The organism is Streptomyces piniterrae (assembly GCF_005048155.1).
In the GTDB taxonomy this organism is placed as follows: Bacteria; Actinomycetota; Actinomycetes; order Streptomycetales; family Streptomycetaceae; genus Streptomyces; species Streptomyces piniterrae.
Map to the genome: position 1 here is coordinate 1 of NZ_SUMB01000007.1, position 57671 is coordinate 57671.

The 57671-nt window shown below is 71.0% G+C and carries 52 protein-coding genes and 1 riboswitch (1 of these 53 running past the window's edge); of the genes, 26 read left to right on the forward strand and 26 right to left on the reverse strand.

The features are described 5' to 3' along the window. The 4 genes from FCH28_RS20415 to FCH28_RS20430 form a co-directional block, all read right to left on the reverse strand. Nucleotides 1–326 (reverse strand): biotin/lipoyl-containing protein (locus FCH28_RS20415; protein WP_342781650.1); only part of this gene is annotated, 326 nt, incomplete at its 3' end. A 53-nt stretch (nt 327–379) separates the two neighbouring features. Next, nucleotides 380–1768: a dihydrolipoyl dehydrogenase gene (lpdA, locus tag FCH28_RS20420; RefSeq protein ID WP_136741522.1), complete on the reverse strand. Its 1389-nt coding sequence runs from the start codon at nt 1766–1768 to the stop codon at nt 380–382. A gap of 335 nt (nt 1769–2103) precedes the next feature. Further along, nucleotides 2104–3648 (reverse strand): leucyl aminopeptidase, encoded by a 1545-nt coding sequence (locus FCH28_RS20425; RefSeq protein ID WP_136741523.1) that lies wholly within the window; start codon nt 3646–3648, stop codon nt 2104–2106. Nucleotides 3649–3850: 202 nt separating this feature from the next. Continuing rightward, nucleotides 3851–4675, reverse strand: coding sequence for an adenosylcobinamide-GDP ribazoletransferase (locus FCH28_RS20430; protein ID WP_136741524.1), 825 nt, complete (start codon nt 4673–4675; stop codon nt 3851–3853). 99 nt (nt 4676–4774) lie between these two features. Here FCH28_RS20430 and FCH28_RS20435 point away from each other — a divergent pair, with 99 nt between their 5' ends. Continuing rightward, nucleotides 4775–5512, forward strand: a complete 738-nt coding sequence (locus FCH28_RS20435) for a hypothetical protein (protein ID WP_136741525.1) — start codon at nt 4775–4777, stop codon at nt 5510–5512. Here FCH28_RS20435 and FCH28_RS38550 read toward each other — a convergent pair. From FCH28_RS38550 to FCH28_RS20465, 5 genes are all read right to left on the reverse strand, one after another. Next, nucleotides 5487–6284: a hypothetical protein gene (locus tag FCH28_RS38550; RefSeq protein WP_246103049.1), complete on the reverse strand. Its 798-nt coding sequence runs from the start codon at nt 6282–6284 to the stop codon at nt 5487–5489. The two genes, FCH28_RS20435 and FCH28_RS38550, sit on opposite strands and share 26 nt — an antisense overlap. Next, the gene (locus FCH28_RS20450; RefSeq protein ID WP_136741526.1) at nt 6281–8050 is read right to left on the reverse strand and encodes a phosphatidylglycerol lysyltransferase domain-containing protein; all 1770 of its coding nucleotides are present in this window, start codon (nt 8048–8050) and stop codon (nt 6281–6283) included. The genes FCH28_RS38550 and FCH28_RS20450 overlap by 4 nt, the downstream gene beginning before the upstream one ends. A 173-nt stretch (nt 8051–8223) precedes the next feature. Beyond that, nucleotides 8224–9270 (reverse strand): nicotinate-nucleotide--dimethylbenzimidazole phosphoribosyltransferase, encoded by a 1047-nt coding sequence (gene cobT, locus FCH28_RS20455; RefSeq protein WP_136741527.1) that lies wholly within the window; start codon nt 9268–9270, stop codon nt 8224–8226. A 102-nt stretch (nt 9271–9372) separates the two neighbouring features. Then, nucleotides 9373–10152 carry a class I SAM-dependent methyltransferase gene (locus FCH28_RS20460; protein WP_246103051.1) on the reverse strand — a complete coding sequence of 260 codons (780 nt, stop codon included), beginning with the start codon at nt 10150–10152 and terminating at the stop codon, nt 9373–9375. Nucleotides 10153–10214: 62 nt separating this feature from the next. After that, nucleotides 10215–11483, reverse strand: coding sequence for a bifunctional adenosylcobinamide kinase/adenosylcobinamide-phosphate guanylyltransferase (locus FCH28_RS20465; RefSeq protein WP_136741528.1), 1269 nt, complete (start codon nt 11481–11483; stop codon nt 10215–10217). A 198-nt stretch (nt 11484–11681) separates the two neighbouring features. On the opposite strand from FCH28_RS20465, the gene FCH28_RS20470 reads away from it, so the two are divergent. Beyond that, nucleotides 11682–11897: a hypothetical protein gene (locus tag FCH28_RS20470; RefSeq protein WP_136741529.1), complete on the forward strand. Its 216-nt coding sequence runs from the start codon at nt 11682–11684 to the stop codon at nt 11895–11897. Nucleotides 11898–12032: 135 nt separating this feature from the next. Here FCH28_RS20470 and FCH28_RS20475 read toward each other — a convergent pair whose 3' ends face one another. Next, the gene (locus FCH28_RS20475; protein WP_187363883.1) at nt 12033–12740 is read right to left on the reverse strand and encodes a class I SAM-dependent methyltransferase; all 708 of its coding nucleotides are present in this window, start codon (nt 12738–12740) and stop codon (nt 12033–12035) included. Nucleotides 12741–12832: 92 nt separating this feature from the next. Beyond that, on the reverse strand, nt 12833–13429 hold the full coding sequence (locus FCH28_RS20480; RefSeq protein ID WP_136741530.1) for a DUF3043 domain-containing protein: 597 nt from the start codon (nt 13427–13429) through the stop codon (nt 12833–12835). Nucleotides 13430–13800: 371 nt separating this feature from the next. Between FCH28_RS20480 and FCH28_RS20485 the strand changes: the two genes are divergently transcribed. The 5 genes from FCH28_RS20485 (at nt 13801) to FCH28_RS20505 (ending at nt 20468) form a co-directional block, all read left to right on the forward strand. After that, nucleotides 13801–14601, forward strand: coding sequence for a PspA/IM30 family protein (locus FCH28_RS20485; RefSeq protein WP_136741531.1), 801 nt, complete (start codon nt 13801–13803; stop codon nt 14599–14601). Between the two features lie 56 nt (nt 14602–14657). Beyond that, nucleotides 14658–14936, forward strand: coding sequence for a PspA-associated protein PspAA (pspAA, locus tag FCH28_RS20490; protein WP_136741532.1), 279 nt, complete (start codon nt 14658–14660; stop codon nt 14934–14936). A gap of 145 nt (nt 14937–15081) precedes the next feature. Continuing rightward, on the forward strand, nt 15082–16371 hold the full coding sequence (locus tag FCH28_RS20495) for a sensor histidine kinase (RefSeq protein ID WP_136741861.1): 1290 nt from the start codon (nt 15082–15084) through the stop codon (nt 16369–16371). A 45-nt stretch (nt 16372–16416) separates the two neighbouring features. After that, nucleotides 16417–17106: a response regulator gene (locus FCH28_RS20500; protein WP_136741533.1), complete on the forward strand. Its 690-nt coding sequence runs from the start codon at nt 16417–16419 to the stop codon at nt 17104–17106. Nucleotides 17107–17258: 152 nt separating this feature from the next. Beyond that, a complete protein-coding gene (locus tag FCH28_RS20505; RefSeq protein ID WP_136741534.1) occupies nt 17259–20468 on the forward strand; it encodes an efflux RND transporter permease subunit in 3210 nt (1069 codons plus the stop codon). A 25-nt stretch (nt 20469–20493) separates the two neighbouring features. Here FCH28_RS20505 and FCH28_RS20510 read toward each other — a convergent pair whose 3' ends face one another. The 3 genes from FCH28_RS20510 to FCH28_RS20520 form a co-directional block, all read right to left on the reverse strand. Beyond that, a complete protein-coding gene (locus FCH28_RS20510; protein WP_136741535.1) occupies nt 20494–20787 on the reverse strand; it encodes a hypothetical protein in 294 nt (97 codons plus the stop codon). A 218-nt stretch (nt 20788–21005) separates the two neighbouring features. Next, entirely contained in the window at nt 21006–21209 is a 204-nt protein-coding gene (locus FCH28_RS20515) for a DUF397 domain-containing protein (protein WP_136741536.1), read from the reverse strand. Next, on the reverse strand, nt 21188–22033 hold the full coding sequence (locus FCH28_RS20520; protein WP_136741537.1) for a helix-turn-helix domain-containing protein: 846 nt from the start codon (nt 22031–22033) through the stop codon (nt 21188–21190). The genes FCH28_RS20515 and FCH28_RS20520 overlap by 22 nt, the downstream gene beginning before the upstream one ends. Nucleotides 22034–22211: 178 nt before the next feature. Between FCH28_RS20520 and FCH28_RS20525 the strand changes: the two genes are divergently transcribed. After that, entirely contained in the window at nt 22212–22469 is a 258-nt protein-coding gene (locus tag FCH28_RS20525) for a hypothetical protein (RefSeq protein ID WP_136741538.1), read from the forward strand. 305 nt (nt 22470–22774) lie between these two features. Here FCH28_RS20525 and FCH28_RS20535 read toward each other — a convergent pair whose 3' ends face one another. The 4 genes from FCH28_RS20535 to nadA all read right to left on the reverse strand — a co-directional run bounded on the left by FCH28_RS20535 (nt 22775) and on the right by nadA (nt 28052). Beyond that, complete coding sequence (locus FCH28_RS20535) at nt 22775–23758, reverse strand: urea transporter (protein ID WP_246103053.1); 984 nt, start codon at nt 23756–23758, stop codon at nt 22775–22777. A 16-nt stretch (nt 23759–23774) separates the two neighbouring features. Then, entirely contained in the window at nt 23775–24344 is a 570-nt protein-coding gene (locus FCH28_RS20540; protein WP_136741539.1) for a hypothetical protein, read from the reverse strand. Further along, entirely contained in the window at nt 24341–26683 is a 2343-nt protein-coding gene (locus FCH28_RS20545; protein ID WP_136741540.1) for a type III PLP-dependent enzyme domain-containing protein, read from the reverse strand. Before FCH28_RS20545 ends, FCH28_RS20540 begins: the two co-directional genes overlap by 4 nt. A gap of 169 nt (nt 26684–26852) precedes the next feature. Then, nucleotides 26853–28052: a quinolinate synthase NadA gene (gene nadA, locus FCH28_RS20550; RefSeq protein ID WP_136741541.1), complete on the reverse strand. Its 1200-nt coding sequence runs from the start codon at nt 28050–28052 to the stop codon at nt 26853–26855. Nucleotides 28053–28312: 260 nt separating this feature from the next. Here nadA and erpA point away from each other — a divergent pair, with 260 nt between their 5' ends. Next, a complete protein-coding gene (erpA, locus tag FCH28_RS20555) occupies nt 28313–28666 on the forward strand; it encodes an iron-sulfur cluster insertion protein ErpA (RefSeq protein ID WP_006606077.1) in 354 nt (117 codons plus the stop codon). Nucleotides 28667–28747: 81 nt separating this feature from the next. Here erpA and FCH28_RS20560 read toward each other — a convergent pair whose 3' ends face one another. Both FCH28_RS20560 and FCH28_RS20565 read right to left on the reverse strand, forming a co-directional pair. Next, a complete protein-coding gene (locus FCH28_RS20560; protein ID WP_136741542.1) occupies nt 28748–30283 on the reverse strand; it encodes a flagellar basal body-associated FliL family protein in 1536 nt (511 codons plus the stop codon). A 248-nt stretch (nt 30284–30531) separates the two neighbouring features. Further along, nucleotides 30532–30747, reverse strand: coding sequence for a hypothetical protein (locus tag FCH28_RS20565; RefSeq protein WP_136741543.1), 216 nt, complete (start codon nt 30745–30747; stop codon nt 30532–30534). Nucleotides 30748–30888: 141 nt separating this feature from the next. On the opposite strand from FCH28_RS20565, the gene FCH28_RS20570 reads away from it, so the two are divergent. Next, complete coding sequence (locus FCH28_RS20570) at nt 30889–31863, forward strand: carbohydrate kinase family protein (protein WP_136741544.1); 975 nt, start codon at nt 30889–30891, stop codon at nt 31861–31863. Between the two features lie 64 nt (nt 31864–31927). On the opposite strand, the gene FCH28_RS20575 is transcribed toward FCH28_RS20570, so the two are convergent. Beyond that, entirely contained in the window at nt 31928–33337 is a 1410-nt protein-coding gene (locus FCH28_RS20575) for a cysteine desulfurase/sulfurtransferase TusA family protein (protein ID WP_136741545.1), read from the reverse strand. A 329-nt stretch (nt 33338–33666) separates the two neighbouring features. On the opposite strand from FCH28_RS20575, the gene ctaC reads away from it, so the two are divergent. The 4 genes from ctaC (at nt 33667) to FCH28_RS20595 (ending at nt 38153) form a co-directional block, all read left to right on the forward strand. Then, nucleotides 33667–34629 (forward strand): aa3-type cytochrome oxidase subunit II, encoded by a 963-nt coding sequence (gene ctaC / locus FCH28_RS20580; protein WP_187363884.1) that lies wholly within the window; start codon nt 33667–33669, stop codon nt 34627–34629. Continuing rightward, the gene (gene ctaD / locus FCH28_RS20585; RefSeq protein WP_136741546.1) at nt 34626–36365 is read left to right on the forward strand and encodes an aa3-type cytochrome oxidase subunit I; all 1740 of its coding nucleotides are present in this window, start codon (nt 34626–34628) and stop codon (nt 36363–36365) included. The genes ctaC and ctaD overlap by 4 nt, the downstream gene beginning before the upstream one ends. Further along, nucleotides 36362–36760: a cytochrome c oxidase subunit 4 gene (locus tag FCH28_RS20590; RefSeq protein ID WP_136741547.1), complete on the forward strand. Its 399-nt coding sequence runs from the start codon at nt 36362–36364 to the stop codon at nt 36758–36760. Before ctaD ends, FCH28_RS20590 begins: the two co-directional genes overlap by 4 nt. A gap of 133 nt (nt 36761–36893) precedes the next feature. Next, nucleotides 36894–38153, forward strand: a complete 1260-nt coding sequence (locus FCH28_RS20595; protein WP_136741548.1) for a L,D-transpeptidase — start codon at nt 36894–36896, stop codon at nt 38151–38153. A gap of 48 nt (nt 38154–38201) precedes the next feature. On the opposite strand, the gene FCH28_RS20600 is transcribed toward FCH28_RS20595, so the two are convergent. Next, on the reverse strand, nt 38202–38603 hold the full coding sequence (locus FCH28_RS20600) for a hypothetical protein (protein WP_136741549.1): 402 nt from the start codon (nt 38601–38603) through the stop codon (nt 38202–38204). 271 nt (nt 38604–38874) lie between these two features. Here FCH28_RS20600 and ctaE point away from each other — a divergent pair, with 271 nt between their 5' ends. From ctaE to FCH28_RS20630, 6 genes are all read left to right on the forward strand, one after another. After that, nucleotides 38875–39495 (forward strand): aa3-type cytochrome oxidase subunit III, encoded by a 621-nt coding sequence (gene ctaE / locus FCH28_RS20605; protein WP_136741550.1) that lies wholly within the window; start codon nt 38875–38877, stop codon nt 39493–39495. Nucleotides 39496–39581: 86 nt separating this feature from the next. After that, a complete protein-coding gene (qcrC, locus tag FCH28_RS20610; protein ID WP_136741551.1) occupies nt 39582–40391 on the forward strand; it encodes a cytochrome bc1 complex diheme cytochrome c subunit in 810 nt (269 codons plus the stop codon). After that, nucleotides 40388–41449 carry a cytochrome bc1 complex Rieske iron-sulfur subunit gene (gene qcrA / locus FCH28_RS20615; protein ID WP_136741552.1) on the forward strand — a complete coding sequence of 354 codons (1062 nt, stop codon included), beginning with the start codon at nt 40388–40390 and terminating at the stop codon, nt 41447–41449. Before qcrC ends, qcrA begins: the two co-directional genes overlap by 4 nt. After that, nucleotides 41446–43083: a cytochrome bc1 complex cytochrome b subunit gene (gene qcrB / locus FCH28_RS20620; RefSeq protein WP_136741553.1), complete on the forward strand. Its 1638-nt coding sequence runs from the start codon at nt 41446–41448 to the stop codon at nt 43081–43083. Before qcrA ends, qcrB begins: the two co-directional genes overlap by 4 nt. Before the next feature lie 138 nt (nt 43084–43221). Continuing rightward, complete coding sequence (trpD, locus tag FCH28_RS20625) at nt 43222–44286, forward strand: anthranilate phosphoribosyltransferase (protein ID WP_136741554.1); 1065 nt, start codon at nt 43222–43224, stop codon at nt 44284–44286. Between the two features lie 92 nt (nt 44287–44378). Continuing rightward, a riboswitch (SAM riboswitch) is annotated at nt 44379–44496 on the forward strand. A gap of 205 nt (nt 44497–44701) precedes the next feature. Next, the gene (locus FCH28_RS20630; RefSeq protein WP_136741555.1) at nt 44702–46081 is read left to right on the forward strand and encodes an aminotransferase class V-fold PLP-dependent enzyme; all 1380 of its coding nucleotides are present in this window, start codon (nt 44702–44704) and stop codon (nt 46079–46081) included. 266 nt (nt 46082–46347) lie between these two features. Here FCH28_RS20630 and FCH28_RS20635 read toward each other — a convergent pair whose 3' ends face one another. Both FCH28_RS20635 and FCH28_RS20640 read right to left on the reverse strand, forming a co-directional pair. Beyond that, the gene (locus tag FCH28_RS20635; RefSeq protein WP_136741556.1) at nt 46348–46629 is read right to left on the reverse strand and encodes an Lrp/AsnC family transcriptional regulator; all 282 of its coding nucleotides are present in this window, start codon (nt 46627–46629) and stop codon (nt 46348–46350) included. Beyond that, nucleotides 46626–47306 carry a rhomboid family intramembrane serine protease gene (locus FCH28_RS20640; RefSeq protein WP_136741557.1) on the reverse strand — a complete coding sequence of 227 codons (681 nt, stop codon included), beginning with the start codon at nt 47304–47306 and terminating at the stop codon, nt 46626–46628. Before FCH28_RS20640 ends, FCH28_RS20635 begins: the two co-directional genes overlap by 4 nt. Nucleotides 47307–47609: 303 nt before the next feature. Between FCH28_RS20640 and FCH28_RS20645 the strand changes: the two genes are divergently transcribed. From FCH28_RS20645 to FCH28_RS20665, 5 genes are all read left to right on the forward strand, one after another. Further along, nucleotides 47610–47849, forward strand: a complete 240-nt coding sequence (locus FCH28_RS20645; RefSeq protein ID WP_136741558.1) for a hypothetical protein — start codon at nt 47610–47612, stop codon at nt 47847–47849. An 18-nt stretch (nt 47850–47867) separates the two neighbouring features. Continuing rightward, nucleotides 47868–49241, forward strand: coding sequence for an NYN domain-containing protein (locus FCH28_RS20650; protein ID WP_136741559.1), 1374 nt, complete (start codon nt 47868–47870; stop codon nt 49239–49241). A 305-nt stretch (nt 49242–49546) separates the two neighbouring features. Beyond that, nucleotides 49547–50569, forward strand: coding sequence for a C40 family peptidase (locus FCH28_RS20655; protein WP_136741560.1), 1023 nt, complete (start codon nt 49547–49549; stop codon nt 50567–50569). Between the two features lie 277 nt (nt 50570–50846). Next, nucleotides 50847–51899, forward strand: coding sequence for a C40 family peptidase (locus FCH28_RS20660; RefSeq protein ID WP_136741561.1), 1053 nt, complete (start codon nt 50847–50849; stop codon nt 51897–51899). Nucleotides 51900–51980: 81 nt separating this feature from the next. Then, nucleotides 51981–53384, forward strand: coding sequence for a hypothetical protein (locus tag FCH28_RS20665; RefSeq protein ID WP_136741562.1), 1404 nt, complete (start codon nt 51981–51983; stop codon nt 53382–53384). On the opposite strand, the gene FCH28_RS20670 is transcribed toward FCH28_RS20665, so the two are convergent. Continuing rightward, the gene (locus FCH28_RS20670; RefSeq protein ID WP_136741563.1) at nt 53341–54777 is read right to left on the reverse strand and encodes a glycosyltransferase 87 family protein; all 1437 of its coding nucleotides are present in this window, start codon (nt 54775–54777) and stop codon (nt 53341–53343) included. The genes FCH28_RS20665 and FCH28_RS20670 overlap by 44 nt on opposite strands. 192 nt (nt 54778–54969) lie before the next feature. On the opposite strand from FCH28_RS20670, the gene FCH28_RS20675 reads away from it, so the two are divergent. Continuing rightward, nucleotides 54970–56112, forward strand: a complete 1143-nt coding sequence (locus tag FCH28_RS20675) for a glycosyltransferase family 4 protein (RefSeq protein ID WP_136741564.1) — start codon at nt 54970–54972, stop codon at nt 56110–56112. A 52-nt stretch (nt 56113–56164) separates the two neighbouring features. On the opposite strand, the gene FCH28_RS20680 is transcribed toward FCH28_RS20675, so the two are convergent. Next, nucleotides 56165–57671 carry the 3' portion of an AMP-dependent synthetase/ligase gene (locus FCH28_RS20680; protein WP_136741565.1) on the reverse strand. Its footprint extends 290 nt past the window's final position, so 1507 of the gene's 1797 nt are visible here — the last part of the coding sequence; its start codon lies beyond the right edge, outside the window — the gene reads right to left on this strand; it ends in the stop codon at nt 56165–56167.

A 57671-nucleotide genomic window follows, 5' to 3' on the forward strand; every position in this document is an offset into this window, starting at 1 on the left:
GTGGCCGGGGCGGGCTCGGGCTGGGCGGCCGGGGCCGGGGCCTCGGCGGCGGCAGCGGCCGGAGCCGGGGCGGCGGCCGGCACACCGGTGCCGTCGTCGATGAGGGCCAGCTCGGCGCCGACCTCCACGGTCTCGTCCTCGGCCACCTTGATGGAGGCCAGGATGCCGGCGGCCGGCGCCGGGATCTCGGTGTCGACCTTGTCGGTGGAGACCTCGAGCAGCGGCTCGTCGGCCTCTACGCGCTCACCCTCGGCCTTCAGCCAGCGGGTGACGGTGCCCTCGGTGACGCTCTCGCCGAGCGCCGGCAGGGTTACGGAAACCGCCATGGTTTCGGTTGCTCCTTACGAATTGCGGGATGTGGTCGCGCCCGGGACTGGGGTCAGTCGTGGGAGTGGAGGGGCTTGCCGGCCAGGGCCAGGTGGGCCTCGCCGAGAGCCTCGTTCTGCGTCGGGTGCGCGTGAACCAGCTGCGCAACCTCGGCCGGCAGAGCCTCCCAGTTGTAGACCAGCTGGGCCTCGCCGACCTGCTCGCCCATACGGTCACCGACCATGTGGACGCCGACCACGGCACCGTCCTTGACCTGGACGAGCTTGATCTCGCCCGTGGTCTTGAGGATCTTGCTCTTGCCGTTGCCCGCGAGGTTGTACTTGAGAGCGACGACCTTGTCGGCGCCGTACAGCTCCTTCGCCTTCGCCTCGGTGATACCCACCGAAGCGACCTCGGGGTGGCAGTACGTCACGCGCGGCACGCCGTCGTAGTCGATCGGCACGGTCTTGAGACCGGCCAGCCGCTCCGCCACCAGCATGCCCTCGGCGAAGCCGACGTGCGCGAGCTGGAGCGTGGGCACCAGGTCACCGACGGCCGAGATGGTCGGCACGTTGGTCTGCATGTACTCATCGACCAGGACGTAGCCGCGGTCCGTCGCGACGCCCTGCTCCTCGTAGCCCAGGCCCGCCGAGACCGGCCCGCGGCCGATCGCGACCAGCAGCACCTCGGCCTCGAAGGTCTTGCCGTCCGCCAGCGTGACCCGCACGCCGTCCTGCGTGTACTCGGCCTTGTCGAAGAAGGTGCCGAGGTTGAACTTGATGCCGCGCTTACGGAACGCGCGCTCCAGCAGCTTGGAGCTGTTCTCGTCCTCCACCGGCACGAGGTGCTTGAGGCCCTCGACGATGGTGACGTCGGTGCCGAAGGACTTCCACGCGGAGGCGAACTCGACGCCGATGACGCCGCCGCCCAGCACGATCGCGGACTTCGGGACCCGGTCCAGCTTCAGCGCGTGGTCCGAGGAGATGATGCGGTTGCCGTCGATCTCCAGGCCCGGCAGCGACTTCGGCACGGAGCCGGTCGCCAGCAGGACGTGGCGGCCCTGCACACGCTGGCCGTTGACGTCGACGGAAGTCGGGGAGGAGAGCCGGCCCTCGCCCTCGATGTACGTCACCTTGCGGGAGGCGACCAGGCCCTGCAGGCCCTTGTAGAGGCCGGAGATCACGTCGTCCTTGTACTTGTGGACGGCGTTGATGTCGATGCCCTCGAAGGTGGCCTTGACACCGAACTGCTCGGCTTCACGGGCCTGGTCGGCGATCTCGCCGGCGTGCAGCAGAGCCTTGGTGGGGATGCAGCCGTTGTGCAGGCAGGTGCCGCCGAGCTTGCTCTTCTCGATCAGGGCGACGTCCAGGCCCAGCTGCGCCCCGCGCAGGGCCGCGGCGTAACCACCGCTACCGCCGCCGAGGATCACTAGGTCGAAAACGGTGCTGGCGTCGTTCGCCACGTCACGTCCTCCATGCATGGGTACGCCGGAGCCGGTCTCCGATGACCGGGCGGCGGCTGTTGTTCGGCCGCTTTATCTTCGGCCCTTGGTAAGGGGGGCCCTGTCCTGCCGAGAACCCATCTTCGCACTTGTTGAAAGGCGACGGGACGGCGGGCCGGGCTATGGGACGGCCGATCAGGCGCCCCAAGGGGGTTACCGGCGCGTACGCACGTGCGGATTGAAGCACGGAGCGATGTACGGATTTCGTTGTGGGCGAACGCACCGCGGACATCACGCCGACGGCCCCGGGCCGTGAGCTCGGGGCCGTACGGACGCATGGGGCGAAACGGAAAGTGTCAGCCGAGATCGCCGGCGGCGGTGCGCTCGGCGAGCCGCACCAGGGTGCGTACCGCGGATCCGGTGCCGCCCTTGGGGGTGTAGCCCCAGGGCGCGCCCTCGTGGAAGGCCGGGCCCGCGATGTCCAGGTGCGCCCAGGCGATGCCCTCGCCGACGAACTCCTTGAGGAACAGTCCGGCGACCAGGCCGCCGCCCATCCGCTCACCCATGTTGGCGATGTCGGCAACCGGCGAGTCCATGCCCTTGCGGAGGTGACCGGGCATCGGCATCGGCCAGGACTGCTCGCCGACCTCCTCCGCGATCTCGTGGATCGAGGTGCGGAAGGCGTCGTCGTTCGCCATGATCCCGAAGTGGCGGTGGCCCAGCGCCAGCACCATCGCGCCGGTCAGCGTCGCCACGTCCACGATCGCGTCCGGCTTCTCCTCCGAGGCGCGGGTCAGCGCGTCGGCCAGCACCAGCCGGCCCTCGGCGTCGGTGTTGAGCACCTCGACCGTCTTGCCGCTGTACATGGTCAGGACGTCACCGGGACGGGTGGCGCTGCCCGACGGCATGTTCTCGGCGAGCGCCAGCCAGCCCGTGACATTCACCTCAAGGCCGAGCCGGGCGGCGGCCACGACCGCGGCGAACACCGCGGCGGCACCGCTCATGTCGCACTTCATCGTCTCGTTGTGGCCGGCCGGCTTGAGCGAGATGCCGCCCGAGTCGTAGGTGATGCCCTTGCCGACCAGGGCCAGGGTCTTCTTCGCCTTGGCGTGGGTGTGCGCGATCCGCACCAGCCGCGGCGGGGCCTCCGAGCCCTGGCCGACGCCCAGCAGACCGCCGTAGCCGCCCTTCTTGAGCGCCTTCTCGTCCAGCACCTCGACCTTGAGGCCGAACTCCTTGGCGGCGGCCTGCGCCTGCGCCGCGAAGGACTTCGGGTCGAGGTCGTTGGAGGGCATGTTGATCAGGTCACGGGCACGGTTGATCTCCGCGGTGACCGTCTGCGCGCGCTCGGCGGCGGCCTTGAACTCCTTGTCGCGCGGCTTGGCGCCGAGGATCGCGGCCTCCGCCAGCGGCGCCTTGGCGTCGTTGTTCTTCTTCCCGCCCTTGCCGTTCGCGCCGTTGCCGTTGCTGCGGTACGCGGTGAAGGAGTACGCGCCGAGCAGCGCGCCCTCCGCGACCGCGGCGGCCGCCTCGGCGTCCTCCAGGGGCAGCGCGAAGCCGGCCTTCTTGCTGCCGTGCAGGGCGCGGGCCGCGCTGCCCGCGGCGCGCCGCAGCGCCTCGTTGTCGTAGGCGTCGCCCTTGGCCGGGGCGTCGCCGAGGCCGACCGCCAGCACGACCGGCGCCTTCAGGCCGTCGGCGGCGGGCAGCTTGGTCACCTCGCCCTCGGCACCACTCGCGCCGAGGGTCTCCAGCACCGCGGCGAGCTTGCCGCCGAAGGCCTTGTCCACGGCCTCCGCGCCGGGGGCCACGAGGACGCCCTTGGCGCCCTTGGCCACGCCGACGACGACGGCGTCCGCACGCAGCGTTGCGGCGGAGGAAGTACTGAGGGTCAGTGCAGTCACGGTGATAAGGGTCCTGTTCCGTCCGGGAATCCGTTTTGCGCCTTGGGCGCTGCTGCGGCCGAGCCTACGCTCGGCGGCGCCGCAAGGCCCGGCCCGAGAGCCTACGGACCGGCGGTGTGCCGCCGCCGGATGGCCGGTTCCACCGGTGAAGGGTGGTCAATCAGCCAATCTGGTACGGGAGTTGGACGCAGGACACGCGGGTTCAGCCCAGCGCGAGCACGACCAGCGCGGTCAGCCCGGCGCTCTCTTCGAGCGCCCCGAACACATCGCCGGTCACCCCGCCGAACCGCCGCCGGCAGTGCCGCAGCACCAGCTCGGCGAGCCCGAGGCCGGCCAGCGCCGCCAGCCCGGCGTGCAGCGCGCCGTACCCGATGGCCGGGCCGAACACCCCGCCCGCGGCGGCGCACAGGGCCGCCACCAGCGCCGCGCAGAGCAGCGCCGCACCCACCGGGACGGTGCCCGCGACCGCCGCGCCCAGCCCCTCCGGACGGGCGGCCGGCACCCCCGTACGGGAGGCGAGGGTCAGCGCGCAGCGCGCCGCGACCGCCGCGACCACGGCGGCCAGTGCGCCGCGTGCCCAGCCTGCCGCGTACAGCTCGTGGAGTGCGGCCACTTGGGCCAGCAGGGTGAACAGCAGCGTGATGACGCCGAACGGGCCGATGTCGGACTGCTTCATGATGCGCAGCGCGTCCTCGGCGGGCTTGCCGCTGCCCAGACCGTCGGCGGTGTCGGCGAGCCCGTCCAGATGCAGTCCGCGGGTGAGCGCGGCGGGCACCGCGGCGCTGCCGACCGCGGCGAGCAGCGGGCCGCCGCCGAGCAGGAGCAGCGCCCCGCCGAGCGTCGCCGCGCACAGCCCGACGACCAGCCCGGCCAGCGGCGCGCAGAGCATCCCGCCGCGAGCCGTCGCACGGTCCCAGCGGCCGACCCGTACGGGCAGCACGGTCAGCGTCCCGAAGGCGAAGCGCAGGGCGTCGGCGGGGGACGGCGGGTGGCCGGCGGCAAGGGGCTCGTCGGGGGTTCGGTTCACCGCGGCAGGCTAACGCGGGCCCGCCGGCTACCGGTTCCCGGCCCTGATCACCCGGATACTGCCTAATTGTCCTCGGCCGACACCTCGGGAGGGTGCGCAATGGGCCACTGGCTGTACCGCAACATCATCGAGCCGGGGAAGCTGCCGCTGCTGCTCGCCCTGGCCTCGTTCGTGCTGACCTTCCTGGTCACCCGTGCGATCACCCGGCTCATCCGGGCGGGCAAGGGGCCGTTCCGCGACATCACCCCGGGCGGGGTGCATGTCCACCATGTGGTGCCGGGCGTGGTCCTGATGGTCGTCGGCGGGTTCATCGCGCTGGCCGGCGGCCGCCGCGGATTCGGCTCCGGCCTCGCGGCCGTGCTCTTCGGCATGGGCGTCGGCCTGGTGCTGGACGAGTTCGCGCTGATCGTCCATCTCGACGACGTGTACTGGACCGAGGAGGGCGCCAAGAGCGTCGAGATCGTCATTCTCACCGCCGCGCTGGGCGCCCTCGTCCTCGGCGGGTTTCTGCCGTTCGGGGTGAACGCGCTGAGCCCGGACGAGTCCCGTGACCGCTTGACGGTCGTCGAGACCGTCGGCGCCAACTTCCTGCTGGCGGTGATCGCGCTCATCAAGGGGAAGGGCCGGATCGCCGTCGTCGGGGTGCTGGTGCCGTTCGTGGCGCTCTTCGGCGCCGTCCGGCTGGCCCGGCCCAACTCGCCCTGGGCCAGGCGCTTCTACCGCAAGCGGCCCAGGGCGCGGGCGCGCGCGACGGTCCGCGCGTACCGCCATGACCGCCGCTGGTCGGCGTTCCGTCGCACGGTCGAGCAGTTCATCGGGGGTGCTCCCAGCCGCTGACGCGCTGTGCGTCCCGCGGTTTGCGCTCGACGAACTGCCACACCGCGCACAGCGCCAGCACCACCAGCACCGCCGCGACATGCTCCTTGCCGGCCAGGTTGTTCTTGATGAACACCACCTCGAAGACCATCGCGGCCACCACCGCCGCACAGGTCACCCAGGCGCGGAAGCGCCAGCACACGAAGACCGCGAGCCCCACCACGGCCGCCGACGGGCCGGTGTCGATGACATACGCGTCCGAGTCGGGCAGTCCTACGGGGCTGTCCGGGCCGATCCAGATGCCGATCCGCGCGTACATCGTCCCGGCGAGCGTGGCGACATAGGCGACCACCATCATCCGGCGCCAGCCCACACAGATCTCGGCGATTCCGAAAACCACCAGAATCTGCGCCAGCGCGCCCCAGACCGGCAGATCCAGCGCGGGCACGAACAACGAAAGGGGGGTGCGGAGCAGCGCCAGCCAAAGGTGCTCGTCGGCCTGTACGGAGCCGATGTTCTGGACCGGCTGATAGCCCCAGGACTGGTTCTGTACGACCTGGAAAACCGTCGTCAGGCATACCGCGGCGAGCGTCACCGGGATCGCCCGCCAATTCCGCGCGGCCAGTGCGGACCACACCGTCCGCAGGAGCGGGCCCCACTCCGCGCGCGCGGCGCGACGCAGGGCGGATGTCTCCCGCCGCCCCGGCGGTGCCGCTTCCCGCCGCCCCGGCGCCGCCTTCTCCCGCCGCCCCGGCGCCGCCTTCTCCCGCCGCCCCGCCCGGCGTTCGGTCATCTCATGTTCTCCAGGTGCTTGCGGTTCAGCCATTTCGGCAGACCGGGTGCTTCGAGGAATCCCTCGGCTCGGGCGGCGGCTATTCCTATGCGCAACAAATCCGTGCTCTTCTCGAAGAGCATGTACCGGGGTTCCCAAATAGGCCGATATTTCGCATTGGCGCGATAGAGCGATTCGATCTGCCACCACCGGGAGAAGAAGCTGAGCAGTGAGCGCCACAGGCGCAGCACCGGGCCCGCGCCAAGTCGCGATCCACGTTCGAAGACGGAGCGGAACATCGCGAAGTTCAGTGAGATCTGAGTGATCTCCACCTCTTTCGCGCGCTGGATCATCTCCAGCACCATGAACTCCATCAGGCCGTTCTCGGAATCCCGGTCGCGCCGCATCAGATCGAGCGAAAGCCCCTTCGCGCCCCACGGCACGAAGCTGAGCAGCGCGCGGGGCACACCCTTCTCGTCGGCGCATTCGAGCATCACGCAGCGCCCGTCGCCGGGGTCGCCGAGCCGGCCGAGCGCCATGGAGAAGCCGCGCTCGGTCTCCCCGTCGCGCCAGTCGTCGGCCAGCCGCAGCAGCCGGTCCAGCTCCGGAGCCGGAATGTCCTCGTGGCGACGGATGCGGACGGTGTAGCCGGCCCGCTGCACCCGGTTGTACGCCTGCCGGACGGTGCGCATCGCGCGGCCGCCCAGCGTGAACTCCTCGGCGTCCACGATCGCCTCGTCGCCGAGCTCCAGCGCGTCCAGCCCGTGCCGGGCGTAGATCGTGCCGCCCTCCTCGCTCGCGCCCATCACGGCCGGCGCCCAGCCGTGCGCGCGGGCCTCGGCCAGCCATACCTCGATCGCGCCGGGCCAGGCCTCGGGGTCGCCCAGCGGATCGCCGGAGGCCAGCGACACCCCGCCGACGACGCGGTAGGTGACCGCCGCCTTCCCGCTGGGGGAGAAGAGGACGCTCTTGTCGCGGCGCAGCGCGAAATAGCCCAGCGAGTCGCGGTCGCCGTGCCGGGCGAGGAGGGCCCGCAGCCGCTCCTCGTCGTCCTCGGTGATCGGGTCGGTGCTGCGGACGGACCGGAACGCCGCCCACAGCACGGCCACCAGCAGCGCCGTGCTCAGGACGTTGATGGCGACGTTCACCCAGTTCGGGGTGTCGATCCCGGGGAACGCGTGATCATCGGCGGTCAGCGACACCAGCCGCATCACCCCGTAGCGCCAGCGCTCGCAGACCGTCGAGGACGCCACGGAACCGGCGGACGCGTCCTGCGCGGTGTTGGTGACCGTGACCAGCAGCGCCGCCAGCAGCGAGGCGGCCAGCAGCCCGCCGGCGGCGGTGACCGCGGCCAGCTTCGGATTGGCGCGGTCGCCCTTCGCGTAGAACTCCCGCCGGCCGACGACCAGCGCCACGAAGAACACCAGGGTCAGCGCCAGCGACACCCAGTTCTGCGCATGCCCCCGGAACTCGGGCGCGGCCGCCAGGGCGAAGCCGAACAGCAGCAGAAGCAGTCCGGACAGCGCCAGGTTCAGGATCCAGGCCGCGCGCTTGCGCCGCCGCAGGGTGACCGACAGGAACAGCGAGAAGGCGCCGGAGGCGAAGCCCGCGGTGAGCAGATACGGGGTGAAGAACTCCTCGATGTTGTGCCGTCGGATGTCGTTGCCGAACGACACCCATACCGCACTCAGGAGATTCACAAAGGTGACGATGCGCAGATACCAGACACCGAACGCGGCGGCGCGCTCCGACCAAGGGCCGCGGGGGCGGTCTTCATCCGGACTCAAGCGACTTCTCCCATAAAGCGTGATCTTATGGGGCGTCGCGAACGGTCCGGAATGGGCGATACGCCGCGGTGCGACCCGCGAAACGGGTGTTACCCACGAGACGTGACGGTGTTGTCCACCAGCGCTCTTCCGATCGCGCCGACCGGCCGCCGGCCGCTACCGGCCGGCGCCGCTCAGTCGCGTACGGGCAGTTCTGCCGCCAGGGCCGCGGCCGCCTGCACCAATGGCAGAGCCAGCAGCGCCCCTGTCCCCTCGCCAGCAGTGACGCCGTGGTCGAGCAGAGGGTTGAGCGCGATCCGGTCCAGCGCCTTCGCCTGCGCCGGCTCACCGCTCGCCTGCCCGGCCACCCACCAGTCCGGCGCCCGGAACGCCACCCGCTGCGCCACCAGCGCACAGGCCGCCGAGACCACCCCGTCCAGGATCACCGGCGTGCGCCGTAGCGCGCTCTGCAGCAGGAAACCGGTCATCGCCGTCAGATCCGCGCCGCCGGCCGTGGCCAGCAGCTCCAGCTGGTCGCCGAGCACCGGCCGGGCCCGCCGCAGCGCGTCCCGGATCGCCGCGCACTTGCGCATCCACGCCAGATCGTCGATCCCCGCCCCGCCCCGCCCGGTGACCACCGAGGCGTCCGTCCCGCACAGCGCGGCGATCAGGGTGCTCGCCGCCGTCGTGCCGCCGACGCTCAGATCGCCCAGCACCACCAGATCCGTGCCGGCGTCCGCCTCCTCGTCCGCGATGGCCATCCCGGCCCGGAACGCCGCCTCCGCCTCCTCGGCGGTCAGCGCGTCCTCGATGTCGATCCGCCCCGAACCGCGCCGCACCCGATGCCGGGTGACCTCCTCCGGCAGCTCCTCGGGATCGCAGTCCACCGCCATGTCCACGACCCGCACCTGGGCCCCGGCGCCGCGCGCCAGCACCGCGGCCGGGCTCACCCCGTCCAGCACGGCCCGCACGAGTTCCCTGGTGCTCCCGGCCGGGCGGGCCGAGACACCCAGCTCCGCCACCCCGTGATCACCGGCGAACAGCAGCAGCCGCGGCCGCTCGACGGGCCGCACCGGCACCTGCTGCTGCGCCGCGGCCAGCCACTCGCCCAGCTCGTCGAGACGGCCGAGCGCACCCGGCGGCACCGCCAGCCGGGCCCGCCGCTCCTCGGCGTCACGGCGCACACCGCCGTCGGGGCGCTCGATCAAGTGGGCGAAGTCATCGAGGTTCAGGTCGCTCATTGGCCGCAGATTACCGTCAACTCGGCGCTGACAACGCGTCATGGGCCCGACGGCCGGATGACGCGGGTCCGGCGGGTCCGGCCCGCGCCCGTCGGACAGCCCTCAGGGCCCCGCGAACCGCACCTCGCACACCAGCGGCAGCACCTCGCGCAGCACCGGGAGACGGCCGTACACAGCACGGCGCACGCCGAGTTCGCGCACCTCGGCGATGTGCGGGTGCACGCTCGCCAGCCGCGGCAGCTCGGCGCGGTCCAGGCCCCAGCGCGCGGGCGCGGGCCACCGGCCGCCGGACAGTCGATGAGCAGCCGCGCCGCGCCGGGCCAGCGCGGCCGCCGAGCGCGGCAGCGCGTCGAAGACCAGCACACCGTCGGGGAACCGCTCCGCGCAGGCCGCCAGCAGTGCCCGCACCGCGAGCGGCGCCAGCCGCATCAGCGCGCCCTGCGCCATCACGATCACCCCGCGCCGAGGCTCCCGTACCGCGTTCAGCCAGCCGTGATCGGACACGGCGCGGGCCACCGTACGCCGCCGCGCCCCGTCCGGCAGCAGCATCCGGCGTACCGCGGCGGCCTCCGGCGGCTGCACCGTCAGCCAGGTCAGCCGCCCGTTGTCCAGCCGCCAGAACCCGGTACCGAGCCCCTCGCCGAGCGCGACCACCGTCGCCTCCGGACGCCGCTCCAGATAGCCGCGTACGGCGGCCTCGAAACACCGGGTGCGCGGGCCGGGCGCCCCCGCACCGCGGTACGGGCCGGTCTCCCCGCGCACTTCCGGGCGCCGCCGGCCGGCGCGGGCGGGGGCGGCCGGCGCCGCCGCGTCATCGCGCCCCGCCCGCCCGCCGTTCGCTCCGGCCACCAACTCGGCTTCGCTCAGCTCGGATTCGGTCACCCCTCAAGAGCACCCGCCGCCGCGCCCCCGGGCAAGCGGACACGGGCTCCGCGAGCCCTCCGTCATCCACGCAGCGCAAGCGTCTGGCCCGCGACGACCAGCAGCACCTGCTCGCACTCCGCGCCGAACGCCGCGTTCAGCCGCCCCAGTTCGTCACGGAACCGGCGCCCTGCGGCGGTCGCCGGCACCACCCCGGACCCCACCTCGTTGCTCACCGCCACCACCGGCCGGTGCGCCGCCCGCACCGCCGCCACCAGCGCGTCCGTCCGCTCCCGCAGCGCCCGCCGGCCGCCCGCCTCCCAGGCCTCGTCGTCCCACGCCCCGACCTCGTCCATGGCATGCGTCAGCCACAGCGCCAGACAGTCGATGAGCAGCGGCGCCGCGTCGGCGGGCCGGCCGGTGCCCGGGTCGGCGCCGGGCCCCGCTGCGGCCAGCAACGGCACCAGATCGCAGGTCTCGACGGTGCGCCAGCCGCTGGGCCGCCGCTCGCGGTGCAGCGCCACCCGCTCCGCCCACTCCGCGTCGCCCTCCCGGGTCCCGCCGGTCGCCACGTACAGCACATCGGGGAACGTTGCCAGCCGCCGCTCCGCCTCCGCCGACTTCCCGCTGCGCGCCCCGCCCAGTACGAGCGTCCGGCGCGGCACATCCGGCACCGCCTGATACTCGCCCACCACCACCGTGCCGCCGTCCGGCACCGTGCGCGCGCCCGCCGCCGCGAGCCTGCGGTGCAGCTCGGGCCCCGGCGGCACCGTGTGGTCGATATGCACGCCGACCACGTCCGTCGCCGCGTCCACCGCCCCGCTCGCCCGCAGCCGGGCCAGCGCGTCGGGGCGCCCCAGCACGTCCAGCAGCACCAGGTCGTACGGGCCGCTGCCGCCCATCCCCTCGTACCCGCCGCCGTTCCCGTTCCCGAGCCCGGCCGGGGCGGCGCCCGGCGGCAGATACAGCAGCCGCTGCCCGTCCACCCCGCCGACCTCGTAGCCGGTGCCGGGGATGTCCACCGCGATGGCCCGCACCCGGTGCCCGCCGAGCAGCGCCAACTCCCGCCCGTCCGCGACCCGGCCCGGCGTCGGCAGCCCGGCCGGCACCTCCATGGCCGGCCCGTCGTGCGGATGCGAGAGCAGCACCTGCCGCACCCCGGCCAGCGACTGGCCGGCTCGGGCCGCGGCGAACGCGGGCCCCGGCGTGAGGTCGATGAGCAGCGCGCCGTCGATCAGTACCGCGGTCGCCGCCCGCGCCTCGCCGCCGACGGCGGTGGCACAGGCGGCACACGGGCAGCCGGGGCGCGGCAGCCCCTGCGGGGCTCCGGTGCCGAGGAGAGTCAGTTCCACCCGCCGATTTTCTCCCCTCCCGGTCCGAACAGCGCGCGGGGGGATGTCTCGACACGGCCGTTAGATGCGGTAGGGCGATCTAAGCTGCTGATCAGCACGGCAGCACATCAGCACGGCAGCACGACACCGTGGCGGCGAGCGGACCAGCAGCCGCCCGGTGGCACAGCGACGTACTCGGTGGGATTCCAGGAGGCGGACATGGCGTGGACGTGGCGGTTCGAGAAGGCGGACGGTACGGAGGTGGCGCCCGCCGTGGAACCGGAGGAGTTCACCACGCAGGGGGACGCGGAGTCGTGGATCGGCGAGGTGTGGAAGGACCTGGCGGACGGCGGCGCCGACCAGGTCACGCTCTTCGAGGACACCTCGGAGATCTACGGGCCGATGAGCCTGCACGCGGGCGCGGAAGAGGGCTGATGAGCCTGCACGCGGACGCGGAAGAGGGCTGAGGCGCTCCCCCGCCCCCTCCCCCTCTCCCCCTTCGGGGGAGGGGGAGGGGGTGGGTTCGGGGGTGGGGGGCGCAGGGCGGCGAAAGCCGCACCCGAGCCACCGTCAGCCCCGCACCCCGCACACATGCAGCAGCGCGGCCACCCCGCGGTACGGATCCGTCCGGCCCGCCCGTTCCTCGGCGTTCAGCAACTGCGTCAGCTCCGCTTCGGATTCCGGTGCGTCCGCGTCCCCCGAGAGATCCGTGAAGACGCGTACGCCGTACCAGGTGTGCAGTGGCGCGCCGATCCCGGCGAGCGTGCTGGTCAGCGCTTCCAGCCGGTCGGCGCGGGCCCGCAGTCCGAGGCGGTTGGTGTAGGTGGGGGAGTCGAACGCCGCGAGCGCGGTGGCCCAGTCGCCGGCCAGCCCGGGACGCATGGCGAGCGCGTCGGCGTTGCGTACCACCAGCGACAGCAGACCGCCCGGCGCCAGCACCCGCGCCAGCCCGGCCAGCATCGGGTCGGGCTCCGGCACGTACATCAGGACGCCGTGGCAGAGCACGACGTCGAACGAGCCGGGCGTGAAGTGCACCCCGGTCTCCCGGCCGTCACCGGCCAGCAGCCGGAACCGCTCCTGTATCCCGGCCGGCTCCGTGGCCAGCGCGGACCGGGCCGCCGCCAGCATCTCCGGATCGGACTCCAGCCCGGTGACCTGGTGGCCGGCCCTGGCCAGCCGCAGCGCCTGGGTGCCCTGCCCCAGGCCGACGTCCAGCACCCGCAGCCGCTGCCCGAACGGGAAGCGCGCCGCGATCTGCTCGTCGAGCTGCCGTGCCACCAGCTCCTGTCGGACGGTGTTCCGCAGACCACCCAGCCCGCCGAGCCACTTGCCGGCCCCACCCTGGAAACCGGATCCGGACGGACTACCGCTCAGGGCCGCTCTCCGCGCTTGACCTGCGGCTTGGGCAGCCGCAGCCGGCGCATCTGGAGTGTGCGCATGACCGCGTAGGCCTTGACGCCCCTGGTGTTCTCGTCGGGGAAGCGTTCCCGCACCTGCTTGCCCATGCGGATCCAGATGAAGATCGAGTCGAGCACGATCAGCACGATGATCACGAGCCAGAGCAGCAGCGCGATGTTCTGGATCTTCGGCACCCGGACCATGGTGAGCACCAGGATCACCACGGCCATCGGCAGGAAGAACTCCGCCACGCACCAGCGCGAGTCGACGTAGTCACGGGCGAACCGGCGCACCGGGCCCTTGTCGCGCACCGGCAGATAGCGCTCGTCGCCGCTGGCCAGGGCCTCGCGCTGGCGGGCCATATCGGCACGGCGGGCCTCTCGGGAGGCCTTCGCCGCGTCCTTGCGGTTGGTGGGCGTACTCGCACGGGCCCGGCGCTGCGACTGGGCGTCGCTGCGCTTGGGCGTCGGACGGCCCTTGGGGGCCTGCGGGTCGCGGGGCTGCTGGGGCTGGTCCGCGGTCGCCTTGGCGGGCGCGGCCTGCTCATCCTTCGAACGGCTTCGGAACACAAACCCAATGTACGTGGTCGTCCGGGTTGGGCCACCGTCCGATGGGGAACGATCCGGCAACGGCACCGGCTCACGAGCTCTCCCGGCCGGTGTCGCACACGGGAAGGTCCGGTGTCGCGCACAGGAAGATCCGGCGCCGTACCGGGGCGGCCCCGGTGCCGTAACAGGACAGAGCGGACGCCCCACCCGCCCCCCTGGCCCGCCCTACTCCCTGCAGGGGAGAAGCGGCGGCTCCTGATCGTCCTGGAGGAGGAGCGCATCCGGGTCTGAACAGTGCGGTAATGGAACCAAGGCCCGTACTGTGGGGTCTGTAGATATGTGCTGGAGCCTAAGCCCGATGTAACTCGGTCAGAAGGGGGCGCGCGAGGCCCATGAGCGATGGTGTCATGAAGCGGATGGGGATGATCTTCCGCGCGAAGGCCAACAAGGCCCTGGACCGGGCCGAAGACCCGCGCGAGACCCTCGACTACTCGTACCAGAAGCAGCTGGAACTGCTGCAGAAGGTGCGCCGCGGCGTCGCCGACGTGGCGACCTCCCGCAAGCGCCTGGAGCTGCAGCTGAACCAGCTTCAGGGCCAGTCCTCCAAGCTGGAGGACCAGGGCCGCAAGGCGCTCGCGCTCGGCCGCGAGGACCTCGCCCGCGAGGCGCTCTCCCGCCGTGCCGCGCTGCAGCAGCAGGTCACCGACCTGGAGACGCAGCACCAGACGCTGCAGGGCGAGGAGGAGAAGCTCACCCTCGCCGCCCAGCGCCTCCAGGCCAAGGTCGACGCCTTCCGTACGAAGAAGGAGACCATCAAGGCCACCTACACCGCGGCCCAGGCCCAGACCCGTATCGGCGAGGCCTTCTCCGGCATCTCCGAGGAGATGGGAGACGTCGGCCTGGCCATCCAGCGGGCCGAGGACCGGACCGCGCAGCTGCAGGCCAGGGCGGGTGCCATCGACGAGCTGATGGCGTCCGGCGCGCTGGACGACCCGTCCGGCATGGCCAAGGACGACATCGCGGCGGAGCTGGACCGGCTGTCCGGCGGCACCGACGTCGAACTGGAGCTGCAGCGGATGAAGGCCGAGCTCGCGGGCGGCTCGTCCGCAGGCCAGCAGGCCATCGAAGGCGGCCAGGCCGGCCAGGCCCAGCCGTCCCAGCCGCAGGACCAGCCGCGTTTCGACAAGCAGTGAGGGCCCACGGCGGTTAGCCTCGCAGTGATCGTCGGACCGGACCAAGGGAGATCGTCATGATCGTACGGATCATGGGCGAGGGCCAGGTGAAGCTGGACGACAGCCACTTCATAGAGCTCAACAAGCTGGACGATGAGCTGCTCGAAGAGATGGAGAGCGGCGACCAGGAAGGCTTCCGGCGCACCCTCGGAGCCCTGCTGGACGCGGTGCGCCGGCTGGGCACGCCGCTTCCGGACGACGCCCTGGAACCGTCCGAGCTGATCCTGCCGGCCGACGACGCGAGCCTCGAAGAAGTCCGGGAAATGCTGGCCGACGACGGCCTCATCCCGGGCTGAACCACCGGCACAGCCTGCTCCTCTCCAGCGCACAACGGTCAGCGCCCCGGTCCGATGTCGGACCGGGGCGCTACCGTTTGCTCTTGTGACCTCCCTCGACCCCGGACAGGAAGCGCCAGGGCAGGCCGTGCCCCCACAGGCCGCCGTGCCTGCACAGGAGGGGCCGCGCGCCGGCCGCTTCGCGTGGCCCCGGACGCATCCGCTCGCCTTCGACGTCGCCCTCGCGGTGGCCGTCTTCGCGGCGATCCTGTGCGGCTCGGTGGCCGAACCGCACGGCCCGCACGGCCCCCGCTTCGGCGAACGCCCGCTGCTCGCCTCGACCGTGGTGCTGGCCGCCCTCGCCTGCGCCGCCCTGGTCCTGCGCAGACGGCTGCCTCGTACGGTCCTCGCCGCCACGGGCTCGCTGACCATCGTCGAGCTGGTCGTCGAGTCCAACGACCCGCGCGCGCCGGTCGCCGCGGCCTCGGTGATCGCGCTGTTCACCGTGGCCTCCCGCACCGACCGGCCCACCACCTGGCGGGTCGGCGCGCTGACCGTCGTCGTGCTGACCGCCTCCGCGATGCTCTTCGGCGAGCACCCCTGGTACGCCCAGGAGAACCTCGCCATCTTCGCCTGGACGGGCATGGCCGCGGCCTGCGGTGACGCGGTCCGCAGCCGCCGGGCCTATGTGGACGCCATCCGGGAGCGCGCCGAGCGGGCCGAGCGCACCCGTGAGGAGGAGGCCAGGCGCCGGGTCGCCGAGGAGCGGATGCGTATCGCCCGCGAGCTGCATGACGTCGTCGCCCACCACATCGCGCTGGTCAACGTCCAGGCCGGGGTGGCCTCGCATGTCATGGACAACCGCCCCGACCAGGCCAAGCAGGCGCTGGCGCACGTCCGCGAGGCGTCCCGCTCCGCGCTGGAGGAACTCCGCGCCACCGTCGGCCTGTTGCGGCAGTCCGACGACCCCAAGGCGCCCACCGAACCCGCGCCGGGCCTCGGCGTGCTGGACCAGCTCGTCGAGGGGTTCGTGCGCGCCGGCCTCCCCGTCGACCTGGAGATACCCCGCCCGCCCGGCGCGCTGCCCGGCTCCGTGGACCTCACCGCGTACCGGGTCGTCCAGGAGGCCCTGACCAACGTCCACAAGCACGCCGGGGCCGGCGCCCGTGCGACGGTCCGGATCGTCCGCTCCGAGGCCGTGCTGACGGTGACCGTGCTGGACGACGGCGCGGGCCGGGCCGGGGTGCCCCGGCAGCGCGGCGGCGACCGGCCGTCCGCGGAGCCCGGGGAGGCGGCCGAGCCGGCGGAGAGCGGCGGCGGCCACGGCCTGATCGGGATGCGCGAGCGGGTCTTCGCGCTGCGCGGCACGGTCGTGACCGGCCCGCGCGCGGCCGGCGGCTTCCAGGTCCGGGTCACCCTGCCACTTCAGGCCGTCCATACGGGGGAGCCCGCATGATGACGGCGACAACATGACGGGGGACAACATGACGGGGGAGACCGTATGACCACGATCAAGGTGCTGCTCGCCGACGACCAGACCCTGCTGCGCAGCGCGTTCCGGATACTCGTCGACTCCGAGCCCGACATGCAGGTGGTCGGCGAGGCGTCGGACGGCGCCCAGGCGTACGAGCTGACCCGGTCGACGGGCGCCGATGTCGTCCTGATGGACATCCGGATGCCCGGGGTGGACGGTCTCGCCGCCACCCGCATGATCAGCGAGGACCCGGAGCTCACCGGCGTCCGGGTGGTCATCCTGACCACCTTCGAGGTCGACGACTATGTGGTGCAGTCGCTGCGGGCCGGCGCCAGCGGCTTCCTCGGCAAGGGCGCCGAGCCCGACGAACTCCTCAACGCGATCCGCATCGCGGCCGCCGGCGAGGCGCTGCTCTCACCGGTCGCGACAAAGGGCCTGATCGCCAAGTTCCTCGCGCAGGGCGACAGTTCGGGCGACGGCGGGCCCGGCGGCCCGGGTGCCGAGCGGCTTTCCACGCTCACCGGGCGCGAGCGCGAGGTGCTCGTCCTGGTCGCCGGCGGCCTCTCCAACGACGAGATCGCCGAGCAGCTGGTCGTCAGCCCGCTCACCGTCAAGACGCATGTCAACCGTGCGATGGCCAAGCTCGGCGCCCGCGACCGCGCCCAGCTGGTGGTCATCGCCTACGAGTCGGGACTCGTACGCCCACGGGTGCAGTGAGGGTGGAGGCCCCGTACTCCGAACGCGGTACGAGGCCAGGCCCGAAACCGACCTGCGAGCGAGGAAAACCGGCCGGGACATGGCCGAGGGTTTAGGTGGGCCCCAAGAGGCCCCGCCGCCGTTTTCGGAACAGAAGAAGAGAGACCCCACCCATGTCCTGGCTGTCCCGGCTCAGCCTCGTACAACGGGGCCTGATAGCGCTGATATCGATCGTCGCGGTCGCCTTCGGCGCCATCGCGATCCCTCAGCTCAAGCAGCAGCTCCTGCCGTCCATCGAACTCCCCATGGTGTCCGTGCTGGCGCCGTATCAGGGCGCCTCGCCCGATGTCGTCGAGAAGCAGGTGATCGAGCCGCTGGAGGACGGAGTCCAGGCGGTCGACGGCATCAAGAGCGTCACCTCGACGTCGAGCGAGGGCTCGGGCGTCATCATGGCGCAGTTCGACTACGGCAACGACTCCAAGCGCCTGGTCGCCGATGTCCAGCAGGCCGTGAACCGCGCCCGCGCGAAGCTGCCCAAGGACGTCGATCCGCAGGTCGTGGCCGGCTCGACGGACGACATCCCCACCGTCGTCCTCGCCGTCTCCAACGCCGACAAGGACCAGCAGACCCTCGCCGACCAGTTGGACCGCAGCGTCGTCCCGGACCTGAAGAACATCGACGGCGTGGGCCAGGTCACCGTGGACGGCGTCCAGGACCGGATCGTCGCGGTCACCCCCGACGACAAGAAGCTCGCCGCCGCCGGGCTGACCTCGCAGGCGCTCGGACAGGCACTGGAGGCCGGCGGTACGTCGGTCCCCGCGGGTTCCTTCGCGGAGCGGGGCAAGAGCCGGACCGTCCAGGTCGGGGCGGGGTTCAGCTCCGTACAGCAGATCAAGGACCTGAGGATCGCGCCGACCCCGGGAGCGGGTTCCGGAGCGGGCGGCTCCGCGGCCGGTGCGGGTGCGGCGGGCGGCCCGTCCGCCGAGCCGGTCCGCCTCGCCGACGTCGCCACCGTCAAGGAGGAGCCGGCCACCCCGACCTCCATCACCCGCACCAACGGCAAGCCCAGCCTCGCCGTCATGGTGACGATGGACCAGGACGGCAGCGCCGTCTCCATCTCCGACGCGGTCAAGGACAAGCTCACCAAGATCCGCCAGGACCTGGGCAAGGGCACCGAGGTCACGGTCGTCTCCGACCAGGGCCCGGCCGTCTCCAAGTCGATCGACTCGCTGACCACCGAGGGCCTGCTCGGTCTGGTGATGGCGGTCATCGTCATCCTGGTCTTCCTGCTCAGCCTCCGCTCGACCCTCGTGACCGCCGTCTCCATCCCCCTCTCGGTGGTCATCACGCTGATCGTCCTGTGGACCCAGGACCTCTCCCTCAACATGCTCACCCTCGGCGCGCTGACCATCGCGATCGGCCGCGTCGTCGACGACTCGATCGTCGTCCTGGAGAACATCAAACGGCACCTGGGCTACGGCGAGGAGCGCCGCGAGGCCATCCTCTCCGCGGTCAAGGAGGTCTCCGGAGCGATCACCTCCTCCACCCTCACCACGGTCGCGGTGTTCCTCCCGATCGGCGTGGTCGGCGGCATGGTGGGCGCCCTCTTCGGCTCCTTCTCGATCACGGTCACGGTCGCCCTGCTGGCCTCCCTGATCGTCTCCCTGACCGTCGTCCCGGTCCTCTCCTACTGGTTCCTGCGCGCCCCGAAGATCCCCGAGGGCACGACCGCGGACGAGCTCCGCCGCAAGGCCGAGGAAAAGGAGACGAAGAGCCCCCTCCAGCGCCTCTATGTCCCGGTCCTCCGCTTCGCCACCCGCCGCAGGTTCACCAGCCTGGTCATCGCCGTCGTCATCCTCGTCGGCACCTTCGCCATGGGCCCGCTGCTGAAGACCAACTTCTTCGACCAGGGCGACCAGGACACCCTCACCGTCAAGCAGGAACTCAAGGCCGGCACCAGCCTGGGCGCCGCCGACGAGCAGGCCAAGAGGGTCGAGAAGCTGCTCGCCGGCAACGACGACATCGCGGACTACCAGGTCACCGTCGGCTCCTCCGGCTTCATGGCGGCCTTCGGCGGCGGCACGGGCGCCAACCAGGCCACCTACCAGCTCAAGCTCAAGGACTCCGCCGACTCCGCCAAGGTCACCGACGACCTGCGGGACGACCTCGACAAGCTCGGCCGGAGCATCGGCGACACCACCGTCACCGCGGGCGGCGGCGGCTTCGGCAACCAGGACCTCAGCGTGGTCGTCAAGGCCGGCGACGCCGACGTCCTCAAGAAGGCCAGCGAGCAGGTCCGTAAGACGGTGGCCGGACTCGACGACGTCACCGACGTCCAGAGCGACCTCGCGCAGAGCGTGCCCCGGATCTCCGTCACGCCCAACGCCAAGGCGGCCGCGGCCGGCTACAACCAGGCCACCCTCGGCGGCGCCGTCGCCCAGGCCGTCCGCGGCACCACCAGCGGCACGGCCATCCTGGACGACACCGAGCGCGACATCGTCATCAAGTCGGCCCACCCGGCCACCACCGAGGCCCAGTTGAAGGCACTGGCCATCCCGACCCCGGCAGGACCGGTCGAACTGGGCGAGATCGCCACGGTCAAGACCGTTCCCGGACCGGTCCAGATGACCCGTATCGACGGCGCCCGCTCGGCGACGATCACCGCCAAGCCGACCGCCGACAACACCGGCGCGGTCAGCACCAAGCTGCAGAGCGAGATCAAGGCCCTGAAGCTGCCGGAGGGCGCCACCGCGGAGATCGGCGGCGTCTCCCAGGACCAGACCGAGGCCTTCTCCTCGCTCGGCCTGGCCATGCTCGCCGCGATCGCCATCGTCTTCATGCTCCTGGTGGCGACGTTCAAGTCCCTGATCCAGCCGCTGATCCTGCTCGTCTCGATCCCCTTCGCGGCGACCGGAGCGGTCGGTCTGCTGCTCGCCACCGGCACCCCGCTGGGCGTCCCGGCGATGATCGGCATGCTGATGCTGATCGGCATCGTGGTCACCAACGCCATCGTCCTGATCGACCTCATCAACCAGTACCGGTCGCAGGGTTACGGCGTCGTCGAAGCGGTCATCGAGGGCGGCCGGCACCGCCTCCGCCCCATCCTGATGACGGCCCTGGCCACGATCATGGCGCTGCTCCCGATGGCCCTGTCCATCACCGGAGACAGCGGCTTCATCTCCCAGCCGCTCGCGGTGGTCGTGATCGGCGGTCTGATCACCTCCACCCTCCTCACCCTTCTCCTCGTCCCGACGCTCTACGCGATGATCGAACTCCGCAAGGAACGCCGTACGAAGAAGAAGGCCGCGAAGCGGGCGAAGAAGGCGGGTGTTTCCGCACCCGTCGAGGACGCCGACCGCACGCCGGAGCCGGCGGGGGTGTGACCCAACACCCGTCCGGAGTACGGAATCAGCCCGTCCCAGCCACTCGCTGGGACGGGCTGACCTGCAGCGATGCCTCCGTGAAGAAGTACGGTCCCGGCCGCCGGGGCTTCTTCCGCGCCGAGGGCTCCTCGGGACGTACCGGCCCCCTGCCGAGCCGCAACTCGCCGATGCGGGCGGTGCCGTGGTGCGATGCGGGGACGCGCGGGAGCCCCTGCTCCCGCAGCGCCTGTAGAACGTCGTCGGCCGACCACCCGAAGACATCGACGCCCAGGAAGCCGACCGGCCAGGCGTCATCGGTGGCGGACTGCCACCTGCTCACCCACACACAGTCGAGAAGCGCGCCTTCATGGGCCGACAACCCGACCGAGCCACCCGGAATCGGGAACCCGAGCGCCCATTGCGTCCGGCAGACCCAACTGCTCGTCACCCCGCCGTGCGGCTCCATCAGCCGACGGATCTCCTGCTCGGACAGCCCGAACGGGAGGTCCGGCCAGGGCCGTTGCAGCCGGGCCCCGAAGCCGGGTACGAGGTCGATGGTCAGCGTTCCGCCTTGAGGGCGGTGACGAAGTCCGTCCAGGCGGCGGCGGGTATGAGGAGCGCCGGGCCGTGGGGGTTCTTGCTGTCGCGTACGGGGACGACGCCGGGGAAGTCGTCGGAGACCTCGACGCAGTCGGCCCCGTCGCTGTTGCTGTAACTGCTCTTGCGCCAAGTGGCGTTGCTCAGTTCGGCCCTGATGCGCATTGCTCGTACCCCTTAATCGCTTTCCGGATCATGTCCGCAGAGTCCCTCGGCGACAGAGCGTACGCTCGCAACTCGTCGTACCCCCTCCAGCGCTGGTTCACATCTGCCGGATCTTCCATGAGGTGGCCGCTGACGCGGAATTCGTCATACGCCACGACCTTTCCGCCCGGAAGCCTCATGAGCAGCGTCGGGCCATCCATCAGGTGGTGTGCACCATGGTCGAACGGGAGCACCTGAACTTTGGTGGACGGCGTATCGGCCAGCGACAACAGCGCTTTCAGCTGCTCGCACATGACCTGGGGACCGCCGACATGCCGCCGGAGGACCGCCTCGTCCAGGATTGCCCAGTGGCGCGGAGGCGCGGCGGAACGCAGTCGCGCTTGGCGGCCGAGCCGAGCCTGTACACGTTCCTCGACCAGTTCCGGTGTTACCCCGTGAGGCACGCTCAGTACGGCGCGTGCGTATGCCTCGGTCTGTAGCAGCCCAGGCACGATGTGCGTCGCCCAGGCTTCGATCACGTCCGCCTGCGCCTCGAAGTCCATAAGCCGACGGAAGTAGTCCGGAACGGTCTCCTTCTTGGCCAGTTGGTACAGCCCGTAAAAGTGCTTGTCCGTGCCGAAGGCCGCATCGAGCGCGGCCGGGAGGTCCGGCGGCGGCATCAGCTCCGCCTTCTCAATGCGCCCGAGAGTGCTCTTGCTGGAGTTCAGGATGTCCGCCAGCGCCGCGAGCGACAGCTTCGCGCGCTCCCGATGGCGACGTTGCTCCGAGCCGAAGTAGTGGCGGGCGGAGATGTACGGGTTCAGGTCCTGCGGGGTGAACTTCATGCGACTCGGCTCTCTGTCGTCCCATGCCCAACTCTGGGACGAGAAGCCCCTGTTGAGGCCACATCCCACAGGGCAACGATGGCGATACACACAGTAATCGCCGCCACTGACAACGTGCGAGACCCCCGCGACCAATGCCGGGTCCGGGGGCGCGGCCAACCTGACGGAGAAGGTCGACATGCTCCAACTTACCGCGAAACTCGTCGAGTTACTGCTGCGCCTCGTCATGCCCGCCTCCGGGCGCCACCGCGCCCACCTCGCCCCGCCCGCGCCCCGCCACCGGCAGGTACCGCCGCTGCCCCGATACCGCCGACGTCCCGAAGTCCCGCTCCCCGGCGAGGCGTCCGAGCTGATCCGGCCGTACGCCCTCACGCCGGAGGAATTCCGCGAGCGGCGGACGCAGTACGCGCAGTACGTGAAGGCGGGCGCCCGATGATGCGGGACGACGAGGACGGCACGCCGCTGCGGCTGCTGCCCTGGACCACGCAGGACGGCGCGCCGTGCTACCTCAGTACGGACGACGTCGACAGCCGGCTCTCGCTGCTGGCCGACGACCTGGAGGACGAACTCCTGGCCGGAGCCGAACGCCTGCTGGCCCATGTCAGCCCACAACTCGCCGCCCCGGACGCGGACTCGGAGGAACTGCGCCGTAGCGCCGTGTGGCTCATCATCGGGCTGCGCGACGCGCTGCGGATCGCCAACAGCCGAGGCGCCCGGCTGCCGGTACCCGCCGCTGTCTCGTCAGACAGCGCGCCGGATCCGGGAGAAGGAGGGGACCGAGGCGAGGAACAGCCAGGTGGTGACGATGAAGGGCCAGGTGAGGGTGCGTCCGCCGAAGGGTGTGAAGTAGGCGTTCAGGGCGGCGGTCAGCACGGTGCTGGTGGCCACGCCCGCCAGGGTGTAGAGCGTGCTCGACACCGTTCCGGTCAGGAAGATGGTGCCCAGTGCGATGGCCACCAGGACCCCGTTGTAGCCGTAGACGCCCGCGGCGACCGCACCCGGCGGGGCACCGAGTGCCCAGGCCACGAGCACCGCGACGGCGCTGCCCAGGGTGGCGGCGAGCCCCGGACGGAGCCCGGCGACGAACAGCGCCATCAGCATGATCACGCCGACATGCCAGTGGGCCGAGAGTCCGACCTGGGAGATGTTGGTGAAGAACCCCTGCCACAGGTCGGTCCACGAGTAATGGACGTCGGCGGTGGCCCTGACGGGCAGCGCGGCGGGGCTCCCGCCGTGCCAGACCCGCGTGAAGGCGGGGGCGGCGATCACCACCACTCCGCAGACGATGCAGAACGGCGCGGTCAGCACCGGAATACTCCACGGCGCCAGCAGTGCGGACAGTGCCGCGAAGAGCAGCACGCAGAGGACGGCACCGCCGACGGCCAGCAGGTAGGTGGAGGGGTGGTGGCCCAGGAAGATGAGTAAGGCGATGCCGATCAGGCAGCCGCTGAACCCTTGCAGCCCGATGTCGATGCTGCTCTTGTCGACGCCCAGGGCGTACGCCGTCGTGGTGGAGACCACGGTGCCGAGCAGCGCGAAGACACCCGTCTGCCAGCTGTCCACGAAGAGCGCGAGCAGGATGAGGCCGCCCGCCCATACGTTCGCCTGGAGGCTGAGCTGGGCGAAGCCGCGGGCCAACTGCGCCATGAGGCGGACCGGGCCGGGCGGGGCGGCGGCCTCCGGGGCGTCCGGTGCCCCCATGTCCGAGGTCTCCGAAGTGGTCATGGGGTCTCCGAAGTGGTCATGGCCCGCCGTGGGAGGGGGCCTGCGCGGCCGGGTCGAACTGCCACGGCCCGTCTTCCTCGCGCAGGGCGAGGACACGGCCGCTCGCCAGGTGCACCCCCGCGCCTGCGAACCAGCGGGCTTCACTGGGGTCCCACCAGCGATTCCCGACCCGGAGCACCTCGTGGTGCACCACCGTCCGGCCGATCCACGCGTCGCTGGCCTGCGCCTCGTTCCAGCTGGCCCGCCAGTGCGCGGGAGCCAGCGGCGCCGTCAGCACCGCGGCGCGGCCGCGTGAGTGGGCGATGGCTTCCCGCGTGAGCAACGAAGCCGCCACGTCGGCATGGACCCCGCAGTCGCCTCTCAACTCGTCCTGGTGTGCCAGCTCGCACCAGTGCGCCGGCCACCGCATGGGCCCCCACCGGATGAGCGCGGGAACGGCGGCGAGGGCGGCGCCCATGTCCGTGTACTGCGTGAGCCGGGCGAACACGCCGTGCCTGACCGCGTGGCAGCACGCCTTCCCGTGACTGGCCATACGGGACAGCCCGATCCCGTCGAACTGCTTCAGCTCCGCGACCAGGCCCGTCATGACTCCCCCAGTTCCCGCGGCGCGGTCCCGCGCCCGAACTCGTAGGCCATCGAGGTGTCGTACGCGCCGCACATGCCGAACGCGAGGTGGTCGCCCTCCCGGACGTCGTCCAGGTCGAGGCGCCATGCGAGGACATCGTGCTCCATGCAGGATCTGCCCAGAATCCTGCTCCGGCCGGGACGCAGCGGTACCCAGGCCGATCCGTCGAACCGGGCCACCGGGTGCAGCCGGTACGGCCCCTCGGGCATGTCGCCCTCGCCCGCGTCGACGACGATCTCGCAGTTCGAGCCGGTTTCCCGGCGCACCAGGACCTGTGTCACGACGGCGGCCGTCGGCTGGGTGAGGAGCTTGCCCGGCTCCAGCACCAGCAGCGGATCGGCCTCGCGTGCCGCGGCGGGGCCGTGCGCGAGCACATACTCCAGCGACGGACGCAGCCCCGTCATGTCGTCGACGTGCCACCCGCCGCCGACGTCCAGCACGGCCGGGGGCTGACCGAGCTGATCCGCCAGCGGATCGGCGGCTCTCAGCGCTGCCGCGCATTCGCGCTGCCAGCGCGGCGCGCCCAGGTTGCTCTGGGCGAAGTGGAAGTGCAGCCCCCACCGGGCGCCGAGCCGCCGGGCCAGCGTGCCGAGCAGCCGAGCCGCCTCGGCCATGACCTCGCGCTCGTGCAGCGGGATGCCGAATCGGCTGCTGAGGGCGACGGGGGCGACGCGGATCCCGATGACCTCGGCCGTCAGCCGGAAGCCGTCGTCCAGCAGTGTGTGGAGTCTGCGCAGTTCCGCCACGGAGTCGGCGAAGAAGGCCCAGCAGCGCACGCGGTCGGTGGCCGGCCACCACTTCGCGGGCCCGTTGAGGATCGCGCGGTCGGCCGACAGACCGAGGCCGTCGGCCACATCGAGCTCGGCCAGGCTGATCGCCTCGGCGACCATGCCCAGCCGTGCGGCCTCACGCAGCACCGCGGGCTGGGGGCACGTCTTGATGCTGTGCGCGAGCAGCACCCTGCCGAGCCCTTCGACCTGCCGCTGCAGGGCGTGGACCTGCTCGGTGAACAGGGGGAGGAGGAGATGCCGACGGGGCGTGGCCCCGCGTCCGGGAGGTTCGAGCAGATCCTCGAACCCTCCTGCCTGCGCCGCTGTCGCCGGACGGCCGTCGACCGACTCCTCGGCCACCACATTGCGTTCGTCCGGAAGCAGCCCTCGCCGGCCCAGCGAGGCCATCCCCGAGGGATGTTTGTCCGCCACACGGGACAACCCGCCGGCAGACCAGGTGAACGGGGTGATGCCCAGAGACGGGTGGACCGGGATCTCCTCGACCACACGGGTGAAGCCGGGGGCCAGGGGCCTGCCCCGGTCGGCGGCACGCCCCGCGACCAGGGCCGCGGGCAGGTTGGCGCCGCACACCGAAGCACCGTGGATCCAGGCGGGCAGGCGCGGGTTGACCTCCATGAGCGTGAGTTCGCCGTTCCAGCCGCGGATCAGTTCCAGCTCGCCGCCGCCGCTCCACAGGCTGTCGGCGACGAGAGCCGTCAGCCGGTCATGCAGCTCTCCGTCCAGTTCCGCGACTTCGGCGGCCCATGTCTTGCCCTCGCCCGTGACCATCGCCTTGGTGATGAACACCGCGTCGAGGAGCCGGCCGTCCAGGGCGCAGAACGCGATGCTGCACTCCTGGCCGGCGACATGTGCCTCCAGATGCCATCCGCCGCCCCACGTCTGCTCCAGCCGGGTTCCCAGGGCCAGCGCGTCCTGGGCGCTGAAAGCCTGAAAGGCGTCGTGGTGCTCGCCCTTCACCCATACGCCGTGCGGAGACCGGCGGATGAATCGTTCGACGGCCTGCCAGCTGGTGTCGGTCTCGTACTCCGCGGAGCGGACGCCGAGCCGTGCGGCGGCATCGACGGGAGGCTTGCACACCAGGTCAAGCGCGGTCTTCGAAGGGGCCAGAACCCGGTCGTGGGCACCCATCTCCGTCGCGAGCAGCCGGACTTCCAGGTCCAGGCAGGGAATCAGCACCGCGTCGTCGGGCTCCAGAAGGCGCTCGATCTGCTCGGTCCAGGTGGCGAGGTGCATACGGCTCCACGGCGGCAGGCACACCAGGTCGTCGAGGACGTCCGAGTGCAGCCCCGAACTGTCCGGCGAGTAGTCCACGCCGACGAGCCGGAGATCGGGCCAGGCGAGCCGCAGGGAGCGTGCCACGCTCAGGCCGGACGACGGGTTCGGGCCGCTGTGCATACCGCTGATGAAGACCGTGCCGATGGTGGCCGCAGGCCCCTTCGACGCCTCAGGTCTCGTGCCATCCCGGCTTACGTCCACCAACTCGCGGAGAGTACGTGCTCGGAGCCCCATGCCGACATCATCAGCAGATGTCTCCCCCGGGGGCACCCGGTGGCATCCGGCAGGGTGAGAGGACGCCCCGGCTCACCGCCGCGGCGCCCGCCCATGAACGACGGCGGGGCGCCCCGGTGAAAGGGCGCCCCGCCGTCATATCGGCCTGTCTACGGCAACACCGGCCCGCCTACGGCAGCGCCAGCATCCGCTCCAGCGCCAGCTTCGCGAAGCTCTCGGTCTCCTTGTCGACCTCGATGCGGTTGACGACCTTGCCGGCCGCCAGCGACTCCAGCGTCCACACCAGGTGGGGGAGGTCGATGCGGTTCATCGTCGAGCAGAAGCAGACCGTCTTGTCGAGGAAGACGATCTCCTTGTCCTCAGCGGCGAAACGGTTGGCCAGGCGGCGGACCAGGTTCAGCTCGGTGCCGATCGCCCACTTCGAGCCGGCCGGCGCGGCCTCCAGGGCCTTGATGATGTACTCCGTCGAGCCGACGTAGTCCGCCGCCGCCACGACCTCGTGCTTGCACTCGGGGTGGACGAGGACGTTCACGCCGGGGATGCGGGCGCGGACGTCGTTGACCGAGTCGAGCGAGAAGCGGCCGTGGACGGAGCAGTGGCCGCGCCACAGGATCATCTTCGCCGCGCGCAGCTCCTCGGCGGTCAGACCGCCGTTCGGCTTGTGCGGGTTGTAGACGACACAGTCGTCCAGGGACATGCCCATGTCCCGTACGGCGGTGTTGCGGCCCAGGTGCTGGTCGGGCAGGAAGAGCACCTTTGTTGAATTGGGCTCGCCCTGCTCGAAGGCCCAGTCCAGCGCCCGCTTCGCGTTGGAGGAGGTGCAGATCGTGCCGCCGTGCTTGCCCGTGAACGCCTTGATGTCGGCCGAGGAGTTCATGTACGAGACGGGCACGACCTGCTCGGCTATGCCCGCCTCCGTCAGCACGTCCCAGCACTCGGCGACCTGCTCGGCGGTCGCCATGTCGGCCATCGAGCAGCCGGCGGCCAGGTCGGGGAGGATGACCCGCTGGTCGTCGCCGGTGAGGATGTCCGCCGACTCGGCCATGAAGTGCACACCGCAGAAGACGATGTACTCGGCGTCCGGCCGGGCGGCCGCGTCGCGCGCGAGCTTGAACGAGTCGCCGGTCACATCGGCGAACTCGATCACCTCGTCGCGCTGGTAGTGGTGCCCCAGGACGAAGACCTTGTCCCCGAGCTTCGCCTTGGCCGCGCGGGCACGCTCGACGAGGTCGGGGTCCGACGGGGCCGGCAGATCGCCGGGGCACTCCACGCCGCGCTCGCTCTTGGGGTCGGCCTCGCGGCCGAGGAGGAGCAGGGCCAGCGGGGTCGGCTGGACGTCCAGGGGCTGGGCGGTGGTCACGACACGCACCCTCTCTTTTCTGCAGACAGCCTTCTCGTCTATTTGACGCTATCTATCATAACCTGCTTCACGTCAGTTTGACGATGGCCATACTGTCGATGTGACGCATCCGAACCCGCCGCATAAGCAGTCGACTACGGTCGACTAACGGGCATCGTGCGCGGGTGTGCGAGCATGAAGAGAGAAGTTGCGCCCAAGCCGGAATTAATCCGGGGCCCCGTGGGTTGCCACCGAGGGCAAGCGGTCCGTACAACCCGGGAGAGATGTAGATGAGCGTTCAGGACGAGACCACCGTCAGCGACGGCATCATCCTGTCCGACGCGGCCGCGTCGAAGGTCAAGAGCCTGCTGGAGCAGGAGGGCCGGGACGACCTCGCGCTGCGGGTGGCCGTTCAGCCCGGTGGCTGCTCCGGTCTGCGCTACCAGCTCTTCTTCGACGAGCGGTCGCTCGACGGCGATGTCGTGAAGGACTTCGACGGTGTCAAGGTCGTCACCGACCGGATGAGCGCCCCCTACCTCGGCGGTGCCTCCATCGACTTCGTCGACACCATCGAGAAGCAGGGCTTCACGATCGACAACCCGAACGCCACCGGCTCCTGCGCCTGCGGCGACTCCTTCAGCTAAGCGGCGAAGCGGGTACGAACAGCCGAAGGCGGCGCTCCCCACCGACCGGGGAACGCCGCCTTCGTCGTACCGCCGCCCTCGCTACTGCTTGGGCACGGCACGGCCCGTCGACGCGTCGATCACCTTGCGGCCGTCCAGCGGCTTCTCCAGCGTCACCGTCTTCGTGAACTCCTTGGCGATCTTGACGCAGATCTGGCCGGGCTTCTTGTCCTTGCCGACCACCTTCGTCCGCACCGAGCCGCCCGACTCCTCGGCGCTCACCGAGTACGTGCTGCACACGCCGCCCCAGAAGTGCAGCGTCAGCGTCTTGCCGTCCCCGCCGACGGAGTACTCCTCCAGCGCCATCGCCCCGGGCTTCCCGGACGGCTTCTGCGGCCGCGCCGGGCTCTGCGACGTACCGCCGTCGTCCCGGTGCGCCAGATACTTCGGGTTCACCGCCGGGTGCGCCACCGTCGACGTCGCGTCGGGGCCGTCGCCGGCGCCCGGCTGCCGCACCGTGTAGAGCCAGGACGGCACCAGCGCCGGCCCGCCGTTCACGTACTGCACCGCGAGCCCGAAGACCGCACCGGTCACCTCGGCCGGCTTCTGCGCCCTGGTCGGCGACGGCTCGCACGGGGCGATCCCGCCATCGCCGCTCTTCGCGGTGTGCGGTGCCTCACAACCCGGCCGGTTCGCGCCGCCGCCGCGCGAGTTCAGCCGGTCCAGCGTCTTGTCCGCGCCCAGCACCGGATACGTGGCGCCCTTGACCGGATCCGCCAACTGGCCGCTGCCGCCGACCACCTGACCGTCCGAGCCGACCTGCAGATCGCTCTGCCAGCCGTACGTCGGCAGCCCGCCGAGCACCGGATCCGCGGTGACGATCCGCACCGCGCCGGACAGCCCGCTCGCGTCGAGCTTCGCGTCCTGCTGGCCGAGCGCCTTCAGCACCGGCCGCACCGCCTGCTTGGCCTTCTCCGGCGACACCGCGCCCTTGCCGCTGCCGTCGTCCTCGGTCGAGGCGTCCCCGCCGCCCCGGTACGACGGACAGCCGGGCCGGCTCGACGACACGGGTACGTCATCACCCGCGCCGGCCTTGGGGGAGCTGGGCAGTGCGCAGTTCGTCCCGCCCGGGGTGCCGTACTGCGAGTACGTCCACGATCCGGAGCCGGTCTTGCTCACCTGGAGCACCGGATGGCGGGCATCCTGCGTCACCCCGCCGACCTTCCAGGTATTGCCCTCCGAACGCACCTTTCCGGCCACATCCAGGGCCTTCGCGAGCCGTTCCACCGACGCCTGGCTGATCTGCCCCTTCGGCCGGTACACCGGCGCGGACTTTGGGCCGCCGGGCAGCTTCTTCACCGCGCGGTACTTCGCACCCTGCGGATTGGGCTCACCGGCCGCGATCCCGCCACCGGCGTACCCGTCGAGGGCGAGCGGCGGCGGATCGCCCTGGGCCGCGGCATGGGTGCCGGAATCCCCGCCGCCGGACGCGGACGAGGCCCAGTACGCCGCGCCGCCCCCGGCGAGCAGCACCGCCGCGGCCATCGAGGCGACGATCACAGGGGTGCGCCGCCTCCGCTCCGCGGGGTGCGCACCGGCGGGGGTGTCGGGGGTGTCCGGTGTGTCCTCGGTGTTCACCGCATCGCTCCTTCGGCTCCGCTGGACAGCTGACGTGCCATCCTCCGTGGGGGTGGACGTCGGTGTGACGGAGCGGGGGCGCGCGCGGTTCCCGGTGGGCGCCGGCAAGTCGCCCGCGGCGCCGTACGGGTGGCGTACGGACGCCATGCGGATGACGTGCGGCGCCGCGGACGCGACACCGGCCATCGGCCGACGGGGTTGTCGATCAGCAGCCCCGTCGGCCGATGGCCGGCTGTGGGTCGGTCGCCTCAGTCGCCGTAGTCGGACATCCCGTCGACGAGTTCCGCGGACTTGTCGGGGACCTTGATGCCATGCAGATCGGACGCCCGGCCCGGTGGCGGTGCGTCGTGCCGCCGGCCCTTCCAGCGTGGTGCCATCCGCGCGCAGTCCCCGCGCAGCTGGTCGAGCGACTCCGGGTCGGTGGCGGCGTCGTCGGGAGTGACGCCTTTCACATGCTTGGTCATACGACGAACCGTACGCATCTCACGGCCTGAGGAGAAAGACCTACTATTGGGTAAATTCGCCAGGTAGGAGGGGCCGGGCCGACCGGGTAGCGTAAGTCCACGTCCGACAGCCCTTACGCCTCCCGCAGGAGCAGACCCGTCGTGCGTATCGCAGTCACCGGCTCCATCGCCACCGACCACCTGATGACCTTCCCCGGCCGCTTCGCCGACCAGCTGGTCGCCGACCAGCTGCACACGGTCTCGCTCTCCTTCCTGGTCGACGGCCTCGACATCCGGCGGGGCGGCGTCGCCCCCAACATCTGCTACGGCATGGGCCTGCTCGGCCTGCGCCCGATCCTGGTCGGCGCCGCCGGCACCGACTTCGCCGAATACCGCGCCTGGCTCGACCGGCACGGCGTCGACACCGCCTCCGTCCGGATCTCCGAGGTCCTGCACACCGCGCGCTTCGTGTGCACCACGGACAGCGACCACAACCAGATCGCGTCCTTCTACACCGGCGCCATGAGCGAGGCCCGCCAGATCGAGCTGCAGCCGGTCGCCGACCGGGTCAGCGGCCTGGACCTGGTGCTGATCGGCGCGGACGACCCCGAGGCGATGATCCGGCACACCGAGGAGTGCCGCTCGCGCGGCATCCCGTTCGCCGCCGACCCCTCGCAGCAGCTCGCGCGCATGGAGGGCGACGACATCCGCGTCCTGATCGAGGGCGCCGAGTACCTCTTCACCAATGAGTACGAAAAGGCCCTGATCGAGTCCAAGACCGGCTGGACCGGCGACGAGATCCTGGCCAAGGTCGGCACCCGCGTCACCACCCTCGGCGCCCAGGGCGTCCGCATCGAGCGGCTCGGCGAGTCCGCCGTCGAGGTCGGCGTCCCGGAGGAGGAGGCCAAGGTCGACCCCACCGGCGTCGGCGACGCCTTCCGCGCCGGCTTCCTGGCCGGCCGCGCCTGGGAGCTGGGCCTGGAGCGCTCCGCCCAGCTCGGCTGCATGCTCGCCACCCTCGTCATCGAGACCCTGGGCACCCAGGAGTACGAGCTGCGCCGCGGCCACTTCATGGACCGCTTCACCAAGGCGTACGGCGACGTGGCCGCCGACGAGGTCCGCGCGCACCTGGCGTGACATGAATCGGGCGGGACGGGCGGGGGCGCGTGGAGCGTTCCCGCCCGTGTGCGTTGTCCGCCGCCTACGCCCGCCGCCGCACCACATACGCCGTGCCGCCCGTGGTCGGGTGCTCGCCCACGTACTCCTGGTCGCGCATCGTGCACCACGCCGGGATGTCCTGGCGCGCCGCCTCGTCGTCGGACAGCACCGTCACCGTGTCGCCGAGCGGCACCTCGCCGATCACCTTCGCCAGTTCGATGACCGGGATCGGGCAGCGCTTGCCGAGCGTGTCGAGGACCAGTCCGGACCCGTCCTCCGGGGTCCGCGCCCCGGCCGGTGCCTCGGGCGCCGCCGTCGGCACGCCCAACCGGTCCCGTACCGACCGCACCGCCTCCGGCAGCACCTCCAGGAACCGGTCCACGTCCGCCTCGGGCGTCCCGTACGGGAGCGAGACCCGGACGTTTCCCTCGGACAGCACACCCATCGCGCGCAGCACATGGCTCGGCGTCAGCGTGCTGGACGTACAGGACGATCCGGACGACACCGAGAAGCCCAGCCGGTCGAGTTCGTGCAGCAGTGCCTCTCCGTCGACGTAGAGGCAGGAGAAGGTGACGAGGTGCGGGAGGCGGTGGACGGGCGCGCCGACCACCTCCACGTCCGGGACCAGTTCCGGAACCCGGCCCCGGATCCGGTCCACCAGGCCCCGCAGCCGGGCCGCTTCGTCCGGGCCGGTCTCCGCCGTCGCGCGCAGCGCCCGCAGGGACGCGGCGGCGGCCACGATGGCCGGGAGGTTCTGGAAGCCGGGGCTGCGGCCCGACTCCCGCTCGTCCTTGGGTCCCTGGGGCGAGAACCGGGTGCCCTTACGGACCGCCAGCAGCCCCACTCCGGGCGGGCCGCCCCACTTATGGGCGCTCGCCGCCGTCACCGACCAGGCGCCGGGCACCGGGCCCCAGGGCAGCGTCTGGGCCGCGTCCACCAGCAGGGGCACACCCGCCTCCTGGCACAGTTCGGCCACCTCCTCGACCGGCTGCTCGGTCCCCACCTCGTGATTGGCGGACTGCAGGCAGACCAGCGCGGTGTCCGGACGCAGCGCGGTGGCGACGTCCCCGGCCGCCACCCGGCCCGTACGGTCCACCGGGATCTCGGTCAGCGTGCCGCCGGCCGCCTCATGGACCTCGGCGGCGTGCAGCACCGAGGAGTGCTCGACGGCGGAGTGCACCAGCTGCCGGCCGACACGCCGACGGGCCGCGAGCACGGCGAAGAGCCCGGAATGTACGGCCTGCGTCCCCGAAGGGGTGAAAACCAGCTCGTCCGGGCGGCAGCCCACGGCCTCCGCCGCGGCTTCCCTGGCGGCGTCCAGCAGCAGCCGGGCCCGCCGCCCCTCGCGGTACAGCCGGGCCGGGTCGGCCCAGCCCTCGTCGAGGGAGGCGAGCAGCGCCTCCCGGGCCACGGGGTGCAGCGGAGCGGAGGATGCGGCGTCGAAGTAGGGCACGTACGAGACGTTAGTCCGCCGGCCGGCGTCAGGGCCCCTCCGACCCGGGACCGCCGCAGCGCCCCGGGTCCTGGCGGCCGCCGGGCATGCCGTCAGATGCCTGGTGGGAGCGGGGAATCGGGGGTCCGGGCGGCCTCCCGCACAAGCCCCGGCCACCCCATCGGAGGGCGACGCGGCGCGTTGGGCACCCTCCCCGCGCGACCCCAAATAGCGTCCAGTAGGGTTTGGTCCGCATAAACATCCAAACCCCTGCCCGACGCAGGGCGGCGACCGACCAGCGAGTAAGGCCGCAGCCGACCGCGCGGGCGAGACTCTCGGGAAGGCGCTACGTGAGTCCCAACGGCTCCGACCGCTCGTCGCGGCGCCCGATGCGGCGGAAGCTGCCGCAGGTGCTTGCTGCGGGCCTGGTCCTGGCGACCGCGACTGGTTGCACATATAAGGACTTCCCCCGCCTCGGCATGCCAACGCCCGTCACCGACGAGGCGCCGCGGATCCTCTCTCTTTGGCAGGGCTCCTGGGCCGCCGCCCTCGCAACGGGCGTACTGGTCTGGGGCCTGATCATCTGGAGCGTGATCTTCCACCGCCGCAGCAGGACCAAGGTGGAGGTCCCCGCACAGACGCGGTACAACATGCCGATCGAGGCGTTGTACACGATTGTGCCTTTCATCATCATCGCGGTGCTCTTCTACTTCACCGCGCGCGATGAGAACGCCCTCCTGAAAACCTCCAAGAAGCCCGACCACGTCATCAACGTCGTGGGCTTCCAGTGGAGCTGGGCGTTCAACTACCTGGAGAACGTGGACGGCGACAAGTCGACCTCGAACATCGACTCCAGCGCTCTCTCCGCTGTCCCGGACAAGTGGAAGAAGGGCGCCCCGGCCGGTGCCGACGGCGTCTACGACGAGGGCACTCCGGGCGAGCGCAACCCGCAGACCGGCAACCCGGGCCCGACCCTGTGGCTGCCCAAGGGTGAGAAGGTCCAGTTCGTGCTGACGTCGCGTGACGTCATCCACTCCTTCTGGGTGGTGCCGTTCCTGATGAAGCAGGACGTCATCCCGGGCCACACCAACGTCTTCGAGGTGACCCCCAACAAGGAGGGCACCTTCATGGGCAAGTGCGCCGAGCTCTGCGGCGTCGACCACTCCCGGATGCTCTTCAACGTCAAGGTCGTCTCCCCTGAGCGGTACAAGGCGCACCTGAAGGAACTGGCGAAGAAGGGCCAGACCGGTTACCTGCCGTCCGGCATCGAGCAGACGGACCACGCCAGGAACGCGGAGATCAAGAACCGATGAGCATCCTCAACGAACCCCAGGGTGCCGCAGCAGAGGACTCTTACGAGAACGAGCTGCCGCTGCGCTCGAAGAAGCCGGGTAACTCGGTGGTCAAGTGGCTGACGACCACCGACCACAAGACCATCGGCACGATGTACCTGGTCACCTCGTTCGCCTTCTTCTGCGTCGGCGGCCTCATGGCGCTCCTCATGCGCGCCGAGCTGGCCCGCCCGGGTACGCAGATCATGTCGAACGAGCAGTTCAACCAGGCGTTCACGATGCACGGCACGATCATGCTGCTGATGTTCGCGACGCCGCTGTTCGCCGGATTCGCGAACTGGATCATGCCGCTGCAGATCGGCGCGCCCGACGTGGCGTTCCCGCGGCTGAACATGTTCGCCTACTGGCTCTACCTCTTCGGCTCGCTGATCGCCGTGGCCGGCTTCCTCACCCCGCAGGGTGCGGCGGACTTCGGCTGGTTCGCGTACTCGCCGCTCTCGGACGCGGTGCGTTCGCCGGGCGTCGGCGCCGACATGTGGATCATGGGTCTGGCCTTCTCCGGCTTCGGCACCATCCTCGGCTCGGTCAACTTCATCACCACCATCATCTGCATGCGCGCTCCCGGCATGACGATGTTCCGGATGCCGATCTTCACCTGGAACGTGCTGCTGACCGGTGTGCTGGTCCTGCTCGCCTTCCCCGTGCTGGCGGCGGCGCTGTTCGCGCTGGAGGCGGACCGTAAATTCGGTGCGCATGTCTTCGACGCGGCAAATGGCGGCGCATTGCTCTGGCAGCACCTCTTCTGGTTCTTCGGCCATCCAGAGGTGTACATCATCGCGCTGCCGTTCTTCGGCATCGTTTCCGAGATCGTGCCGGTGTTCTCCCGTAAGCCGATGTTCGGTTACATCGGTCTTATCGCGGCGACCGTTTCGATTGCCGGTCTTTCGGTCACGGTCTGGGCCCACCACATGTATGTGACGGGCGGCGTGCTGTTGCCGTTCTTCTCCTTCATGACCTTCCTTATCGCGGTCCCGACCGGTGTGAAGTTCTTCAACTGGATCGGCACGATGTGGAAGGGCTCGCTGTCCTTCGAAACGCCGATGCTCTGGGTGATCGGCTTCCTGGTCACCTTCACCTTCGGTGGTCTGACCGGCGTCATCCTGGCCTCGCCGCCGATGGACTTCCACGTCTCGGACTCGTACTTCGTCGTGGCGCACTTCCACTACGTCGTCTTCGGCACCGTCGTCTTCGCGATGTTCGCCGGCTTCCACTTCTGGTGGCCGAAGTTCACCGGCAAGATGCTGGACGAGCGACTCGGCAAGATCACGTTCTGGACGCTGTTCATGGGCTTCCACGGCACCTTCCTCGTCCAGCACTGGCTGGGCGCCGAGGGCATGCCGCGGCGCTACGCGGACTACCTCGCGGCCGACGGCTTCACCGCGCTGAACACCATCTCCACGATCAGCTCGTTCGTGCTGGGCCTGTCGATGCTGCCGTTCATGTACAACGTCTGGAAGACGGCGAAGTACGGCAAGAAGATCGAGGTCGACGACCCGTGGGGCTACGGCCGCTCGCTGGAGTGGGCGACGTCCTGCCCGCCGCCGCGGCACAACTTCCTCACCCTGCCGCGTATTCGCTCCGAATCCCCGGCGTTCGACCTGCACCACCCGGAGATCGCGGCCCTCGACGCGCTGCACAACGGTCACGGCGCCGCGGACGACAAGTCCCTCGCCGGCGGCAAGGAGGCGGGCAAGTGAAGATCCAGGGCAAGATGTTCATCTGGCTCTCCGTCTTCGTCCTGGCCATGGCGATCGTCTATGGCGTCTGGTCGAAGGAGCCGGCGGGCACCACCGCACTGTTCCTCGCCTTCGGCCTGTGCATCATGATCGGCTACTACCTGGCCTTCACGGCCCGGCGGGTCGACGCGGGTGCCCAGGACAACGAGAACGCCGAGGTCTCGGACGACGCGGGCGAGCTGGGCTTCTTCAGCCCGCACAGCTGGCAGCCGCTGTCCCTGGCCGTCGGTGGCGCGCTCGCCTTCATGGGCGTCGTCTTCGGCTGGTGGCTGCTGTACTTCTCCGCTCCGGTGATCCTGGTCGGCCTGTTCGGCTGGGTGTTCGAGTACTACCGCGGCGAGAACCGCACGCAGTGACCACGCGGTAAAGCAGTACGGGCGGGCCCGGGCACCTCAACAGGTGTCCGGGCCCGGCCCGTTTCGGCGCGGGGGAGACCCGTTTGCAGTCTTCCAGCGCGCTGAAACAGGTGATTCTTCATAGTTTTGGGTCATGAGCCAGAGACCTCGTACCCGGAAAGCGCTGAGCTGCGGCCTCCTGATAGTGCCCCTGGCGGTGAGCGCCACCGCTTGCGGGAGCTCCTCGGAGTCGCTCTCCGCCAAGCCCTACGACGCGGCCGACCAGATATCGGCCAACATCCCGGACGGCAAGCACAAAGCGGATCCGAACAAGCCGCTGGAGGTCTCCGTCACGGGTGACGAGGCGCGGATCACCGACGTGACCGCCACCGACGCCTCAGGCCGCTACATCCGCGGCGAACTGACCGCCGACGGCAAGCGCTGGCACACCACCGTGCCACTGGCCGCCGGCACCCGCTACACGGTGCGGGTCAGCACCGAGGACGAGGACGGCGCACCGGGCCGCAAGGCGTTCGTGGTCGACACCACCGACGCGGACGAGCGACTCCGCGTCACCTTCGGCCCGGACAGCGGCTCGTACGGCGTCGGCCAGCCCGTCACCGCGGAGCTCAGCAAACCGATCAACGACCCCAAGGCCCGCGCCGTCGTCGAGAGCGCCCTGAAGGTCGACTCCACGCCCCGCGTCGAAGGCTCCTGGCACTGGGTGGACGGCAAGTCGCTGCACTTCCGCCCCAAGGAGTACTGGCCCGCCCACGCCACCATCGCCGTGCACAGCAACCTGGACGGCCTGAAGGTCTCCGGCGGCCTCTACGGGGGCCCCGCCAAGCCCGTACGGCTCACCACGGGCGACCGGGTGGAGGCCGTCACCGACGCCTCCTCGCACCAGATGACGGTGATGCGCAACGGCAAGGCCGTGCACACCATCCCCGTCACCACCGGCAAGCCCGGCTATTCGACCCGCAACGGCGTCAAGGTCATCCTCGGCAAGGAGAGCTTCGTACGGATGACCAGCGCCAGCATCGGCGCCTCGGACTTCTACGACCTGCCGGTCTACTGGGCCACCCGGGTCACCTGGAGCGGCGAATATGTGCACGCCGCACCCTGGTCCGTCGGTTCACAGGGCGCGGCCAACGTCAGCCACGGCTGCACCGGAATGTCCACCGCCAACGCCCAGTGGTTCTTCAACAACGTCGAGATCGGCGATGTCGTGAAGGTCGTCAACAGCGAGGGCGACTCGATGGCGCCGTTCGGGAACGGCTTCGGCGACTGGAACATGCCCTGGAAGGAATGGCGCGACGGCAGCGCGCTGCGGAACAAGGGCGTCACCAAGACCGGAGCGGCCGAGCGGGAGTCGCGGGCCGACGACGCCGCCCGGCTGCGCCCGGAGGTCTGAGGGCCCCTCAGAGAGCCGCTCAGCCGGGCGCCGGAGCCCGAGCCCGGTTCAGACCTGGGTGAGGAGCCTGCGGCGCAGCAGAGAGGCCAGCGCGTCCGCGAACGCCACCGGGTCCAGGGGATGCGTCACCGCGGCGTCCGCCCGGCTCCAGGTGGCCAGCCAGGCGTCCTGCGGGCGGCCGATCAGCAGCAGCACCGGCGGGCACTGGAAGATCTCGTCCTTGATCTGCCGGCAGACGCCCATCCCACCGGCCGGCGCGGTCTCGCCGTCCAGCACACAGACATCGATACCGCCCTGCTCCAGGGCCTCCAGCACGGCGGGCTGGGTGGCGCACTCCAGGATCTCGATCTGCGGCACGTCGGGCGCGGGCCGCCGGCCGGCCGCCAGCCTGACCTGCTCGCGGGTGTTGGCGTTGTCGCTGTAGACCAGCACCGTGGCAGTCGCCTGCATCGTTCCTCCACGCTTGAGTAGCGGCACAGCATCGGGTCGCACTAGCGCGGATGCTACTCCCGCACCGGGCGTCCGCAGCAGGGTTCGGACGTATCCAAGATCTGCCCGACGGGCCGTCAGGACCGGCCGCGGCGGGACCCTGCGGGCGCGCGCGGGGGCCCGGCTTCCCTCCTTCGAGCGACCGGCGGAATGGTCCGCACGAGCAGGCCATACGTCCTTGACACACCGAACGGGACCCCCCGGAGTGAGGGCGGGATAAGCGACCGACATAATGTCGGTCGTGGCGACAGCAACGACAGTAGAAACCGGGCACGCGCACCCGTCGGTCAATCGGCCGAACCTCACCAGCGTCGGAACCATCATCTGGCTGAGTTCCGAGCTGATGTTCTTCGCGGCCCTCTTCGCGATGTACTTCACCCTTCGATCGGTGACCGGAACGGAGTATTGGAAGGAACAGGCCGAAGCCCTGAATCTTCCGTTCTCCGCGACGAACACCACGATCCTGGTGCTGAGCTCCCTGACCTGCCAGCTCGGTGTTTTTGCGGCCGAGCGCGGCGACGTCAAGAAGCTCCGGGCCTGGTTCGTGGTCACCTTCATCATGGGTGCGATCTTCATCGGCGGTCAGGTCTTCGAGTACACGGAGCTGGTCAAGCACGAGGGCATGTCGCTCTCGTCCGGCCCGTACGGCTCGGTGTTCTACCTGACCACCGGTTTCCACGGACTGCACGTGACGGGCGGTCTGATCGCCTTCCTGCTGGTCCTGGGCAGGACGTACGCGGCCAAGAGGTTCACCCACACGCAGGCCACCGCGGCCATCGTCGTGTCCTACTACTGGCACTTCGTCGATGTCGTCTGGATCGGCCTCTTCGCCACGATCTATCTGATCCGGTAACCGGTACCGGGCCTGATCACGGGCCCGCGCTTCCGACAGACATAGCCAAAGCATCGACGCAGAAGATCCTGACACCGGGGTAATCCGTGAAAAAGCTCTCCGCACGACGGCGCCATCCGCTGGCGGCGCTCGTCGTCCTACTCTTCGCGCTGGCGGTCACTGGGGGGCTGTACGCCGCGTTCGCGCCGGCGGACAAGGCTCAGGCCGATGACTCCGCCCAGTCCCTCGCCATCGAGGAGGGCAAAAAGCTCTACGCCGTGGGCTGTGCAAGCTGCCACGGCACCGGCGGTCAGGGCACCTCCGACGGACCGAGCCTGGTCGGCGTCGGCGCCGCAGCCGTCGACTTCCAGGTCGGCACCGGCCGCATGCCGGCCCAGCAGCCCGGCGCTCAGGTGCCGCGGAAGAAGAACATCTACAGCAACGCCCAGATCGACCAGCTCGCGGCGTATGTCGCGTCCCTGGGCGCCGGCCCCACCGTGCCGGACAAGGAGCAGTACAGCCCGGACGGCGCCGACATCGGCAAGGGCGGCGAACTGTTCCGTACGAACTGCGCGCAGTGCCACAACTTCACCGGTAAGGGCGGCGCCCTCACCGACGGCAAGTACGCACCGACGCTCGAGGGCGTGGACCCGAAGCACATCTACGAGGCCATGGAGACCGGCCCGCAGAACATGCCTTCGTTCGGTGACGGCTCGCTGTCGAAGGAGAACAAGAAGGACATCATCGCGTACCTCGGCGCCGTCAACGGCGATGAATCCGAGAGCCCCGGCGGCCTGGACCTCGGTGGTCTCGGTCCCGTCAGTGAGGGTCTCTTCGGTTACATCTTCGGCCTCGGCACGCTGATCGTTGTCGCCATCTGGGTCGCTGCCCGGACTACGAAGGCCAAGAAGTCATGAGTGAGACTGGACGACACGCAGACGTGCCAGAAGAAACCCTTCCCAGTGAGCGGGAAACGGCTCACGTCTCGGTGGAGAAGGCGGAGAACCCCTTCGCCGACCCGGGGCTGCCGCCCCACGAGCACCGCATCCAGGACATCGACGAGCGGGCGGCCAAGCGCTCCGAGCGCGTCGTCGCCCTCCAGTTCCTGGTGTCCATGCTCGCCACGGTCGCCTTCATCGCCTCGTACGTGGCCGTCCCGGTCGACAAGATCGTCTACATCTGGCCGATCGGTCACATCAGCGCGCTGAACTTCGCGCTCGGTCTGTCCCTCGGTGTGGCGCTCTTCTGCATCGGCGCCGGTGCGGTCCACTGGGCCCGCACGCTGATGTCGGACGTGGAGGTCGCCGACGAGCGGCACCCGATCGAGGCCGAGCCCGAGGTCAAGGCCAAGGTCATGGAGGACTTCGCGCAGGGCGCGAAGGAGTCCGGCTTCGGCCGGCGCAAGCTGGTCCGCAACACGCTGTTCGGCGCGCTGGCCATGGTGCCGCTCTCCGGCGTCGTCCTGCTGCGCGACCTCGGGCCGCTGCCCGGGACCAAGCTGCGCACCACCGGCTGGAAGCGGGGCGTCCGGCTGGTCAACCAGTCCACCAACCTCCCGCTGCGTCCCGAGGACATCGCGGTCGGTTCGCTGACGTTCGCCAAGCCGGAGGGCCTGGAGGACGACGCCGAGGACTTCAACGTCCAGATCGCCAAGGACGCCCTGATGATCGTCCGGATCAAGCCGGAGGACATCAAGGACAAGCAGGAACTGTCCTGGTCGTACGACGGCATCGTGGCGTACTCGAAGATCTGCACCCACGTCGGTTGCCCGATCAGCCTGTACGAGCAGCAGACGCACCACGTGCTGTGCCCGTGCCACCAGTCGACGTTCGACCTCTCCGATGGTGGTCGTGTCATCTTCGGCCCGGCCGGGCACGCCCTGCCGCAGCTGCACATCATGGTGAAGGACGGCTTCCTGGAAGCCGCAAGCGGCTTCGAGGAGCCCGTCGGCCCGAGCTTCTGGGAGCGCGGATGAGTAACGAGACGAGCGCGACCACCACGCGCCGCGGCAAGGCGCCGCGGGGCGAGCGGGTCGCCGACTGGGCGGACGGCCGGCTGGGCATCTACAGCCTCGCCAAGGCCAATATGCGCAAGATCTTCCCGGACCACTGGTCCTTCATGCTGGGTGAGGTCGCGCTCTACAGCTTCATCATCATCATCCTGACCGGTGTCTATCTGACGCTGTTCTTCCACCCGAGCATGGCCGAGGTCGTCTACCACGGCTCCTACGTGCCGATGCACGGGATCCGGATGACGCAGGCCTTCGAGTCGACGCTGGCCATCAGCTTCGACGTCCGCGGTGGTCTGCTCATCCGCCAGATCCACCACTGGGCCGCGCTGGTCTTCCTGGCCGCGATGATGGTCCACATGATGCGGGTGTTCTTCACCGGCGCGTTCCGCAAGCCGCGTGAGGTCAACTGGCTGTTCGGCTTCCTGCTGTTCGTGCTGGGCATGTTCACCGGCTTCACCGGCTACTCGCTCCCCGACGACCTGCTCTCCGGTACCGGTGTGCGGTTCATCGAGGGCGTCATCCTGGCGATGCCGCTGGTCGGTTCGTACCTGCAGATGTTCATCTTCGGCGGGGAATTCCCGGGCCACGACATCATTCCGCGGTTCTTCACGGTGCACGTGCTGCTGCTGCCCGGCATCATGCTGGGCCTGCTGGTGGCGCACCTGATCCTGGTCTTCTACCACAAGCACACGCAGTTCCCGGGTGCCGGCAAGACCAACAACAATGTCGTCGGCATGCCGCTGCTGCCGGTCTACATGGCCAAGGCCGGAGGCTTCTTCTTCCTGGTCTTCGGTGTGATCTCGGTGATCGCCGCGGTCGCCAGCATCAACCCGGTGTGGGCGATCGGCCCCTACCGTCCTGACCAGGTGTCCACCGGCGCCCAGCCCGACTGGTACATGGGCTTCGCCGAGGGTCTGGTGCGAGTGATGCCGGGCTGGGAGTGGAACTTCTGGGGCCACACGGTCAACTTCGGCGTGCTGATCCCGATCCTGGTCTTCCCGCTGGTCCTGGTCGCCATCGCGGTCTACCCGTTCGTCGAGTCGTGGATAAGGGGTGACAAGCGCGAGCACCACATTCTGGACCGCCCGCGCAACGTCCCGACCCGGACCGGCTTCGGTGTGGCCTGGCTGGTCGCGTACTTCGTGATGCTGATCGGCGGCGGCAACGACCTGTGGGCGACGCACTTCCACCTGTCGATCAACTCGATCACCTGGTTCGTCCGGATCGCGTTCTTCGTCGGGCCGGTGCTGGCCTTCATCGCCACCAAGCGGATCTGCATGGGCCTCCAGCGCCGCGACCGGGACAAGGTGCTGCACGGACGCGAGTCCGGCATCATCAAGCGCCTGCCGCACGGTGAGTTCATCGAGGTCCACGAGCCGCTCGACCAGGAGCAGCTGCACGTGCTCACCCAGCACGAGCAGCCCACGCCGATCGAGCTCGGCCCGGAGGTCGACGAGAACGGTGTCGAGCGCAAGGTGTCGCGTACGCAGAAGCTCCGCGCCAAGCTCTCCAAGAGCTACTACGGCGAGGACAGCGTCATTCCGAAGCCCACGGTGGAGGAGTACAAGGAGATCACCAGCGGCCACGGCCACCACTGATCACCACGGCGCCGTGTAGCGCACCGTAGGTAACGCCACCCAGAGGGCCCCGTCCGGACATCGGACGGGGCCCTCCGGCGTTCCGGGGGGTCGATAGGGTGACCGGTAGGAGCAGAGGACAAACCAGGAGTGTGGACCATGAACGTTGTGACCCCGGTTGGCGGCGACAGCGTGGCGGCCCACACCTGGCCGGGCCTGCTGAACGCCCTCCTCGACGGTCGTGACCTCACCGCGGACGACACCGCCTGGGCGATGGACAGGATCATGCGGGGCGAGGCCAGCGACGCCCAGATCGCCGGCTTCGCGGTGGCCCTGCGGGCCAAGGGCGAGACCGTCGCCGAGATCTCCGGGCTCGTGCGGACGATGTACCAGCACGCCCGGCTGATCGAGGTGCCGGGACCCAGCGTCGACATCGTCGGCACCGGCGGCGACGGCGCCAAGACCGTCAACATCTCCACGATGTCCTCGATCGTGGTCGCCGGCACCGGCGCGAAGGTCGTCAAGCACGGCAACCGCGCGGCGTCCTCGGCCAGCGGTGCCTCCGACGTCCTGGAAAAGCTCGGCGTCAATCTCGACCTGACCCCGCAGCGGGTCACCGAGGTCGCCCAGGAAGCCGGCATCACGTTCTGCTTCGCGGTGAAGTTCCATCCGTCGCTGCGGCATGTCGCGCCCGCCCGCCGGGAGCTGGGCATCCGCACCACGTTCAACGTGCTGGGCCCGCTGACCAACCCCGCGCGGGTCCGCGCCCAGGCGACCGGCGTCGCCGACGCCAGGATGGCGCCGATCCTGGCCGGGGTGCTCGCCGAGCGCGGCTCCTCGGCGCTGGTCTTCCGCGGTGACGACGGCCTGGACGAGCTCACCACGACCGCCACCTCCCGGGTGTGGATCGTCCGGGACGGCACGGTCCGCGAGGAGTCCTTCGACCCCCGGGACGTCGGCATCGACCTCGTCCCGGTGGAGGCGCTGCGCGGCGCGGACGCGTCGTACAACGCGGATGTGGCGCGCCGCCTGCTGGACGGCGAGACCGGCCCGGTACGCGAGGCGGTGCTGCTGAACTCCGCGGCGGCGCTGGTGGCCCTGGAGCCCGCCGACGCCCCGCTGGCGGAGCAGATCCGGGCGGGCATCGACAAGGCCGCCGAGGCCATCGACTCCGGGGCGGCGAAGCGGGTGTTGGAGCGCTGGGTGGCCGCCAGCAACAGATGAGCGCCCGGTGACGCAGGGTGTGACGCAGGGCTCAGTCCGTCATATGGACTGGGCCCTTGCGGCTGCATGCTCTTGTGGCATGATTCTGCGCAGGTCACGAGTGACAGCGATGTAGGCCCCGGCCCGCTGTCCGGCAACCCTCCGTCCGTGGCGGGGTGCCCCGGGTGATGACCAGGCCGCAGGCAGCGAGGTCTGCGGCAAGCGCGGATCCCTCGCCAGGGATCCTGGTCCTCGAGGGAGCTCCTTCCGTGATTCAGCGAATGCGATAGGGCCCGACGGCCCCTTTCCCGCAACCCTTTCCGAGCCCTTCGCTCTTTTCCGCGCTGCGGTGCCGCGCCGTGCATCCTGCTCTGCACGCACACCCTTCGACGCACCCGCCCGCAGCGAATTCGCTTATCTCTCACGGGAGTTCGCCATGTCTGTTTCCGCCGTTGCCGCCGACCGTTCCGTTTGTGCCCCGCTGCCGGTTCTGGGACGGGATGTCCGCGTCCCGCTGGTGACCGGCGGCGAAGTCGACTACGCCGCGCTGGACTACGCCGCCAGCGCGCCGGCACTGCAGCGGGTCTGGGACGACGTGGCCGCCTACGCCCCGTACTACGGCAGCGTGCACCGCGGCGCCGGGTACCTCTCGCAGCTCTCCACCGACCTGTTCGAGAACAGCCGCCGGACGATCGCGGAGTTCCTCGGCTGCCGCACCGACGACCAGGTCGTCTTCACCCGCTCCACTACCGACTCCCTCAACCTCCTGGCCGCCGTACTCCCGCAGGACACCCGGGTGTTCGTCTTCGAGACCGAGCACCACGCCTCGCTGCTGCCCTGGGAGCAGCGCGGGGACGCCAAGGGGGGTGCCGTGACGTACCTCAACGCGCCGCGCACCCCGGGCGAGGCGGTCGACACCCTGGAGAAGGCGCTGGCCGCGCGCGAGCCCTACGGACCGGCCCTGGTGTGCGTGACCGGCGCGTCCAACGTCACCGGTGAGCTGTGGCCGGTGCGCGAACTGGCCGCCGCGGCGCACGCCCACGGCGCACGGATCGTGCTGGACGCGGCGCAGCTCGCCCCCCATCACCCCGTCGACATCGCCGAACTGGACGTCGACTGGGTCGCCTTCTCCGGACACAAGCTGTACGCGCCGTTCGGCGCGGGTGTGCTGGCGGGCCGGGCGGACTGGCTCCAGGACGCGGAGCCGTACCTCGCCGGCGGCGGCGCCAGCCGCAAGGTGTCCCGCCGTACGGACGGCGGCGTGGACGTCGAATGGCACACCACCGCGGCCCGGCACGAGGCCGGTTCGCCCAACGTCATCGGCGCCTACTCCATCGCCGCCGCCTGCCGGGCGCTGACCGAGGCCGGTTTCGACGACCTCGTGGCCCGCGAGCAGGCGCTGATCGCCCGGGTCCGGGCGGGCCTGGCCGAGGTCCCCGAGGTCAACGTGCTCTCCCTCTTCGGCGACGACGCCCCGCGGGTGGGCGTCATCTCCTTCGTCGTCGAGGGCTGGAACAGCTCGCACTTCGCGGCCGCGCTCTCCGCGGAGTACGGCATCGGCGTCCGCGACGGCCTGTTCTGCGCGCACCCGCTGGTGCGGACGCTGCTGGGCAGTGACCCGCAGACCCAGGGCGAGTGCGGGGCCCCGGAGGCCGCTCCGGGCGAGAAGTCCCTCAACGCGATCCGGGTGAGCTTCGGGGCCGGGACGCCGGACGAGCACGTCGAGCGGTTCGTGAACGCCGTGAAGGAACTCGTGGCGGACGGCGCGCGGTGGAACTACCGCACGGAGGACGGCCGTTGCGTTCCGCTGCGGTGACGCGGCGCTTGGGCTGAGCCGGCTTGGATCCCGCCGTTGACTCGGCACCCGACGCTCGCCCCCACTCGGCTTCTCCACCCACCCACGGGAGGTGACAGCTCTCAGGACGGAGTCCGGAGGGCTGTCACCGCACCCGTAAAACCCACGCCCGCCGCATGGGGGCACCTCCCACGCCCTTTAGGCAGTGGGGGAGCAACGGCGAACAACCCCCACGGCGGGAAAGCCGACAACGGCGGGATCCGAGCCGGCCCGCGCCAAGCGCAGCGCTACGCGTCCAGGCCGATGGCGAACGCCGCCTCCAGGTCATGCTGGGAATACGTGCGGAACGCGATGTGCGTCTCCGTGGACGCGACGCCCGGGACCTTGCTGATCCGGCCGGGGATGACGTCCGCGAGGTCGTCGTGCGCGGCGACCCGGACCATGGCGATCAGGTCGTGTGCCCCGGTGACGGAGTAGACCTCGCTGACGCCCTCCAGCGCGGCGATCTTCTCGGCGATCTCCGGGATCTGGTCCACGCTGGTCTTGATGAGCACGATCGACGTGATCACGGCTGGCTCTCTCCCTCGGTCGCCCGGTCGTTCCCCCCGGTGGCCACCACACTATCCCTCCCGTAGCGCACCCACGCGTACAGGAAACCCAGCGCGAAGCCGACCACATGGGCGAGGTAGGCGACGCCGGGCCCGTTGGGGTCGTCCTGCGCGGCCTGCCACTGGAGGAAGAACCAGAAGAGCAGCACGATCCAGGCCGGGAAGCGCAGCGGCAGGAAGAACAGGAACGGGAAGACGCTGGTGACCCGGGCCTTCGGGAAGAGGTAGAGGAAGGCGCCCAGGATCCCGGAGATCGACCCGGAGGCGCCGACCAGCGTCTGTCCTGACGTGGCGTGCGCGGCCGCGTAGCCGAGGAGTGCCAGGTAGCCGATGCCGAGGTAGAAGGCGGCGAACGGCAGCCGGCCCATCCGCTCCTCGGTCATGCCGCCGAAGACGTACAGAAACAGCATGTTGCCGAGCAGATGCAGCCAGCTGCCGTGGACGAACAGCGCGGTCAGCGGGGTGAGCAGGGCCCGCACCGAGCCGCTCCACAGGTCCAGCGGAATCACGCCCCAGTGCTCGAAATAGGCGGTCTGGGCGTGCGCGAGGGCGTCGCCGGTGCCGTATGCCCGGTTGAGGCCCGAGGCGGGTCCGATGACGAAGATCGCGCAGCACAGCGCGGTCAGTACGTTCGTCATCCGGGAGAACACGGCCCGCAGGGACCGGGGGGTGGGGCGCGAGGGGCGGAGGAAGGCCAGGGAACGCGGAGAACGGGAGGGCGGGGGAGGGGGAGACGGCGCCGTCATGAAGTGATCATGGCGTAATGCCGGGCATTCGGGACAGAGCGCCTCGCCGCGTCCCGCCTCCTGGGCAGCGCCCGCACCGGCCCCCTGTCAGGCCGTAGGGTTACAGGCAGTACTTTGCGCACTTCCGCAGTCCGACGGCGCACCGCGTGAACCGCACCCCGCACGAGCACGACGAGCACGAAAGAGGACTACACGATGGCTGTTCCCCTGCCGACGGCCGAAACCCGGTGGCGCTGCACGCTGTGCGGCAACCTCACGCGTTTCGATGTGACCCGCCGGTCCAAAGTGGTGGAGTACGTCCACCTGGACCTGGCCGGGGAGCCGAAGGTGGAGGAGCGCGAGGTCCTCAGTGAGAGCATCGAGTCCGTGCGCTGCCGTTGGTGCAACGCGGTCGACCAGATCGAGCTGGTGGACCGGCCGGGCGCGAACGCCTGAGATCGGAGCGATGCAGCCGTGGTGGAGCGTCCAGAAGGGGAGCGGGGGGCGGAGCACATCGACGCATCCGAGGGTGCGGCCGACGAAGTGCTGGACCGTCCGCTGCCCGAGGGCGTACGGCGCCGGGTCGTGGCGCTCACCGCGGAGTCTTTCGGCGGCCTGACCGTCGCCGAACTGCCGCCCCCCTTGCGGCAGTACGCCCGTTTCACCCCGACTCGCCGGGCCAAGTTCGCCGGTAACGCGATGGCCGCCGCGCTGGAGAGCGACCCGGTCTTCCGGCAGCGGATCGCCGGCAAGCTCCGTGAGGCCCAGCCGGAGCTCGCCGAGGCCCTGGACCACGGCACACCGCCCGCGGCCGCCGATCCGCTGGACGTCGCGGCGGCGGCGTACGTGCTGCGCCCCGAAGGCTGGGTCAAGCTGGTCGCGGCGGCCGGCGAGGAGGCCCAGCGGGCGCGTGCCGAGCGGGCCGGCGAGGAGGCCGAGCGGGAGCTGGACCGGCTGCGCGAGGAGTTGGCGCAGGCGCGTGCGGAGGCCCGTACGGACGCCGACCGGATCCGGTCGGACCTGGACGCCGTCCGCAAGGAGAACGAGTCGCTCCAGCGCAAGCTGCGCAGCGCGCAGAGCGACGTCAAGCGCGGCGAGGCGGCGGTGCGCAAGGCCGAGACCGCGCTGGAGGCCGTACGGTCCCAGGCGGCGACGGAGAAGACCGCCACGGACAGCGAGGTGCGGCGGCTCAAGGCCCGGATCGCCGAGGTCGAGACGGCGCTGGAGACCAGCCGGCGGGCCGCCCGCGAGGGCCGCAGCGTCGAGGACATGCGGCTGCGGCTGCTGCTGGACACGGTGCTGGACGCGGCCCAGGGGCTGCGCCGGGAGCTGGCGCTGCCGCCCGCCAGCGTCCACCCGGCGGACACCGTGGACGCGGTGGCGCCGGGCAAGATGACGCCGAAGGACATCGCGACGCGGGCGCTGTCGGAGACGGATCCGGCGCTGCTGGACCAGCTTCTGGCCCTGCCGCAGGCGCATTTGGTGGTGGACGGCTACAACGTCACCAAAACCGGCTATCCGACCATGCCGTTGGAGAAGCAGCGGCTGCGGCTGCTGGGCGGGCTCGCGGTCCTGGCGGCGCAGACCGGCGCGGAGATGACCTGCGTCTTCGACGGTGCGGAGCTGGCGGCGCCGGTGCTGCTCGCGCCGCCGCGCGGGGTGCGGGTGCTGTTCAGCAAACCGGGCGTCACGGCCGACGAGTTGATCCGTCAGCTGGTGCGGGCCGAGCCGCCCGGCCGTCCGGTCGTCGTGGTCTCCACGGACCGGGAAGTGGCCGACGGCGTCGCGAAGGCCGGTGCACGGCCCGTCGCATCGGCCTTGCTGCTCAAGCGACTTGCCCGGACCTGACGCGATGCGTCACGTGGGCGCCTGACCTGGGCGATATGCCCCTTGTGATCCGTCTCTGAGCGTCAAGTGCCGCTCACTGCCTGTGTGATGTTGGTAAAGGATGGGTCCGCTGGGGCATTTTTTGCCCGTGAGGATTTGAAGCGATCACAGCTCGGTTACTAAGGTCGGCTCGATCCTTCATGCAGATGATTATCCAACCGGGATGGTCAGTGGAGGAACCGCCGAGTCCGCGGCGTTCGCGCGGAGCCGGGGTATCAACCCCCCACTTCCCGGTAGGCGGCTGGAGGAAGAAGGAGCTCGCCCCCGTGGCGTCCCACCGTCGACCCAAGCAGCCGAGCCGCACCCGCGTCACCGTGCTCACCGCGACCGCAGCCGCGGCCGTCGCCCTCTCGTCGCAGGCCGCCCAGGCCGACCCGTCGCAGAAGAAGCAGGACGTCAAGGCCGAGGTCGACAAGCTCTACGAGCAGGCGGAGCAGGCCACCGAGAAGTACAACGGCGTCAAGGAGGACCAGGAGCGCCTCCAGAAGGAGGTCGAGGACCTCCAGGACAAGGTCGCCCGCGGCCAGGGGGAGCTGAACCAGCTCCGCAAGGGCCTCGGCGCCGTCGCCTCCGGCCAGTACCGCAGCGGCAGCATCGACCCGTCCGTCCAGCTGTTCCTCTCCGGCGACCCGGACACCTACCTGGAGAAGGCCGCCACCCTCGACCAGTTGAGCGGCAAGCAGGCCGAGCAGCTGAAGACCATCGCGGACAAGCAGCGCCGGCTCGCCCAGGAGCGCGCGGAGGCCGCCAGCAAGATCCAGGACCTCACCGACACCCGCAAGGCGCTCGGTGACAAGAAGGACGAGATCAAGGACAAGCTCGGCAAGGCGCAGGAGCTGCTCAACACCCTCACGGCCAAGGAGCGCGCGGCCATGGAGGCCAAGGAGCAGCGCGCCAACCGTGACAACAGCCGGGTCAACCTGGGCGATGACGTGCCGGCCTCGCAGCGCGGTGCGGCCGCACTGTCCGCCGCGCAGTCCAAGATAGGCTCGCCGTACGTCTGGGGGGCCACCGGACCGTCCTCGTTCGACTGCTCCGGTCTGACCTCCTGGGCCTACCAGCAGGCGGGCCAGTCGCTGCCGCGCACCTCGCAGGAGCAGGCCAACGCCGGCACCCGGATCTCGCAGGACGCGCTCAAGCCCGGCGACCTGGTGCTCTTCTACGACGACCTGCACCACATCGGCCTGTACGCGGGCAACAACACGGTGCTGCACGCGCCGAAGCCCGGCGCCTCGGTGCGCTACGAGTCGATCAACAACATGCCGTTCGCGTTCGGCGTGCGGGTCTGAGCCCCGAGGGCCGCGACCGACCTGGAGATCTCTGGCTGAAAAGCCTCATAACCGCCTCAACCTGCCGCCCGAACGGGCGATTTGCGGCCCCCGCCGCTGACTTCCCGCCCCGCCGGTGACCTGCACAGTCACCGGCGGGGCGGCGTTTTGCGCCGGGGCGGAGGTCTTTGGCCGGTGCGGTTGCGTGCGGTTACTGTCTGGCCTCGCACCAGCTGCCGGTCACCATCCGCCTTCCCTGGGCGGCAGGGACCGCACATGGAAAAGGAGTGCGGCTCTCGTGGCGTCCCATCGCCGTACCTCGCAGCCCGGCCAGATCATGTCCACCGGGTTCGCCGGTGTCACCGTCCTGTCCGCCGCCCTGGCGACCGCGGCCGCGGCGCTCTCGGCACCGCGGGCGTCCGCCGACCCCGCGGAGCAGCCCGCGGCCCGCGACGCGGCCATCGCACAGGTCGACCTGCTCCTCGAACAGGCGGAGCGGGCCACCGAGAGGTTCAACGGCGCCGGCGAGCGGGCCCGGAAACTGCGCCACGAGGTGGCACACCTCCAGGACCGCACCGCCCGCGTCCAGGAGTGGGTCAACCGGATGCGCGGCCGGCTCGGCGCGCTGGCCGCCGCCCAGTACCGGGAGGGCGGCATCGATCCCACCGTCCGGCTGGTGCTCTCCGAACGGCCGGAGAGCTACCTGGAGAAGGCCGCCGCCCTCGACCGGTTCAACCGCACCCGCGCCGGCGAGCTGCACGAACTCCGGGTGGCGCAGCGGGAGCTGGACCAGCAGCGCCTGGAGACCGCGGGGAAGCTGGCGGATCTGGCGGCCATCCGCAAGGACGTGACCCGCCACAAGAAGGATGTACAGCGCAAACTGGCCACCGCGCACCGGCTGCTGACCGCGCTCCCCGCTGACGCCAGGGCGGCCTACGAGCGGATCTCCAGGGGCGACGGGCGGGACGAGGCGCTCCCGGACCTCTCCGGCGTCGTACCGGCCTCAGGGCGGGCAGCAGCGGCCGTCGCCGCGGTCCGAGCCGCCGTCGGCGCCCCCTACGCCTGGGGCAGCACCGGACCCGCGTCCTTCGACTGCTCCGGACTCACCCAATGGGCCTACCGGCAGGCCGGTGTCTCCCTGCCGCGCACCTCACAGGGCCAGCGCGGCGCGGGCCAAACGGTGCCGCTCGACCAGGCGCAACCCGGTGACCTGGTCATCTACCACCCGGACGGCAGTCACGTCGGGATGTACGTCGGCAACGGGCAGGTCGTGCACGCGCCGTATCCGGGGGCGCGGGTGCGCTACGACCCGGTCACCATGATGCCGGTCCACGGGGTCACCCGGCCGTAGCGCCGGGAGCGGGCAGGCAAGGTCGCGCCTGGCCGATCCCACCGTTTTTGCCCGGCCCGCACCGCACATACGATCGGCCGCATGTCAGGTCAGCGGAGGAGACGGCGGCGGCCGTCGCGCGCCGGGGCGGTCGCCGCCGTCCCGCTTCTCGCACTGCTCGCGCCGCTCGCCGGCTGCGCCTCCGAACCTCCGCCCGCCGCCCGGTTCCCGGACGTCCAGCGGATGCTCGACGCCCGCGCGCGGGCCGTGCAGGGCCGGGACGCCGCCGGGTTCCTCGACTCCGTCGACCCGCGCGCCACCGGCTACCGCGACCGGCAGCGGCGGGTCTTCGGCAGTCTCACCGCCCTGCCGCTCACCGACTGGCACTACGACCTGGTCTCCACCGGCGCCTTTCCGCTCCCGGCCGGCGGCAGCGGTGAGCGGCTGGCCGCCGAGGTGCGGCTGCGCTACCGCCTCAAGGGCTACGACACCGCGCCGGTCACCACCATCCAGTACCTGACGCTGACCGAGCGGGACGGCCGCTGGCGGATCTCCTCGGACAGCGACGGGGCGAAGGCGGGCCGGACCGGCACCCGCCAGTTGTGGGACCAGGGCCCGGTGCGGCTGGTCCGCGGCCGGCACAGCCTGGTGCTCGGCGGCGCGTCGGACCCGGCGCGGCTGCGCGATCTCGCGCGCCGGGTGGACGCGGCGGTGCCCGCGGTCTCCGCCGCCTGGAAGGGGGCGTGGTCGGGCAAGGTGATCGTCGAGGCGCCGGACTCCGTGGCGCGGATGGCGCAGCTGCTGGGCGGCGACGATCCGTCCGGCTACGCGGGGATCGCGGCGGTCACCACCGGCGAGGCGGGAGCCTCGACGACGGCCCCCGCGGACCGGGTGATCATCAACCCGGAAGCGTACGAGGAACCCAGCGACCTCGGCCGCAAGATCGTGCTCACCCACGAGACCACCCATGTCGCGACCCGCGCGGCCACCACGGCCGCCACCCCGCTGTGGCTCTCCGAGGGCTTCGCGGACTGGGTCGCCTACCGCGGGACCCACCGCAAACCGGCCGTCGCCGCCCCCGAACTCTCCCGTGCGGTCGCGACCGGCCGGCCGCCCGCCCGGCTGCCCGGCGATGCCGATTTCGGCTTCGACGCCGGCGCCGCCCGGCTGGCGAGAGCGTACGAGGGCGGCTGGCTGGCCTGCCGGATGATCGCCGACAAGTGGGGCGAGGCCAAGCTGATCGCGTTCTACCGGGCGGTGGGCAAGGCCGGCGGCGCGACATCGGCGGGGATGGCGGTGGCGCCCCTGGAGGCGGTGCAGCCGGACGCCACGGCGGCCGTGGGGGAGGAGGCGCCCACGGCGGGGGCGTCTCCCGGAACCGGCGACGACCACCGGCGGCCGGCCCGCGCCGGCCGCCTCGACCGGGCGATGCGGGCCCAACTGGGCGTCGGAACGGCCGAGTTCACCCGTCAGTGGCGCGCTTATGTGAAGCGGCAGTTGAGGTGAGGGCGGGGGCGGAAGGCGCTGGTGCCGCCGAGGGCTCCGGGCCCTCCGGCGCGCCGGCGGCCCGGCCGCGCGGCGCGATGACGGCACCTGGCACGGCGCTCTCGCCCCGCTCCGCGCCGCCGCCCCGCCGGCCGGAATCCGCCCGCCGCCCCGCGCCCGTCGCCACCCAGAGCCGACGGGCGGCGACCAGCGACGCCGCGACGAGCAGGCCGTTGCGGAGCGCGAGCAGCGCGATGCCCCGGGCGTCGCCGGCCACGACGTGCGGGAACGAGACCGGGAACTCCAGCAGCGTGACGCCCGTCGCCACCAGCACGAGGGCCGCGGGCAGCCCCTGCCGGCTGGCGCGTACGGTCATGCAGACCGCCGCGAGACCCACCAGCCAGAGCATGTACTGCGGGCTGATGACCCGGCTGGTGGTGGTGAACAGGAGCGTCGCGGTGAACGCGGCATCGCAGAGCGTCGCGCCGCCGAGCGTACGGGCGCGCAGCCGCCACAGCAGCAGCCAGCCCATGGCCGTGACGGTCAGCACCAGCGCGAGGGTGCTGACGAACGGGACACCGGGGCCGAGGAACTCCACCGAGCCGTAGTTCAGCCGCGCCTCACCGCTCCACCCGTAGTGCCGCGCGACATGGAAGACCAGCCCGCCGAGCGACTCGATCTCCGTACCGCGGTCGCGCTGGAAGGTGACGAAGGCGAGGGCGCCGGGCGCCAGGGACACGAAGAACAGGGTGAGTCCGGTCGCGGTGCCCGCCGCGCTCAGCCACAGGGCGCGCGCCCGACGGCGGCCCGGCCAGGGCCACGCCGCCCCGCACAGCAGCAGTACGGGCCAGACCTTCAGCAGCGCGCCGAACGCGACCAGGGCGCCCGCCGCCCCGGGCCTGCGGGCGGCCGCGAAGAGGGCCGCGGCGGCGACGACGGTGACCATCAGGTCGTAGCGGGCGTACGCGGTCGGGCCGAGCAGCGCGACGCCCGCGATCCACACCCAGGCCCCCAGCGGACGGTGCCCGTGCCTCCCCCAAGCTCTGAAGGAGCAGGGGGGACCCCCATCCGCGCGCAGGAACAGCGCCAGGCCCGCCGCGTCCACGACCAGGACCAGGGCGAAGAACGCCGGCGCGTAGCCGAGGAACGGCAGCAGGCCGGGGGCGAGGACGGGCAGGGCGGCGGCCGGTGGGTACTGCCAGGTCACATCGTCCAGCGGGAAGGTGCCGGTCCTCAGGACCTCGGACCAGCCCTGGTAGATCACCGAGACATCGCTGGTGACGTCGGGTCCCGGCAGCACCAGCACCTTGAGCACGCACAGCAGGAGCACGGCACGGGTCGCCGCCCAGGCCGCGACCGGCAGCCACACCCGCCGGGGGCCGCCGCTGCCGCCGCTGACCGTCTGATGGCTCACTGATCCCGCCTGACTCCGTCGGTGGTGCCTGCACACGACCGTAGAGGAGCCACGGGCACGGACCGCGCCCGCCGCCCCCGTCCCGACGGCCCGGTTCCGCCAACCCGGTACCCTCGGCCGAGACCCAGACCCGCCCCATCGGACAAGGCCCCAGGCGCAGACAGCCCGCCGCCCGACCGTCGAGAGACCCGCGTGCACAAGACCCTGATCGTCACCAACGACTTTCCGCCACGGCCCGGCGGCATCCAGGCTTTCCTGCACAGCATGGCGCTGCGCCTGGACCCCACCCAGGTCGTCGTCTACGCCTCGACCTGGAAGCGGAGCGCGGAGGGCGTCGAGGCCACCGCCGCCTTCGACGCCGAGCAGCCGTTCCCGGTGATCCGGGACCGTACGACGATGCTGCTGCCCACGCCCCGGGTGACCCGGCGTGCCACCTCGCTGCTGCGCGAACACGGCTGCTCCGCCGTCTGGTTCGGCGCCGCCGCCCCCCTCGGCCTGATGGCGCCCGCGCTCCGCTCGGCCGGCGCGCGCCGCATCGTGGCGACCACCCACGGCCACGAGGCGGGCTGGGCGCAGCTGCCGGCCGCCCGTCAACTGCTGCGCCGGATCGGCGAGGGCACCGACACCCTCACCTACCTCGGCGAGTACACCCGCTCGCGGATCGCCGGGGCGCTCACCCCCGAGGCCGCCGCGCGGATGGTCCAACTCCCGCCCGGCGTCGACGAGAAGACCTTCCACCCCGGCTCCGGCGGCGACGCGGTACGGGCCCGGCTCGGCCTCGCCGGCCGCCCGGTCGTGGTGTGCGTCTCGCGTCTCGTCCCGCGCAAGGGCCAGGACACCCTCATCGAGGCGATGCCCGCCATCGTGGCCGCGGTGCCCGACGCGGTCCTGCTGATCGTCGGCGGCGGCCCGTACGAGAACGAGCTGCGCGCGCTGGCCGTGGCGAAGGGTGTCGGGGACTCGGTGCGCTTCACCGGCGCCGTCCCCTGGGACGAGCTGCCGGCCCACTTCGGCGCGGGCGATGTCTTCGCGATGCCGTGCCGCACCCGCCGCGGCGGGCTGGACGTCGAGGGCCTGGGCATCGTCTACCTGGAGGCGTCCGCCACGGGGCTCCCGGTGGTCGCGGGGGACTCCGGAGGCGCGCCGGACGCGGTCCTGGACGGGGAGACCGGCTGGGTGGTCCCTGGCGGCTCCCCGACGGCCGCCGCCGAGCGGATCGTCACGCTGCTCCAGGACCCGGCCCTGCGCCGTCGGATGGGCGACCGCGGCCGGATGTGGGTGGAGGAGAAATGGCGCTGGGACCTGCTGGCCGAGCGCCTCAGGGAACTGCTGTAGCGGTTTCCCCAGGTGTGGCGGTCCCCCTGGGACTCCCAGGGGGACGCACCGGCTAGCCGCGGTAGATCGCCTCGATCTCCTCGGCGAAGTCCTTGGCCACCACGTTCCGCTTCAGCTTCAGCGACGGCGTGACATGGCCCGACTCCTCGGTGAACTGGGTCGGCAGGATACGGAACTTGCGTACCGACTCGGCCTTCGAGACCGCCGCGTTGCCGTCGTCGACCGCGCGCTGCACGGCGGCCAGCAGCTCCGGGTCGTCGGCGAGCTCGGCCGGGGTCACACCGGCCGGGTGCCCGTGCTCCTCGGCCCAGCGCGGCAGGAACTCCTCGTCCAGGGTGATCAGCGCGCCGATGAACGGACGGGCGTCGCCGACGACCATGCACTCGGCGATCAGGGCGTGCGCCCTGATCCGGTCCTCGATCACCGCCGGGGCGACGTTCTTGCCGCCCGCCGTGACCAGTATTTCCTTCTTGCGCCCGGTGATGGCGAGGTAGCCGTCCTCGTCGAGGGTGCCGATGTCGCCGGTGTGGAACCAGCCGTCGGACAGGGCTTCCTTGGTGGCCGGCTCGTTGTTCCAGTACTCGGTGAAGAGGTGCTCGCCGTGCAGCAGCACCTCGCCGTCGTCGGCGATACGGACGACGGAGCCGGGCAGCGGCTGGCCGACGGTGCCGATCTTCTGGCGGTCCCAGGGGTTGAACGCGGTGGCCGCACAGGACTCCGTCAGGCCGTAGCCCTCCAGGGCGGTGAAGCCGATGCCGCGGTAGAAGTGGCCCAGGCGCTCACCGAGCGGGGCGCCGCCGGAGATGGCGTGGGTGGCGCGGCCGCCGAGGACGTTCCGCAGCTTGCCGTAGACCAGCCGGTCGAAGACCTTGTACTTGAACTTCAGGCCCAGGGACGGCCCGTCGGGCGTGTCCAGCGCGCGGCTGTAGGCGATCGCGGTGTCCGCCGCCTTGTCGAAGATCTTGCCCTTGCCCTCGGCCTGCGCCTTGGCGCGCGCCGAGTTGTAGACCTTCTCGAAGACCCGGGGCACGCCCAGGATCATCGTCGGCCGGAAGGAGGCCAGGTCGTCGGTGAGGTGCTTGATGTCCGGCGCGTGGCCCAGCTTGATCGGCGCCATGACCGAGGCGACCTGCACCAGGCGGCCGAAGACATGGGCAACGGGGAGGAAGAGCAGCACGGAGGACTCGCCGGTACGGAACAGCGGGCGCAAACGCTCGACGACGTTGCCGCACTCGGCGAAGAAGCTGCGGTGGCTGAGCACACAGCCTTTGGGACGCCCTGTGGTGCCGGAGGTGTAGACGATCGTGGCGGGCGAGTCCGCGTCGGCGATCGCGCTGCGCTCGTCCACCTCCTCGTCGGTGATCCCGTCGCCCGCGGCCCGCAGCCGGGCGATGGCGTCCCGCTCGATCTGCCAGACGTTCGCCAGCTCGGGCAGCCGGTCGCGGACCGACTCGACGGCTGCCTCGTGCGAGGGGGTCTCCACCAGGCAGGCCACCGCGCCCGAGTCGCCGAGGATCCACTGGATCTGCTCGGCGGAGCTGGTCTCGTACACGGGGACG

Bases quoted from the DNA above. Each gene is read 5' to 3' on its own strand.
- FCH28_RS20435 (WP_136741525.1), top strand. From the start codon at position 4,775: ATGGGCCACTGGCTGTACCGCAACATCATCGAGCCGGGGAAGCTGCCG.
- FCH28_RS38550 (WP_246103049.1), bottom strand. From the start codon at position 6,284: ATGACCGAACGCCGGGCGGGGCGGCGGGAGAAGGCGGCGCCGGGGCGG.
- cobT (WP_136741527.1), bottom strand. From the start codon at position 9,270: ATGAGCGACCTGAACCTCGATGACTTCGCCCACTTGATCGAGCGCCCC.
- FCH28_RS20470 (WP_136741529.1), top strand. From the start codon at position 11,682: ATGGCGTGGACGTGGCGGTTCGAGAAGGCGGACGGTACGGAGGTGGCG.
- FCH28_RS20485 (WP_136741531.1), top strand. From the start codon at position 13,801: ATGAGCGATGGTGTCATGAAGCGGATGGGGATGATCTTCCGCGCGAAG.
- pspAA (WP_136741532.1), top strand. From the start codon at position 14,658: ATGATCGTACGGATCATGGGCGAGGGCCAGGTGAAGCTGGACGACAGC.
- FCH28_RS20500 (WP_136741533.1), top strand. From the start codon at position 16,417: ATGACCACGATCAAGGTGCTGCTCGCCGACGACCAGACCCTGCTGCGC.
- FCH28_RS20505 (WP_136741534.1), top strand. From the start codon at position 17,259: ATGTCCTGGCTGTCCCGGCTCAGCCTCGTACAACGGGGCCTGATAGCG.
- FCH28_RS20515 (WP_136741536.1), bottom strand. From the start codon at position 21,209: ATGCGCATCAGGGCCGAACTGAGCAACGCCACTTGGCGCAAGAGCAGT.
- FCH28_RS20520 (WP_136741537.1), bottom strand. From the start codon at position 22,033: ATGAAGTTCACCCCGCAGGACCTGAACCCGTACATCTCCGCCCGCCAC.
- FCH28_RS20525 (WP_136741538.1), top strand. From the start codon at position 22,212: ATGCTCCAACTTACCGCGAAACTCGTCGAGTTACTGCTGCGCCTCGTC.
- FCH28_RS20535 (WP_246103053.1), bottom strand. From the start codon at position 23,758: ATGACCACTTCGGAGACCTCGGACATGGGGGCACCGGACGCCCCGGAG.
- FCH28_RS20540 (WP_136741539.1), bottom strand. From the start codon at position 24,344: ATGACGGGCCTGGTCGCGGAGCTGAAGCAGTTCGACGGGATCGGGCTG.
- FCH28_RS20545 (WP_136741540.1), bottom strand. From the start codon at position 26,683: ATGGGGCTCCGAGCACGTACTCTCCGCGAGTTGGTGGACGTAAGCCGG.
- erpA (WP_006606077.1), top strand. From the start codon at position 28,313: ATGAGCGTTCAGGACGAGACCACCGTCAGCGACGGCATCATCCTGTCC.
- FCH28_RS20565 (WP_136741543.1), bottom strand. From the start codon at position 30,747: ATGACCAAGCATGTGAAAGGCGTCACTCCCGACGACGCCGCCACCGAC.
- ctaD (WP_136741546.1), top strand. From the start codon at position 34,626: ATGAGCATCCTCAACGAACCCCAGGGTGCCGCAGCAGAGGACTCTTAC.
- FCH28_RS20595 (WP_136741548.1), top strand. From the start codon at position 36,894: ATGAGCCAGAGACCTCGTACCCGGAAAGCGCTGAGCTGCGGCCTCCTG.
- FCH28_RS20600 (WP_136741549.1), bottom strand. From the start codon at position 38,603: ATGCAGGCGACTGCCACGGTGCTGGTCTACAGCGACAACGCCAACACC.
- ctaE (WP_136741550.1), top strand. From the start codon at position 38,875: ATGTCGGTCGTGGCGACAGCAACGACAGTAGAAACCGGGCACGCGCAC.
- qcrA (WP_136741552.1), top strand. From the start codon at position 40,388: ATGAGTGAGACTGGACGACACGCAGACGTGCCAGAAGAAACCCTTCCC.
- qcrB (WP_136741553.1), top strand. From the start codon at position 41,446: ATGAGTAACGAGACGAGCGCGACCACCACGCGCCGCGGCAAGGCGCCG.
- trpD (WP_136741554.1), top strand. From the start codon at position 43,222: ATGAACGTTGTGACCCCGGTTGGCGGCGACAGCGTGGCGGCCCACACC.
- FCH28_RS20630 (WP_136741555.1), top strand. From the start codon at position 44,702: ATGTCTGTTTCCGCCGTTGCCGCCGACCGTTCCGTTTGTGCCCCGCTG.
- FCH28_RS20640 (WP_136741557.1), bottom strand. From the start codon at position 47,306: ATGACGAACGTACTGACCGCGCTGTGCTGCGCGATCTTCGTCATCGGA.
- FCH28_RS20645 (WP_136741558.1), top strand. From the start codon at position 47,610: ATGGCTGTTCCCCTGCCGACGGCCGAAACCCGGTGGCGCTGCACGCTG.
- FCH28_RS20665 (WP_136741562.1), top strand. From the start codon at position 51,981: ATGTCAGGTCAGCGGAGGAGACGGCGGCGGCCGTCGCGCGCCGGGGCG.